36 protein-coding genes (2 of these 36 cut by a window edge) are annotated in these 57,671 nt (G+C 43.4%); 13 read left to right on the forward strand and 23 right to left on the reverse strand.

The features are described from left to right. Positions 1 to 317 carry the 3' portion of a phosphohydrolase gene (locus F3I09_RS01265; protein WP_149693225.1) on the forward strand. It extends 211 nt beyond the left edge of the window, so 317 of the gene's 528 nt are visible here — the last part of the coding sequence; the start codon falls outside the window, past its left edge; it ends in the stop codon at positions 315 to 317. 17 nt (positions 318 to 334) lie between these two features. Here the strand turns inward: F3I09_RS01265 and F3I09_RS01270 are convergent, their stop codons facing one another. From F3I09_RS01270 to F3I09_RS01280, 3 genes are all read right to left on the reverse strand, one after another. Then, positions 335 to 1,726 carry a sigma-54 dependent transcriptional regulator gene (locus F3I09_RS01270; protein WP_149693226.1) on the reverse strand — a complete coding sequence of 464 codons (1,392 nt, stop codon included), beginning with the start codon at positions 1,724 to 1,726 and terminating at the stop codon, positions 335 to 337. Continuing rightward, entirely contained in the window at positions 1,723 to 4,197 is a 2,475-nt protein-coding gene (locus tag F3I09_RS01275; RefSeq protein ID WP_149693227.1) for a histidine kinase dimerization/phosphoacceptor domain -containing protein, read from the reverse strand. The genes F3I09_RS01270 and F3I09_RS01275 overlap by 4 nt, the downstream gene beginning before the upstream one ends. A gap of 91 nt (positions 4,198 to 4,288) precedes the next feature. After that, positions 4,289 to 5,134 (reverse strand): helix-turn-helix domain-containing protein, encoded by an 846-nt coding sequence (locus F3I09_RS01280; protein ID WP_149693228.1) that lies wholly within the window; start codon positions 5,132 to 5,134, stop codon positions 4,289 to 4,291. A 517-nt stretch (positions 5,135 to 5,651) separates the two neighbouring features. Here F3I09_RS01280 and F3I09_RS01285 point away from each other — a divergent pair. From F3I09_RS01285 to F3I09_RS01305, 5 genes are all read left to right on the forward strand, one after another. After that, positions 5,652 to 8,690: a sensor histidine kinase gene (locus tag F3I09_RS01285; RefSeq protein WP_149693229.1), complete on the forward strand. Its 3,039-nt coding sequence runs from the start codon at positions 5,652 to 5,654 to the stop codon at positions 8,688 to 8,690. Between the two features lie 4 nt (positions 8,691 to 8,694). Beyond that, a complete protein-coding gene (locus F3I09_RS01290) occupies positions 8,695 to 9,420 on the forward strand; it encodes a LytTR family DNA-binding domain-containing protein (protein ID WP_149693230.1) in 726 nt (241 codons plus the stop codon). A 129-nt stretch (positions 9,421 to 9,549) separates the two neighbouring features. Then, entirely contained in the window at positions 9,550 to 10,362 is an 813-nt protein-coding gene (locus tag F3I09_RS01295; RefSeq protein WP_149693231.1) for a tRNA-dependent cyclodipeptide synthase, read from the forward strand. Positions 10,363 to 10,371: 9 nt separating this feature from the next. After that, complete coding sequence (locus F3I09_RS01300) at positions 10,372 to 11,553, forward strand: 2-oxoglutarate and iron-dependent oxygenase domain-containing protein (protein ID WP_149693232.1); 1,182 nt, start codon at positions 10,372 to 10,374, stop codon at positions 11,551 to 11,553. Further along, positions 11,522 to 13,438, forward strand: a complete 1,917-nt coding sequence (locus tag F3I09_RS01305) for a hypothetical protein (protein ID WP_149693233.1) — start codon at positions 11,522 to 11,524, stop codon at positions 13,436 to 13,438. The genes F3I09_RS01300 and F3I09_RS01305 overlap by 32 nt, the downstream gene beginning before the upstream one ends. A 197-nt stretch (positions 13,439 to 13,635) precedes the next feature. Here F3I09_RS01305 and F3I09_RS01310 read toward each other — a convergent pair whose 3' ends face one another. Continuing rightward, a complete protein-coding gene (locus F3I09_RS01310; RefSeq protein WP_149693234.1) occupies positions 13,636 to 15,225 on the reverse strand; it encodes an FAD-dependent oxidoreductase in 1,590 nt (529 codons plus the stop codon). A gap of 74 nt (positions 15,226 to 15,299) precedes the next feature. Here F3I09_RS01310 and F3I09_RS01315 point away from each other — a divergent pair, with 74 nt between their 5' ends. Next, positions 15,300 to 16,274 (forward strand): AraC family transcriptional regulator, encoded by a 975-nt coding sequence (locus tag F3I09_RS01315; protein WP_149693235.1) that lies wholly within the window; start codon positions 15,300 to 15,302, stop codon positions 16,272 to 16,274. Between the two features lie 308 nt (positions 16,275 to 16,582). On the opposite strand, the gene F3I09_RS01320 is transcribed toward F3I09_RS01315, so the two are convergent. The 10 genes from F3I09_RS01320 to F3I09_RS01365 form a co-directional block, all read right to left on the reverse strand. After that, positions 16,583 to 17,719 carry a TlpA disulfide reductase family protein gene (locus F3I09_RS01320; RefSeq protein ID WP_149693236.1) on the reverse strand — a complete coding sequence of 379 codons (1,137 nt, stop codon included), beginning with the start codon at positions 17,717 to 17,719 and terminating at the stop codon, positions 16,583 to 16,585. Positions 17,720 to 17,733: 14 nt separating this feature from the next. Then, the gene (locus tag F3I09_RS01325; protein ID WP_149693237.1) at positions 17,734 to 19,200 is read right to left on the reverse strand and encodes a PKD-like family lipoprotein; all 1,467 of its coding nucleotides are present in this window, start codon (positions 19,198 to 19,200) and stop codon (positions 17,734 to 17,736) included. Positions 19,201 to 19,211: 11 nt separating this feature from the next. Continuing rightward, the gene (locus tag F3I09_RS01330; protein ID WP_188133639.1) at positions 19,212 to 19,949 is read right to left on the reverse strand and encodes a DUF4843 domain-containing protein; all 738 of its coding nucleotides are present in this window, start codon (positions 19,947 to 19,949) and stop codon (positions 19,212 to 19,214) included. A gap of 10 nt (positions 19,950 to 19,959) precedes the next feature. Next, positions 19,960 to 21,393 (reverse strand): RagB/SusD family nutrient uptake outer membrane protein, encoded by a 1,434-nt coding sequence (locus F3I09_RS01335; protein ID WP_149693239.1) that lies wholly within the window; start codon positions 21,391 to 21,393, stop codon positions 19,960 to 19,962. A 17-nt stretch (positions 21,394 to 21,410) separates the two neighbouring features. Beyond that, on the reverse strand, positions 21,411 to 24,779 hold the full coding sequence (locus F3I09_RS01340; protein WP_149693240.1) for a SusC/RagA family TonB-linked outer membrane protein: 3,369 nt from the start codon (positions 24,777 to 24,779) through the stop codon (positions 21,411 to 21,413). Between the two features lie 110 nt (positions 24,780 to 24,889). Beyond that, positions 24,890 to 26,065 (reverse strand): FecR family protein, encoded by a 1,176-nt coding sequence (locus F3I09_RS01345; RefSeq protein WP_149693241.1) that lies wholly within the window; start codon positions 26,063 to 26,065, stop codon positions 24,890 to 24,892. A 53-nt stretch (positions 26,066 to 26,118) separates the two neighbouring features. After that, the gene (locus tag F3I09_RS01350; protein WP_149693242.1) at positions 26,119 to 26,712 is read right to left on the reverse strand and encodes an RNA polymerase sigma factor; all 594 of its coding nucleotides are present in this window, start codon (positions 26,710 to 26,712) and stop codon (positions 26,119 to 26,121) included. A gap of 412 nt (positions 26,713 to 27,124) precedes the next feature. Further along, a complete protein-coding gene (locus F3I09_RS01355) occupies positions 27,125 to 27,703 on the reverse strand; it encodes a Crp/Fnr family transcriptional regulator (RefSeq protein ID WP_223233101.1) in 579 nt (192 codons plus the stop codon). Between the two features lie 33 nt (positions 27,704 to 27,736). Beyond that, complete coding sequence (locus tag F3I09_RS01360; RefSeq protein WP_149693243.1) at positions 27,737 to 28,750, reverse strand: NAD-dependent epimerase/dehydratase family protein; 1,014 nt, start codon at positions 28,748 to 28,750, stop codon at positions 27,737 to 27,739. A gap of 323 nt (positions 28,751 to 29,073) precedes the next feature. Then, positions 29,074 to 29,562: a CPCC family cysteine-rich protein gene (locus F3I09_RS01365; RefSeq protein WP_149693244.1), complete on the reverse strand. Its 489-nt coding sequence runs from the start codon at positions 29,560 to 29,562 to the stop codon at positions 29,074 to 29,076. A gap of 293 nt (positions 29,563 to 29,855) precedes the next feature. Here F3I09_RS01365 and F3I09_RS01370 point away from each other — a divergent pair, with 293 nt between their 5' ends. Next, entirely contained in the window at positions 29,856 to 32,168 is a 2,313-nt protein-coding gene (locus F3I09_RS01370; RefSeq protein ID WP_149693245.1) for a histidine kinase dimerization/phosphoacceptor domain -containing protein, read from the forward strand. Between the two features lie 407 nt (positions 32,169 to 32,575). On the opposite strand, the gene F3I09_RS01375 is transcribed toward F3I09_RS01370, so the two are convergent. The 4 genes from F3I09_RS01375 to F3I09_RS01390 all read right to left on the reverse strand — a co-directional run bounded on the left by F3I09_RS01375 (position 32,576) and on the right by F3I09_RS01390 (position 41,592). Continuing rightward, the gene (locus F3I09_RS01375; RefSeq protein WP_149693246.1) at positions 32,576 to 34,330 is read right to left on the reverse strand and encodes an SWIM zinc finger domain-containing protein; all 1,755 of its coding nucleotides are present in this window, start codon (positions 34,328 to 34,330) and stop codon (positions 32,576 to 32,578) included. 246 nt (positions 34,331 to 34,576) lie between these two features. After that, positions 34,577 to 37,528: a glycoside hydrolase family 9 protein gene (locus F3I09_RS01380; RefSeq protein ID WP_149693247.1), complete on the reverse strand. Its 2,952-nt coding sequence runs from the start codon at positions 37,526 to 37,528 to the stop codon at positions 34,577 to 34,579. A 722-nt stretch (positions 37,529 to 38,250) separates the two neighbouring features. Continuing rightward, positions 38,251 to 40,392 carry an outer membrane beta-barrel family protein gene (locus tag F3I09_RS01385; protein WP_149693248.1) on the reverse strand — a complete coding sequence of 714 codons (2,142 nt, stop codon included), beginning with the start codon at positions 40,390 to 40,392 and terminating at the stop codon, positions 38,251 to 38,253. A gap of 126 nt (positions 40,393 to 40,518) precedes the next feature. Continuing rightward, positions 40,519 to 41,592, reverse strand: coding sequence for an AraC family transcriptional regulator (locus tag F3I09_RS01390; RefSeq protein ID WP_149693249.1), 1,074 nt, complete (start codon positions 41,590 to 41,592; stop codon positions 40,519 to 40,521). A 321-nt stretch (positions 41,593 to 41,913) separates the two neighbouring features. On the opposite strand from F3I09_RS01390, the gene F3I09_RS01395 reads away from it, so the two are divergent. The 5 genes from F3I09_RS01395 (at position 41,914) to F3I09_RS01415 (ending at position 51,131) form a co-directional block, all read left to right on the forward strand. Further along, positions 41,914 to 44,340, forward strand: a complete 2,427-nt coding sequence (locus F3I09_RS01395) for a TonB-dependent receptor (protein WP_149693250.1) — start codon at positions 41,914 to 41,916, stop codon at positions 44,338 to 44,340. Between the two features lie 319 nt (positions 44,341 to 44,659). Next, positions 44,660 to 47,665, forward strand: a complete 3,006-nt coding sequence (locus F3I09_RS01400) for a SusC/RagA family TonB-linked outer membrane protein (protein WP_149693251.1) — start codon at positions 44,660 to 44,662, stop codon at positions 47,663 to 47,665. Positions 47,666 to 47,712: 47 nt separating this feature from the next. After that, positions 47,713 to 49,317: a RagB/SusD family nutrient uptake outer membrane protein gene (locus F3I09_RS01405; protein WP_149693252.1), complete on the forward strand. Its 1,605-nt coding sequence runs from the start codon at positions 47,713 to 47,715 to the stop codon at positions 49,315 to 49,317. A 94-nt stretch (positions 49,318 to 49,411) separates the two neighbouring features. Then, the gene (locus F3I09_RS01410) at positions 49,412 to 50,494 is read left to right on the forward strand and encodes a phosphatidylinositol-specific phospholipase C1-like protein (RefSeq protein ID WP_149693253.1); all 1,083 of its coding nucleotides are present in this window, start codon (positions 49,412 to 49,414) and stop codon (positions 50,492 to 50,494) included. A gap of 211 nt (positions 50,495 to 50,705) precedes the next feature. Next, the gene (locus tag F3I09_RS01415) at positions 50,706 to 51,131 is read left to right on the forward strand and encodes an SRPBCC family protein (RefSeq protein WP_149693254.1); all 426 of its coding nucleotides are present in this window, start codon (positions 50,706 to 50,708) and stop codon (positions 51,129 to 51,131) included. 121 nt (positions 51,132 to 51,252) lie between these two features. Here F3I09_RS01415 and F3I09_RS01420 read toward each other — a convergent pair whose 3' ends face one another. From F3I09_RS01420 to F3I09_RS01440, 5 genes are all read right to left on the reverse strand, one after another. Beyond that, entirely contained in the window at positions 51,253 to 52,023 is a 771-nt protein-coding gene (locus tag F3I09_RS01420) for a hypothetical protein (RefSeq protein ID WP_149693255.1), read from the reverse strand. Positions 52,024 to 52,192: 169 nt separating this feature from the next. Then, entirely contained in the window at positions 52,193 to 52,774 is a 582-nt protein-coding gene (locus F3I09_RS01425; RefSeq protein WP_149693256.1) for an HPP family protein, read from the reverse strand. Between the two features lie 231 nt (positions 52,775 to 53,005). Beyond that, positions 53,006 to 53,584, reverse strand: coding sequence for a GDP-mannose pyrophosphatase NudK (nudK, locus tag F3I09_RS01430; protein WP_149693257.1), 579 nt, complete (start codon positions 53,582 to 53,584; stop codon positions 53,006 to 53,008). 46 nt (positions 53,585 to 53,630) lie between these two features. Then, positions 53,631 to 54,962, reverse strand: a complete 1,332-nt coding sequence (locus F3I09_RS01435) for a vanadium-dependent haloperoxidase (RefSeq protein WP_149693258.1) — start codon at positions 54,960 to 54,962, stop codon at positions 53,631 to 53,633. Positions 54,963 to 54,965: 3 nt separating this feature from the next. Next, positions 54,966 to 57,671, reverse strand: the 3' portion of a protein-coding gene (locus tag F3I09_RS01440) for a VCBS repeat-containing protein (RefSeq protein ID WP_223233102.1). The gene runs 585 nt beyond the window's last position; only the last 2,706 of its 3,291 coding nucleotides appear in the window; its start codon lies beyond the right edge, outside the window — the gene reads right to left on this strand; the stop codon is at positions 54,966 to 54,968.

The raw sequence follows: 57,671 nt of genomic DNA on the forward strand, positions 1-57,671 counted from the left end.
CTTCTATAGGACAGGCGATAAAATATCTGGGTGAAACTGGAAGAGAACACCTGCAAGATGAAATTGCCCGAATGATCTATTACCATCACAAGCTGACCCGGTATTCGGGGCCAGATAGCGTTAAGATTAATACATTCCGGAAGGCAGACTGGATAGACGTTTCACTCGGGGCTATAAAATTTGGTGTAGATAAAAGCCTGGTGAGGCGACATCAAAAAGCGTTTGCGAACAAAGGGTTTCATTGGTTTCTTGTAAAAAAGATTCTAAGAAATCTTATTAGACATCCGTTGCGTCCACTACCAATGTTCAGACGATAGATTAGCACGATGCAAAATTATCTGAACACGTTTTTTACCTTCTGAATGTTCAATTTCCTGATCCTCGAATTTAGCGTTGAAGCATTGATGCCGAGCAATTCTGCTGCACCACCTTTTCCAGACAATTTACCATTGCATTTCTTCAACACATCTATAATGTGATCCCGCTCATTCTCCTCCATCGTTTTTATTTTGCCAACCGTATTGACATTTTCATCGAAGCCGTCGGATATGGGAACATGTTCGATTACCCCATGGGGAGACAGCAAGACTGAACGTTCAATAATATGTTCAAGTTCCCTCACATTCCCCGGCCAGCTATACTTCTTCAGCCGTACGATAGCTGGATCGGTAATACGATATGTAGATTTACCTATGCGCTTGCAACTCATTTCTATGAAGTGGTTAGCCAGTAAGGGGATATCTTCCTGCCGGTCTCGTAATGGTGGCAGAGTTATTGGAAAAACATTGAGCCTGAAATAAAGATCCATGCGGAAGCGTCCCTCTGCGACTTCTTTTTCCAGATTTCGATTGGTAGCCGCAACCACGCGCACGTCAACTTTAATGACCGAACTGCCTCCAACCCGTTCCATTTCCTTTTCCTGTAACACTCGCAATAATTTTAATTGTAATTCTAATGGCAGCTCACCAACTTCGTCAAGGAAAATGGTGCCGTGGTTGGCCTGCTCAAATTTTCCAATTCTTCTCTCGGTAGCACCAGTGAATGAGCCTCGCTCATGTCCAAATAAAATAGACTCAATCAGTGTTGCCGGTAGGGCAGCACAATTTATTTTCACCAGTGTCTGGCGGCAGCGCGAGGAAAGCTCATGAATAGCTTCTGCAATCCGTTCCTTGCCTGTACCGCTCTCTCCCAGTATGAGGACTGAAGTATCGAAAGGTGCAACAATATGTACATGCTCAAAAACATGTTGAAGCTTTTGACTCTGCCCTATTATTTTATCGAACGCTCCTCGTTCACCGAATTGCCGTGATCCTGTATTAGTCACCGTTTTTTTTTGTTTCAATACAGAATCAACTCCATTAAGATGCATGTATTTTGCAATTTCCAGCATTACTAACACATCTTTTTCGCGGAAAGGCTTTACGAGAAATCCGTACGGATGTGTGGCCTTTGCAGCATCAATGGTTTCTTTGTTGGAGTTAGCGGAAAGATAGACGAACGCAATACCGCGTTGCTTCAGCATTTTTGCGAGATCAATACCTGTTAAATTCCCTTGTAAAAAGATGTCAAGCATCACCAGATCCGGAGTAACGTTCTCCAGCATTCGTGTTGCAATCGGCACGGAACGCGCGATCCCGCATACTTCATACCCGGCGCGTTCCAGGATCATTTGCAGGTTGTTAGCCTCTATGAACTGATCTTCCACGATCAGGATTTTTTCTTTCATGTTGGTTGTAGTTGAGGGATTGCTCCGGCTTTTCCAATCTGACCATTTTTATGCCAAGGCAGGTTAGCCATAAAACTGATGTTGATCCGGGTACCGTGGTCTGCCCGGATCGTAAAGTGGCCGTCAATATCTTCTGTCAGGCCCTTCATTAATTTCAAACCAAGGCCGCCGCTTCGATTTCGATGGTTATCGTCGGGTAAACCTTTGCCGTTGTCGGATATTACAAGTTCGATATGTTTTTCATCCGATTCAGATAGACGAACGGTAATAACCTGGCCTTGCCTGGATTCGACAAACGCATATTTAATAGAATTAGTTATTGCTTCGTTGACAATCAAACCAAGCGGAACAGCCTGAGACACATCCAACTCTGTAGGGGCAATATCAAGCTGAAACCGGATTTGTTGATGGACGTTGAAACTATCCCTTAAATAGTTGACCAATTCCGGTAGATAGACTGCCATATTTATCGAAGCAACATTTTCGCCAAGATAAAGTTTTTGATGAATCAGTGACATCGCATGCACTCTGTTCTGGCTGTCCTGTATGGCTGTCAAGGCATCATCCTGTAAGTATGCTGATTGTGATTCTAAAAGGCTTACAACAGTTTGGAGATTATTTTTGACACGATGATGAACTTCTTTCAATAGCCACTCCTTTTCTTCTACAAGCCTTTGTAGCGATTGGTTCTTAGCATTTATCTCCCGATTACTACGTTGTTTGACTTTGAACCTGTTATAAGCAAGACCGAGTAACAAGACAAGCATTAAAGCGCCAGCGATCATATAATTCCTGGTGATTCTTGTCTCCTTTAAGCGAATCGCCTGGAGCAGGCTTTCCTGTGTGAGAAGGCTGATATCCTTTTCCTTCAATTTTATATTCTGGTCTTTTAGCTTTAAATCCTGGTCTTGCCGGGCAGCAACCGCAAGTTGAAGTTGCTGTTGTCCCTGCAGCAGCTCAATATCCTTTTTCTTTAATTGTAGATCCTGCTCCTTTCTGTCATTGATTGCCAGTTGAAGAAGGCTTTGCTTCCTTAGTGCCTCGATATCACGCTCTTTCAGTTTGATGTCATTGTCTTTCCTGGCTGTCTCATATTGTATCTGGAGCCGTGCAATTTCTCTGGATTTTGACTGGTCAAATAGTGAATCGCCATATGCCTTATACTTCGCGAAATGCATCAAAGAAGATTGAAAATTACCCTGTATGGAATCAAGCTTGTACCAATACTTATGTGCTGTCAGGCCATTTGAAAAATCATTCTCGTTTTCCGAAATCTGTTGATAGAGCGGCAGATATTTTTTTGCCTGGTCATATTGCTTACTGGCAATAAAGAACTGGATCACGGTTGGTAAAAGCTTTTTTTGCTCCGGTGGCGGCGACTTATCAATTAAAACTATTACCTCGTCACAATATTTCTGCGCCTTTTGATAATCCTTCAATTTTAAATAAGCGGTCATGATCAGAACCTGGATCATAGGGTATTCCTTGTGCGAAACGAGGGCTGGAAATCGCTTTATCTGATTTTCAACAAAAGTAATTGCAGTTTCGGGGTTTGAATACAGGATCATTTTACCAGTGTTATAAATACAAGAGGTAAGATCACCCAGGTTGGTTTTGGGATATTTTTGAAACACATTGAAGGCAGCCTGATAATACTTCAATGCTGCAGGCTTGTCCTTTAGCGCCTCGTAGACTAATCCCAGGTAAAGATTGATAACACCATACGTGGTGGAGCTGTCTTTTTCCGCCTCGGCCATGCTCAGCGCCTTCAAATTGTATTCTAATGCCGTTTTATAGTCTCCCTGAAAGGTGTATGTGTTACCTAAAGTTCCGTAAACCTGCTGTAGATTCTTTCTACCCCTGGCGGCCTGCCCCACTTCAATACTTTTTAAATAGGTATTTCGGGCTTTTTCCAGGTTACCCTGCATATTATAAATAAAGCCAACCTCATAGAGTGATTCAGATTCCCGTTTCATATCGCCCGATTTTTTAAAGAATAGCGCTGCCGCCTCGAAGAGCCTCCGAATCTCTGAAAAGTGATTATGGTCGCGGTTATACACATTCCCCAATTCTTCATAAACGTCACCCAAAGTCCTACTTACTTTATTTGAGCTCACAAAACCGACGATGCCTGATTCAAGCTGATTGATCTCGGCTGTTTCTTTGCTCGAGTCCTTTTTTTGCCCTGTTTTAAGGATTTTGCTTTTGACGTATATATTATAGCGTGAAAGAAGACTGTTTAATATGCCATCGTTAAACCTGATAGCCCGACTTAACGTTTCTGCTTCGACAGTCAACGACAAAGCAGTATCACGGAAGGCTTCATTATTGTTGATTTTTTCAGCCCAATTGTCGCTTGTGACAAGCATCCTGTTGATACTGGCTGTGTCCTTCATGAACACACCAGTTTGTGCATTAGTTGGCATATATAGGCTGACCAGCCCCGCATAAATTAAAAAGCGCTTATGCATTACAAGTAGTTTGGTTGAGGGTCTTATATAGCCTAATAGGTAGGCGCATGATGGTAAAAGACTAAGTTACTACAAAAAACATCAATTTTTTTCAGCCCGCGAGAGCTTTTCGGAAACTGGTGAAGTTAGTGCCAGCGTTTGCTTTGAAGAATTTGCTGAAATGAGCGGTATCGTCGAAGCCCAGGCTATAGGCAACGTCCTTCATGCTGCATCCTGTAGTTATTACTATTTTTTTTGCTTCCTCCACCACTTGTTGTTGAATATGGTAGCTGGCGGTGAACCCTGAGACCTTTTTGACAACCATATTCAGATATCCTGGACTAACGTACAGTTCCCGCGCATAGGAGGATACCCTCTTTCTTTCCGTAATGTTGCCTATAAGGAGATCCATGAATCTTCGGACAAGTTGAAAGTCGCGGTCCCATTTCAATGAAATATCATGCACCGGGATTCTTTTTGCAAGGTATAATAGAAAGAGCTTGAAAAGGTGCTCCATCAATTCCTGCTGCCAGGGCATTGCTAACGCAGATTCCTTAATGATCCGGTTCAAAATATCTTCCGTGTCTGTGAGCGTGGATTCATCCATCCGTAAAGAAAAAGGACCACCGTACAAACTTTGTTTTGTGCTGAAAGGTGAGGCACTTCTGCCAATATATAAAAGATCGGCAGGTATGGATATCGAATATCCCCTTGATGGTGCTGTGAAAATGATTTTTTTTGCCTGGCCGCGGCTCATGGAGTATACAACTCCATCTTCTATGGCACATGTATTTCCAACGGTATTGATAAATCCCTCGCCTGTACTTACCCATAACATATGGTGCCGGCCAGGGTCAGGATAAATAGAATAGATTTCCGAATTCTCAGTAAGCGGAGCGATGGCGAAAATGCTGAGTTGCTCTCCGTTGGTGTTGCATGAACGATTTTCAATGCTCATAGTGTTAGTTTACCGCTTACTAACCAATCGTTGTGCCGGGTGTTAACGCTCTAAAAGACAATAGGTTAATACCTCACTCCATCTCTATAATCTGCGAAATATCACATTTTTGTGAAATAGCACTACTGTCATCGCCCTCCACCTTTCCCTTTTTGTTCGAACACGATCCCCATCACCGACACATATATCTTTTTCATTTTGATGCTTGAACCTTTATCAAATATTCATTGTAAAAATTTGCAATATTATTGAGATTCGCCATAAACTGGTTCGAAAGTTGCCCCACAGTCCTCGGAACAAAAAAAACGCCTTCAAATTGTTGAATTTGAAGGCGTTTCAATTTTTCCGCGGACTGTGCGTTCGCATTTCTTAAGCTGTTTGTCGTTGTATGCAGTAATTATCTTCTTAAATACTCCTTTGCTTTAATGTGCTCCTTCTTCATTTCCTGCTACTATTTTAGGAAGAAAACCCGATACATTTATTACTAATATGTATTTTTACTATAAATACATATTTTTTGAGATTATTATTGGCCATACTCCTATTCATCAGCTTATCAGCAAACGGTCAGGCATATAACATTAATATCAAAAGTTGGGGCGTAGAAGACGGTCTGAGTGACAGGCAGGTGAATAATATCTGCGAAGATTCATTTGGCTTTATCTGGTTATGTACTTCTAAAGGCCTTAACCGTTTTGACGGATACAATTTTAAGGTATATAATGCCGAAAAAAATATCCTTCCCTTCGATAACCTGAGCGGAATGGTGCTGGATAATAATGGCTGTTTCTGGATAATGGGATCAGATTTTTATCAAAACAATGATAATAACCTTTTCATTTTTGACCCATTAACAGGGAAATCAATATCCCTGAGAGAAAAAACAGGTTATAACGAAACATTTCGTTTTAATCTTCTACAGAAGTTCAATGATACTACACTCTTCTTCGGGAGTTCACAAAACCCCTATTTTTTCACCTGGAGCGCAGGCCGCGGGTTACATAAAATAAAATATCCCGTGAAGGTTACACGCTGGTTAACCTGGAGTAGCAACAATACATTTTGGGTAGTAGATTCATCTAATCTTATCTGCGAAATAAACATGTACGGTCAGCTGCTGAGTCAATCCAAACACAATGAAGACTCTTTATATCTGTTGCCAACCCTCGCAGTTGGCAGTTATAGTTTAACGAAAGCAATGCCCGGGCAAAAAAACACCAGCAAGCCCGTTACAGATGTAGAAGTAAATCAAAACATTGCCAGGTTATGCATGTATACAAGCAATGGGCAATACTTACCATATAAACTTCCTGAGAAATATGAACTTGGTGGTATCATGTTGGAAGATCTGATCGCCAAATTAGAACCGCTACATCGTACTTATTGCGCCCATGTTTTTATTGCAAGCGATAATGAAGTATGGATATCATCCGGTTTTGGCCTGACGCATATCACTGTTACAAAAAACAAATTTCATAAGTATTTCTATCATGAAGGGAAAGATATTAGCTATAACAGCTTTCGCGCCCTTCTTGTCAATGATAATATCCTTTACGCCGTTAATGAAGCAGAAGGTATCTATGAGGTAAACCTGGCAACAGGTGCGCAACAAAAGTTCTCACCATTCAGAGAAAGAAATATGCGCCTTTTTTCACTTACTAAAACCAGGGACGGCCGGTTGTTCGGATTGAGGGAAGCCGATATATATATCCACGACAAACAATGGTTGACATCTGCTTATCATCAAGCTGCGCCCCCCGGAATAACATGGAAAATAACAGAAATTGGCAAAGATAGTTTCCTAACGGCCGGCTGGCAAGGATTGAAATATTACGATCTTAAAAAACACAGATTTACAAATTTTACAAAATACAACGCTTATATAAGTCTGGCAACCTCTCTTGTGATCGATATAATAGATGACAATGACGGACGGAAATGGGTGTGTAGTAATTCGGGACTGTATGTATACGATTCAGTAAGGGGAATTATCGCACGTTATTCATCTGTGGATACCGGTACATACTTTCTCCCCACAGCTGATATCCATCATATATATCGCGATTCAGCTGACATCTATTGGCTGGGTACAGCTAATGGGCTGATAAGATGGGATAAGATACACAATAAATATCATCTCTTTACCATTGCTGATGGGCTTAGTAACAATAACATCTGTGCAATATATGGCGATAGCAGAAATAGGCTGTGGCTGACCAGCGATTACGGTCTTATGAAATTTGATAAAAGGAGTCTGCATGTAAAAACTTACCTTACTAACGATGGTATCTCTTACAATGAGTTCAATCGTTTATCACATACCCGGGACAAAGCGGGTAATCTCTATCTGGGTACACTGAATGGTGTAACTGCATTCAACCCTGATGATTTTTATGATGATGATGATATGAAAAATGCCCGACTTGAAGTTTCTTCTTTCGAGCAATTTGATGGCAATACAGGGAAGCTAATAAATAAGACTGCGGAACTAATACATACATCTTCTATTACATTACAGCCCGGCGACCGCTTTTTTAATCTTAACCTTGCACTGCTTACATTCGATGAAGCCAGACAAAATATTTATTACTGGAAAATAGATGAATTAAACACCGGATGGATAAGCTTCAAAGAGCCTACGTTACAGTTGAGTGGTCTCCAATATGGCAGAATGACGCTTCATATAAAAGCGCAGGCCAGTGAAGGAGGCTGGGCGGCAAATGAATTACTATTCCGGATAAATGTCATTAAGCCTTTTTACCTTCGTAATTGGTTTCTGGCAATGGTATTGATGCTTGTTGCTGCAATTGTATTTATCGGACATAAGTGGCGCATTTACCGTTTCAGGAAGGAAAATATACGCCTGGATAGTATCGTAAAGCAAAAGACATCTGAACTGGAACAAACCATTAGTCGGCTGGAGATATCTTCCCAACAAAAAGATGTACTAATGAAAGAAATACATCATAGGGTAAAAAATAATCTGCAGATAGTCAGTACACTTTTAAATTTACAGCTTTCAAATATTTCTGACGAAAAAGCAAAGCAATCGTTAGAGGAAAGTGTTTCCCGTATCAGTTCCATAGCACTAGTCCATTTTCAGCTCTATCATAAGGAAGATCTTACAGGCATAGAATTATCTGGTTTCATCTATGAATTACTTCAACAGATATTATCAGTATATCTAAAACGCGGACAGAAAGTACATTTGCAGAATGACGTGACGGAAACCTGGCTGGATATAGATACCGCACTTCCTCTTGGTCTTGTATTGAATGAGCTGATGACCAACTCATTTAAATATGCGTATAAACATCAAAAGGAGGGCAGAATGAAAATAGAGCTGGAACAGGCAGATGACACCTTAACGCTCCGTTATTATGACTATGGCCCGGGATTCCCTGAAAGCTATGATCTGAAAACCAATAAGAGTTTGGGTATAACCCTCATAAAAAGTCTTACCAGACAAATAGGCGGAAATTTTTCCTATAACAGGGAAGACAATTGTTTTTTGGTAACATTTCTTGATACACATACACGAAAAAATATAGCCTAACCCTATGCATAAAGCAAAAATAGGTATAGTGGAAGATGAAATGATCATTGCACTCGGCATTTCAAATACGCTACAGGAATTGGGATATGATGTTACAGAACCCGCAACCAGCTATACGGAAGCGCTGGATATGATAGCTACAGAAAAACCCGACCTCCTTTTGGTCGATATACAACTAAGCGGTTACAAAGATGGTATAGATCTGGCGGCCAAAATTCGTCTTGATCCTGGCATTCCCTTTATGTTTTTAACGGCTAATGCAGATCCGGTTACCGTTAAAAGAGCGAAGGAAGTACATCCACACGCATATCTAGTAAAGCCTTTCCGCAAAGATGATATCTATACTGCTATAGAGCTATGCTTACACAATTATGGAGCGTCTAAACAGAGAAAACAGGTCGAAGGAAATTATATAGTAAACAATGCAATTTTCATCAAGCAGGGTTCATTGTTTCATAAAGTGAAGATTGAAGACATCCTGTACCTTGAAAGTGACAATGTATATGTAAATGTATATACTGCTAGTGGTAAGCTGCTGGTACGAAATACACTGCAGGATTATATAGAGTTGATAGGCTCCCCGTTGTTCGTACGCGTGCACAGGAGTTATGCTGTCAATATAAATCACATAGAGGCAATCAACACTGAATATCTCGTTATAAATAAAATAGAAATACCTGTAAGCAAAGCCTTCCGTGACAGTCTGTTTAGACATCTAAAATTAGGATAGCCTCAAATTCGTTCTCAACATAAAATCAGTCATTCACAACAAAATTCCATTCACCGGCAACACCACCTGTCGCATTACTATGCAGCATAGTAATTTACGTCGATTAGTAGTTATCAGAATAAACTCAACATGGCTCAATCGACTGGCAGTAAAACGGAATTATCTTCTGAAGAACAGCCCCCCCTTACCGCATCAAACCTTGCCCATCGACATTATGAAATTAATGTCCCCGACGGCAGCCTTCGCATACTACCGCTTCTACACAGTCCTGCATTGCAGGTCGGATGGGAGATGCTAAACAGGCAGCCACTTGTATTATTGGGCATGAGTCCTGGCAATGCTTTTTTTACCCGCAAACGTATAGAAGTAGCCATTTCCGCTATGGCAAAACTTTTTGATGAGGTGCATGTGTTAGTACCCGATACAATAGCAGCACATACTTACCGTGCATTGGGTTATAGTGAGCAGGAAGCCATAGCAAAAGCAAAAAGGAACGGGCAGAATATCAAAAACCGTTGTCTGCGCGCTATGGAACGCGCCCGTATTGAATCTCCACTATCAAAGTTACGGATGCTTGACTGGGATCAGGATATTGCAACACTTCCCGGTTATGAGGAGTCCTATGCCAATGTTTGCCATCTTTTCGACACCAATGAAGCTTTCAGGCGGGATGCATTGGATAAGGGGCGTTCAGTACTCGCAGGAAAGCTTGACAGCGCACTTATTACGGAGGCAGCTGCACTGGAATCTATTCAATATCTCCTGAAAGAATTTGCTTACATGGCCATCTGCCGGAACGGTGAAAACAGGGATATCATCATTCCCTATCATCAGGACTTTGCGTTGGGTCATGGTTTTTGTGATGGTCAATACCAGGATGCCTTACCTGGCCTGGGCTGGGTGGTGTTTGAAATTGAACTTACAGAAGAAAAATACAACTAAAACACTTTTATGCAAAATACAACACACGAAAACTGGAATTTCAAGCCCCTCCCAATAGATAAGATGAATTGGTATACAGAGGAAGATGCGCCTGAAGGCGTACCAGTACTTGATCTTTCTGTTCTTCACGGAGCGGCAGGGCATGAGCAGCAAAAGAATGCATTAGATGCTTTACGGACCGCTGTTACTGAATCCGGATTTTTCTATGTAAAGAACCACGGTATTCCAGAGCAGAGTATAGGAGCAATATCCAATATTACACGGGCTTTCTATGGCCAGCCAGAAGAATACAAACAGGCATTTGGCAGGCATGAACAGATTCGTGGTTATACTGGCTACCGTTTCGAGAGTACGGCCCGCTTTTTTGGCACTGGCCAGGGAAAGGATCTGTGCATGAAATACACGATGGGACCGGAACTAACGCCCGAAGAAGTTCGCAGCCGCGTTAGTTCAGAAGACGACATTGCCTCTAATGCGTACTCTGCCAATGTCTTTCCTGATGAATCTTTCCGTGCCGCCTGGATAAGTTATTACAGTCTTGTGCACCATACTTCAATGCAACTGCTTGAGGCTATGGCAACAGCACTTAACCTCTCGCCCGAAAGTAAAGATGTGATGCGTGATATACTTATAGAAAAAAGCTGTGGGGAACTGCGTTTCTTCCAATATCCTGATGTTCCACTGGCTGCTTGTGCTGATGTACCAGGAAATAATAAAGATCGCATGGCCGCTCACTTTGACATGGATGTAATTACGCTGTTATACCAAACGCCGTCAGATAATGGGTTTATCAGCCTTGAAGCCATGATAGGTGAAAACTTTGTAAAGATACCTGCGATTCGCGGCACCTTAGTGGTAAATCTCGGAGAGATACTTCGTCTGCTCATGGACAACCGGATAAAGGCAACCGTACATCGCGTAGTGCGGCCTCCACAAAACCTCCATAAAGGGAGTGCCCGTGATGTATTGGTATTTTTCCAGGCACCGCCGCTTAATGCAAAACTCCGCCCTATAATGTTAGGATCCGATACGGCGAATGATAGCGTATTCAATAAGCTGTATTACGATGCTGGCAACGACGGGTATGTAACCTTCTCTAAATTACGCAGTCATCTATTTGGCGAATTTATCCGCCACATGGAAGTCACAGATGAACAGCATGAAGCCGACGCTCATTTATTCGCTCAATGATATCAAAATAAATATTTATATAATCTTAACCCTTCAAAAAAATACTATGGGTACTAATATTGCACAAAGCATACAAAACGGGATCACCAATTTTAACAACGACTACAAAGACACGCCTATTGGTGTTGCCGGCCTTGCTGTCTCCAAGTCGCTTGACGAAACGACGAATGCAATTACCGCATTTCAGAATGGCGATGTCAATGGTGGTTCTGCTGCTTTACTCCGTGGCATAGGGGCGCTGTCGGGCACACTGGTTCTTTCCATGGGACCCGCCGGAGCTGCCTTTGGAGCCTTGTTAAACGGAATGTTGGGCATTATCTCTGTCATTCTGGAAGCCATTAAGCCGCCTACCGAATCTATGCTCAGCAAAATTGAAAATTTAATCATGGAAGAGACGCTGAGAAATACCCGTGATAAGATAACAGCAGGTATCAGTTCATGGCAGTTGCTGGAGGTCCGAATTGACAAATGGGTTAAAGATGGGCGGTTTATTACCGTGGACTATATGAACCAATCCCTTCCTGATTGGGAAAGGCATTATGAACAGATCGATGAAGGATTTAATACGCTGAATTCACACACTAAACCCCACTCGACTGAATGGCTGGCACTCTTTGAACTCAATGTCGTTTATGCAGTGCATTTCTGGACCTATATTGAATTACTGAACCTGTTGATCACCAATAAAAGAGCTAATGCTGAATCTCAGGAAGCTTCTGACAAGGAAAGCAGGGAAATCTTCTATGGGATTCGCCGTCGTATAGCGGAAAAACTTAAAAATAGAATGCGAAATATTCATTATTCATCCGTCGTCGAAGTGGACTTTTATTCAACGTGGTTATCGTCGGCGCGAAGTCAATATCATAGCGGAAAAGGTCTTAGCTTCCTGCAGGCAAACCAAATTTACCATCGCATAGGCGCTCTAGGAGGGCTCTCAATGGAGAGTCTGGAAAATAGCAACAGTAACTGCTTTGCCACCGCTTCTAGTGGAACAATTTTTAGTGTTGAAAGGAATGGTCTTTACGTTGGACGGAAGGGAGTAGAATGGGAGCGAGCTCCTCTTGATCTAAATGGCGATTCTATAGAGCAGGTTACTATAGGAGAAAAAAAAGATGGAGAGTTGCTCATTGTGTGTATTCTCAACGCAGGCAAAAAAATTGCATTCTGCACATTCGATGACCGGGCAGGAACAGCGCATGAGGACCTACCTAATGCTTGGACACCTGGCGCCTGGCGCTTTGATAAATGGAAGTTTCGATCTATACCCGGAAACGTAAGTCTGTTGTCAGTAGGTGTGACTGCACGGCCAGCGCCGGAGCAATGGGCGATGTATACCTTCGCCGTAGATAAGGAAGGAGCTGGGCAACTCTATAAAGTACAAGTAACGGAAGGGGATACTGTTAAAATGACAGTAATAAAGGACACTTATCTCGATCCCCAACGGCTATCCAAGGATACCTATGGCGTCGCTCCGGTTGAAGGACGCAGTGAGGTCAGCCCCTGTGTATTTTCGTTTGTAGAAAACAAAATCCTTTTACAGATAGGTAACCTTATTTTTGAGATAGAAAATGAGGTCGCAAACAACTGGCATGTTCAAGAACATTTAGAGATGGTAGATCCACAGGATATAAAGGATCTAGATCATCTACAGGTTTTTCAGGCCCGCTTCTATGAAGATGGCAGCATGCTGTTTGCCACGAATATGGGACTTATTTTGCGCTACAATGATCCTGAGAGTGGCGAATGGAGGGTGTATAAGGATGCGGCAATAGAAACCATCTGGTTCACCAAAGCTGTTGCAGAACAGGCCCTGGCAATCCGCGCATTAATTACTGGGATGAAGGAAGCTGCCGATCAACCGATAGAGAAGCTTCTTGGGAATTAATATTAGTAGGAAGGCGGGTATAGTCAAGTAGCGAAATCATTCATAAACATATGAATATCAAATAAATTTCGTACAAAGAGGTTCGAACTTCGTCCCTCCCACCCCGTAAGAAAAAGGACAAATTATCTTTCGATAATCTGTCCTTTTTTCATTAGTGCCTGTTTCACCCAACAGGCCCGGTACAAGTGACTATAAACTCAGGCACCTAAAATGGATTCCATTACGCTCAACAAATTGTTCGATGTTAGTTTTGCGGCAACAAAATCGTCGGGTCTGATTAATAAAGCTTCATTAACCGTTGTATTGGTAAGGGCCATCCATTCATCCAAAATGTTATCATCATCTAATATTACCAATTGGATGTCAATGTTTAGCAGCTGGTTTACTTTGTCACAAGCGGTTTGCCAACTGTCGCTATTATTAACTACCAATGTAAATTGACCTTTAACCCAGTCAATCGATGATGCACTATGAGATTCGTCAAGCCATAGATGTGGAATGCGTGTTCCTGGCTCTCCCATAAAATAAGTAAAGGGCAGATTAGCTTCTCTTTTTACTGCTGAGGACAAATAACCATAATTGGGTAAACCTAACAGATCCTTCCCTTTGGTAATCATTAACTTATCGTTTATCAGGCCATTTTCGCCTGCCAGTTCGCCCGAAATAGTAGCATAATAAGCTCCTATGGGTTGACGTTCCGTATTGTAAGTGTTCAATAAAGTATCATTTGCGTGGTGTTTCAAAACCGCTGCCAGTTTCCAGGCTAAATTCTGTACATCCTGTATGCCCGTGTTTGCACCCTTGCCTGCATAAGGCGTCATTGTGTGTGCGGCATCGCCTGCAAGAAAGATTCTATTAACACGCAGTTGGTCTGCAATTTTTACTGTCAGTTGCCATGGCAGAACTTTGAGGATGGAAATTTTCAGATCCGGAATGCCTAAAATCTGCTGAAGGATTGCAATCAATTTTTCATCCGGATAATCGGCTATTGTTTCACCATTTTCAGGATGAAAACGCAAATGAAATGCCCACTTGTCCTTATTGTTAATAGTTAAAAGGAAACCCGTTATTTCTGGCGTATCAATTAAAAACTGGCTAAACTCCCGTCCTTTTACTAAAAACGCTAAATCAGCTTCGAAATAAATATTCAGCAAATCAGTCCACGAACCATTTCCGGATATCGGGATCTCCAACATTGTTCTCACTGTACTATTAGCACCGTCTGCCGCTATCATATAGTCTGCCTTGATAGTATAGTGCTCTTCAGTCATTCTGTTTTTAACCCAAACTTCTACTCCGTTTTCATGCTGCTCAAAAGATAGCATCTGGTGATAAAAATGAAGATCTAAACCTTTCTTTCGGACAGCTTCATACATAATGGCTTCGCTGATATCCTGTGTACAACGACAGAGGCTTTCCGGAGATTTTTCAGCTAAGTCCTTCATTTCTTTTTGAACTGCAATTAACTGGGCAGGGGTGGCAATTTTCTCGTTACTCTCAGAGATGGAACTTTGTAAAGTTTCAACCAGATTGCTTCCGTGTAAGATACCCCAGGCCGGAGCTAATGCCTTTCCGCCTTCCCGCAAATCCTCACTAAGTCCCAGACTTCTGAATAGTTCCATTGTTCTGACATCAATGGTTCTTGCCCGTGGATATATTGAAACGCCTTTATGTTTTTCTATCAATATAAAGTCAACGCCCTGTTGCGCTAAATATAGCGCTGCAGCTATACCTGTAATGCCACCACCAAGAATGACTACTTGTGTATGTTTAGTTTGCTGTTTCATTACACAAAGATATTTGACCGAAGTAAAATAAAATATCTACTTTAGGTCTATTAATAGTCCTAATCGTTCAATTCATGAAATCGAATTCCAGTGGCAAGGGCAAGACTTTAGACACCTCTGTAAAGACAATTAGAGGCAAAGTGCAAAATGGCGTGACACATATTCCCTCAGATATGGGCACTGGTTATATTAAAGGTTTTTTCCTCAACCCTAAATTACGACTAATAGTGAGGCAATATGAGTTGAACAAAGATTGGGTGTTGGACAGGGGGATTAATAAAGAAGAAGAGAAATTTGTAGTGATTGCTTTTCACAATATCTATCAATTAAAAGATGAAATAAAAACCCGGTCTTTACAACCATCGGCAAGTGGAAAACTGTTGCCTTCGGTACAGGTAACAACTACCGGGCTTAATAATGAACTCCTTCCAGCTAATAAAAAGATTAATTCTATAGTCGTTACCGTACATGTAGATTATCTAAAGGAATTGCTGAAACCTAAAAGGGGGAATACACTTTTACAAATGATAACTTCGGGTAGTCTTCCGTTTTTATTTGAAGAATTAATTTCGCCACAAATTCAAGAAGTGGCCACTGAAATTGTCAAAGCAAATCCCGCAAAAGAATTACAGAATTTTTATTACAAATTAAAGGCAGAAGAACTTATTTATCTATTGTTTGTGGAATTACTGAAACGACAAAACACTCCTCTACAAACGCTGAATGTGAATGATATAAAAATGGTGTATAAGATAAAGGATCAAATTCTTTCAAACATTGACGCCCCTCCAATAATTGCTGAACTTGTAAAAATTTCCGGTATGAGCGAATCTAAATTAAAGCGGGTTTTTAAGCAGATTTTTGGAAACAGTATTTTTAACTACTACCAAAGCTTTAGAATGAAAGAAGCGGCATACTTAATTAAGGAAGGAAATTTGTCTGTGTCGGAAGTAGGCTATCGTTTGGGTTTTTCAAACCTTAGTCATTTTACGAGATTGTTTGAAACACATATTGGTATGAAGCCAAAGAAGTATTCTGTAAGTCAATAAAAGAATGCACAGGCGAATGCTAATGGCTACCAGCTGATTGACACTGCCCCTAAGAAGGTAATGACATTGCTGAAAACTTTACAACCTGATAATTTCATCGCGGATAATGGCGTAGAAGCCCGCAAACTTTAAAGCTTTCAAATCTTTCGACTTGAAGGCTTTTTTAGTTTGAAATCTGATGTTCCTTTATGATAAATTTTATTTTACCAACCTATTTATAAAGTCCCATCTGCCTGCTCTTTGCCGAAACCTTTTAAGAGCCCCATTAAAAGATTCTAATGAGGCTCTGTTGAATGTTGGTTTTCGATTTACGGCGCAGAAGATAAAATAGCTGTCAGCGTTTGCTGCAGCTCTTCCCCGCGCATATTTTTAGCTATGATTTTTCCATTTGGATCGATCAGGAAATTCTGGGGGATAGCCCTTACATCATACATACGGGTTACTTCACTATCCCAGTATTTAAGATCAGACACCTGGGGCCATTCCAGTCCGTCTTTTTTTATAGCTTCTAACCAGGCATCCTTCTGATCTTCCCTGTCCAGAGAAACGCCTAATAAAGTAAAATTTTTGTCTTTAAACTGACGGTATGCTTTTATGTAGTTAGGATTTTCTGCCCGGCATGGCCCGCACCAGCTGGCCCAGAAATCAAGTAACACATATTTCCCTCTGAAATCAGTCAACTTTATGGGTGATCCATTTACATCGTTGAGCGTAAATGCGGGAGCTATGGAGCCTACAGCCACCGTTTTTGCAGCAGCAATCCGGGCCCCCATCGCTTTCCCATCCACAGAGCTCCTGAGGAATGCAGAAAGACTATTAAACAACGGTTCTACGGCAGGAGCATCTATAACCGACCCAATGATCCATTCCATCGCCATGAGGCTGACATAGGCATCCGGATGCCCTTTTACCCACTCTGTCTGAAGCTGCTTTAACGTTGCCAGATACTCTTTCATGTGCCTGGAATATGTATTCTGGTAAGCGGTGTCTTGCCATTTGTCCCGGGATGCCGTATTGAAGTGAAAAGCTTCATCATCCAGCGCATCCATTGGCTCTTTAATAAAACGGTTATACATGGCCAGTTCATCGTTCATTTTAGAGCCTGTGATGACCGCATTTTTAATGAGGTCGTGGGTTTTAATCGCAATAGTCCCCTTTTCTATGTAAAAGGTAAGCAGGTCGGGCTTTTTGCCATTCTGATAGCCAAATCCCTTATTATCCAGACTTAGTTTGCCGATAATGGGATATGGGATCTTCAAATCAAACATGGCTTTACCGTTCTCCACACGTGGAGAATCCACCATTGTCTCATCTCCGATTTTGTATATCAGGTAAGCCCTTTTAGCCGAAACCGTATCAATGTCGAGCTTAATGACACTACTTTGCATTTGTGCCTGGCTGATGATGGGCAGCAGCAACATAACTATTACAATAATCTTCTTCATTTATTTTATGTTTATCATCCCTGTTTATAGGTTAAAGCGATAATTTTTCCGAAACCGGTAACCTTTTGTGTATAGGTGTTTCCGCTGATATCACCTGTGGCCGCCACAGGCAGGTAATATACTGTGCCACCACCGGGCTGTCCGTTCCAGGTAGCCAGGGTGATTACGCCATTCATCATCTTCAGCGCCACTATATTCTCACCATTGGCAAACTGGTAGATTACCCGGGATTGGTTCGCTGCCATGTCATATACATACAACCTGTTATCCGCCGCATAATACATCTGCTTTACAGTGCTGGAAAAAAGATAATCAGGACTACGATGTACATCCGGACTGTTGAGAATCGGCTGCTGTGCAGCAGCTACAGGAGACGTATCAAAATTACCATTGGCATTCAGCGTATATAGAAAACAGCTGTCATCTGATTCATTCTTAAACACGGCATACCAGTTAGTCGGCAGCAAATCCCAGCCTAAACCTGCTTTCATGGTGAGCATAGTTTTAGCAACGTTGTTCAGGTCATAGGCCATCGTATTATTCTGCGGAAAAACATTCAGGCTGGTAGAGGTACCACCTCCATCATACATAAAACGATAATGGGCCTGATCGAAAAAGATAGCGCCAAAAGAGCTGCCTCCTGCTACAAAAGGAGCAGCAGCATAACCCTGATTATCCGGTTGTGTAAAAGCAGCACCAAATAATTTGGAAGCAAACATGCCATTCAGCGCGTACACTTTTTTGCCACAGAGTGCATAAGGGCCATAGGAATAAAAGCTGGGCCTGACCATGTTATAGGGCTGCACTTCTGCAGGAGGGGCATAGAATAGTTTTGTATAATCAGCCAGCACCTGTAAAGAAGTATTATCCAGGGTATATCCTCCTCCATCAAAATATACCATGTTCAAAGTCCCTATCAGGCTTTGTGTATTGATGCTGATAATCTGGCGGGCAGTAACCGGCAGTGGCATAGTTGGATTGCTGGCTGAATAGACACCGTGATAAGCGATATAATCAGGAGAAATGAAGCTGATATCAGCATTTGACTGTTTCTGCTCCAGTAACATCCAGCCGGTCTGGAAAACGGTAGTTACCTGCAGAAACAGGTGTTTGAAATAACTGACACCGGTTACCGTGTCTTTTGCTACAAAGTCCAGGTTATAATAAGTAGCTGCAGGCCGGAGCGTGATTGGCTGATTGAAAAAGCGGTCCCTTGAGATCACCTCAATCCTTCCAGGGTCCAGCGGATTAGCCGGATCTGTGACAGGATATATCCTCCATTCAAAGCTGAGACGGTTAGTGTCCCGGCCGGTGATAGCAGGTGATATGCGCAATGTGTCAAACTGACCTACACGAAAGGTATCCTTAACTACCGTAGCTGTAATATCATTGATGGGCTTATAATCATAGTCACCTTTATCTTTATAACATCCTGTAAAGAGGATGATCGCCAGCAATAGAGAATTCAATATATGCTTCATAGTTGTCTTAATTAAGGGATAAAAACAGGATTTCCGTTCTCGTCAATTAAAGGCCCATTATCGGCATTGTAAGCGAGCAACGCGTTCCTGACTGCATTCTGGTAATATTGTAACGTTGGGTAACCAAGCGCATCGGGACCGCTGGAAGGGAAAGTAGCGATACCCAATACAGATGCAATGAAACGCAGCTTGGTTTCGCTATACGCACCAAAGAAGGTCACGAGGTAAGAATCCCAGTTCCCGGGTTTTATCAGCCTGTCAGTGAAAATAATCCGGGCCTGGCTCCGGTTATAATAAGTGCCATCCGCCATCATGGTATCTTTCATTAATAAGGGAAAATCTTTGCTGGACTGCAAACTGAGGGCCAGTACGACAGCCGTATCCCTCAGGGAAACATCGCGCAGCAGCACAATGCCTAGACGCGTGGTGAACGAATCTTTCGGCATGTTGTAACTCAGCAGCCTGTAATGCACATCAGCTATAGCTGTTGTTTTATCTGCTACTACCACCAGGTCAATGGCACGGTCATGGTCAGACGCATTACCGGTGATGCGAACGGGTAACCAGACTGTATCCTGTCTCATAGTGCTGCTCTTCTCAACAAATGTGTAACTCACACTATCAATGCCGCCTGAATAAACAGCGTTGGTATTATAGATAAAATACACACTTTGCTGTCCGTTGTAGGACCCTGATATTTCATCTTTTCCACAAGCTGTTAAAAAGAGGATTACAAGTAATTTTTTCATAAAAAAGTGTTTAGTTTCTGTACTGTAATTCTGCATCTGGCAGCGGTAAAACATAAATTTTATCAGAAGCTGTTACAGCGGTAAACCGGATCTGGGAACTGTTGATTCTTTTGTAGTAATAAAACAATTGGCCCTCCGCATAAAATTCCTTCTGGTACTCTTTCAGGATCTCATACTGAACCTCCGCCTTGTCCATCCCATCCGACAGATCACTCAAGCCCCGCTGGTGACGCACCGTATTCAGGTATCCGATAGCAGTTGAAGGATCGGAGCATTCTGCAGCGATATAATACATCTCGGGCAGGCGGATCAGCGGCACAAGATTATTATAGATGGGATTCACGGATACCTGCCAGAACTTTGTGCAGAAATAAATAGCGCCACCGAGGTCCCAGAGACGGGCATAACGGATATCGCTGACGCCGCCGGAGCTGATCTCATAAATCTGATCTATCACTCCTCCGTTGCCATATGTATTGGTCAGCTGCTGATTCACGTTTATGTTTACAGTTCCGGTGGATTTAAAATACAGGTCAACCTGCGCGCGGAGATTAAACTTACTGAGGGCAAAAACCTGTTCGGGTATGAAGGTCCTGTCCTGTAAGTTCGAAATGCGCTCAGGCGTCTGGAAATCAAACATGCCGGAATGAATCACATTGTTCGCATGCAACAATGCACGTGTTTTGTCTCCTTTGTACAGGCAGGCTCTGGCAAGTGTAGCTTCTGCTGCCCAGTAATTGAAATGGTTCTGCCGGTGATTGAGCCAGTCGTTCTGTGACTGGTTGCTGGCATCATAATAGTTGTAATTCACCGTCTTGTAACCGGCCAGCAACGAATCGGCCAAAGTAAGCTCACTGATAACGCTGTCCAGCACCTGGCTTACAGTCAGTAATGGAGTTACATTCCCTGAAACAGTCTTTACATAAGGAATAGCCGGCCTTGACGGATCACTGACATAAGAGGCCCCAAACAACCGTAACAGATCAAAATGCATAAAAGCTCTCAGGCCGATAGCCTCCCCTTTCATCAGCTCATAATTGCCTGGCTGGAACAGGTCTTTATTCGCATCGATCTGTTGAAGTATATTATTAACGTTGGCGATCGCATGATACATGGAATCCCATACATTATCGATCCTCGTCTTTACAACGGCATCCTGGTAGTTATAAAGTGCCGCCTGATAGAACCGATGAGCAGGATTGCTCTGACAGCTGTATTGCTGCGCCAGTACATCGAGGAAACTCATGGTGAGCTGGTCGCCATATAAGGAGGAGCTGGCCATTATTGTATACACGCCATACATCGCATCCTCAAAACCACTTTCCGTAGAAAAGAGCTTATCAGGCGCCACAAGGGTCTGAGGGCGGGTGTCCAGCCATTTGTTACAGCCGGGTGTTATTAAAATGATACCTAAGAATATTATTAAATAATGTGTCTTTTTCATACACCGGGTTTTAAGATTTAGAATCCCACTTGCAGAGAGAATGAATAATTGCGGGCGAAGGGATAACTAAGCCCTCTTTCCTGCCTGACCGAAGAGATCACAAATGGATTGTTGATATACAGGTAACATTGTAGCCTGCTCATCTTCCATTTGTCAATAAGACTGTGCGGTAACAGATATCCCAATGTGATGGCATCACAATACAACATATTATTGTCCTGTATAAACCGGGAAGTGGCTTTGGTGATATCGGTACGGGTATTACCGTTCAGGTTCTTCAATCCTTTATAGCGGGCAACATCACCCGGCTTTTGCCATCTGTCTGTGAGTACGCGTATGTCCACATTGTATACGGGATCGGCATTTTCCACCCGGTCGGCCAGCGTGTTGTTATAGATCTGTCCACCCAGCTCTGTGCGCATGGAAACATTTACACTAAATCCTTTGTACATGAAGTTGGTACCGAAGTTACCGGTAACCTCAGGCTGATTATCCCCTACAGGCACCTCATCACGCGAGTCCCATCTGTAGGTCTGCTCACCATTTGCGGTAAGGAAAACCTCATTACCAGTACTGGGATCGATTCCCCGGGAGCGCACGGCATAGATGGTGCTCACACTTTGCCCTTCTTTATACTGCAGCACAGGAGCTGTAACAGGTTTGTCTGACTTTGTCTGCTCACCCAGCGCCTGTTCATTCTGTGCTTTTAATGCATCAGAAATACGCAGCAACTTATTTTGATTATGCAGCAGGTTGCAATAAAAACTCCAGAATATATTTTCCTTCTCCTTTTTTATGGCAAATACAGTCAGGTACACTTCCATTCCTTTGTTCTGCACGGTGCCCAGGTTTGCAAAAAAGCTATTAAAACCGGTAGAAGGAGTGGTATTGACGGTGGTAAACAAGTCATTGGTATGTTCCAGATAATAGTTGAAGGTAACCTGTATCCTGCCCCTGAATAATTCGATGTCAGTACCGATATTCAGCTTATTCGTCTGCTGCCATTTCAGATCTGTATTGCCCAGGCTTAACAGGGAAGCACCAATATGGTCCAGATAGCGGGTGGATGTTAAGTATTGGTAAGTCTGAGCCGCTGCAAAAGGAGGAAAGTTTTGTGAGCCTGTGGACCCGATTGAAGCGCGTAGCTTAAACCGGTTGATCAACGCCGGAATGTGCAGGAACTTTTCTCTATTTACGTTCCAGCCAATACCAACTGACCAGAAAGGCGCGTAATGTTTATTGGAGCCAAATAAGGAAGAACCGTCCTCCCGAAAAGACAGATCAAGCAAATATCTATAGTCGTATGCGTAGCTCACGTTTGCATAATAGCTGATCAATCGCTGGATGCTTTCGGTACCGGTAGGCTTCCCGTATACCGGGTATTGCAATCCAAAGAGTATGTTGTCAAGATCAGCATTGGGAAATCCTTCCACCATTACTGTACTGGCATTGGATTTATCCTGCTGGATATGATAACCTGCTGTAGAAAATAATGTATGCCGGCCGAAATTAGTTCCATAATTCAGATACACATCACCCTGATAGCTGGATGATAATCCGGTAGTTTGCTGGTAGTAACCACGGGTTGAGAAAAGGCTGTCAGGCGTATTCACAAACTCCACCGCATCGGCCGGCAGGAAAAAATCGGCCGTATTTCGCTGGTTATACATACTGAACCGCGCGCTCAGCTTCAACGCTCTCAGTATATTCCAGTCTGCCTGAAAGTTATCAGTGATATTAACGTAACCGCTTGTGTTTTTTGTCTTCAGTTGCGCATCATACATGGGATTATAGACCCCATCCTGTAGGCCGGCATCGTAGTCGCTATGCTCGAGGATCTTAGAGATCTTTCCGCTGAGCGAATCAACAGGCCGCCAGTAAGGATTCAGCTTTGCATATTGTGAGAAATTGCCGTAAGGGGAATTAACAGCTTTATTGCTGGTAACAGACAAATAGTTGGTAAACTGCAACGGGCCTTTGTGATAAACCAGGTCCACTCCACCGGAAAGGTTATCTCTTTTTGATCCCTTCATAACACCGGGTGTATTAGCATAAGAAAGATCCACACCGTAACGCATATAATCGTCACCTCCATCCAGATACACGCTGTGCTTCTGCGCAAAAGCAGTTCTAAGCGGCTGTGACAACCAATAGGTATTCACGCCTCTTCTTACCTCGGCCAGGCGTCTGTTGTATATTTCTTCCAGGGCTTCCTGTACTGAAAGCGGCTGACTGAATGATCTGTTATAAACACCGGCTACCTGCTCAAGGTGTAATTTTTGCGCTGCATTCAGTAAGTGATAGCTGGTCAGATCGGGCGTGCTGAAGGAAAGGTTATTATTATAGCTCAGACGCAGCCGTCCTTTCCTGGGCTGTAAGGTTTCTATAACAAGCACACCGTTAGCCGCTTTGGAGCCATAGATGGAAGTAGCGGCAGCATCTTTGAGAATAGTCACCTTACTCACCCGGTTCATATCCAGATCATAAATTTTCTGCAGCGGCACCTCAAAGCCATCGAGAATAAATAATGGCGGATTGCTAATATAACCGTACTGACTGGTAAGATTCGTATTTGCGATACTGTTAGCACCACGTACCTGGATCTGAGGCAGATGATTAGGATCAGAACCGAAATTCACATCGGAAGGCACCTGGAAAGAAGCGTCCAGGGAACGTAAGGCGCCTATTACGCTTGTATTATTGACAGTACGCAACTGGTCAACGGTATAGGTTTTCGCCTCTCCTGTATAATTTTCTACAGGTCGTTTGTAGATCCCGTTCACCACAGTCTCGTTCAGGTTGAGTACCAATGGCTGCAGCACGATCGTAATTCCGGAGGCTGGTGAAGATCGTACTTTCATTTCTGTGGATGTCTGATTGATGCACGTGATCACCAATACATCTCCTTCTTCAGCCATAATTGAAAAGCGTCCGTCGGTACTGGTAGGGGAAAATATATTTTTCCCTTTAACACTAACAGTAGCATCGGGCAATGGTTGTCCGTCCTTATCGGTAACAATTCCTGTTAGTATGGCCGGTGGCGGGCTATCCGACGGCAACTTCTTCCTGCTGAATAAAATAATTGTCTTACTCCTGATCAAGTAATCTACGGGGAGATCTTTGAAGAGCAGATCAAGAAATTTTGTAAGTGGCAAATGTTCAGCATTAATAGCAATCAAAGGGATGTTATCAAGGACGGGTCCATTGTAAACAACAAAATAGCCGGTCTGCTTTTCAACCTCTTTAAATACGGTCTTAATAGGGACATTTTTGCCAGCATAGGTAATTTCCTGGGCTGTTCCTCTTGCGCATAGGCTTAAGAGAGCGATTAACAGATAGAGGCAACGCCTTAGCGTTGCATATCTACGCAAAGCAGTATTCTGCATACTTTGAGGGTTTGGTTATTAATTGATGCTGGTTGATTTATAACATGCATTGCCCTTCACCCGCCGGCAAAGGCGAATCCAATTAACAATGCACTGATACTTTTTATTTTTTAATTTCCGGTCACCAGTATCGTATGGCTCTTCATAGTATAGTTCACACCCATTTTTGTCAGGAAGTCCATCACTCCCTGCAGGGTAAGATTACGGTCCATTTTTCCATTGATCCTGAGTTCCGGTACGGCTCCTTTATACAGTACTTCTATATTATACCATCTCGCAAGTTGTTTCATAACTAAAGGCAGACTGGCATCTTCGAAATAAAATATGCCATTTTTCCATGCAATTTCCTTTTCAATATTTACATCTGTAAGGACACTGAGCGGCTCGTTTGCACTTTCCACGACCTGCTGTCCGGGCTTCAATATAATAGTGCTTCCGGTTATTCTGATACGGCCATCAATCAACGTTGTCTTTATTTTCCCTTCATCTTCATAGGCATTAATATCAAAGCTGGTCCCCAGTACCTCGATACCTGAGTGTCCTGTTACATCTACGATAAATGGATGAGACATATCTTTTGCTACCTCCAGGTATACTTCTCCGGTGACTGCTACTTTACGGTCATTGCCTGCAAAAAAAACAGGATAAGTGATGGAAGAAGCTGCATTCAACCAGGCTTTTGTTCCATCGGGTAATACTATCTGGTACTGCCCACCCATGGGAGTGGTCATTTTATTCATCAGCACCTCATCATCTGCAGCATCACCTTTTGAATCATAACGCACTTCTCCGTTTGCAGACTTTATAATGGCTACATTTCCCTGCCTGGCAATTGTTCCGTTGATAGCGCTATCCAGCCTTATAATTGAGCCATCTGATAATGTCAGCACAGCCTTATTACCTCCTGCGGGTATATCCATGGCTGTTTCAGCCTTAGGTACGGGCTGCCTGTTTACGAAAACGAAGGTGGTTATGGCAGTAATCAGCCCAGCTGCAGCTACCCAGCGCATCATCGTCACGGCAGGTTTCCTTTTTTGCTTTTGCCATTGCCCGTGTAGGGATTTATTGAATTCCAGCATGTTCTCCCACACTCTTTTCTGACTTTCCGAAGACCTTTTATCCGTGTCTGCATCTTCGCTCAGCTGCCGGGAAACCAACTCATGGCTGACAGCATCGTTAGCCGGGTCTTGCAGGAACAGGAACAGCTCCCTGACCTGCTCATCAGTTGCCTGATTGGTCACATACAACTGAAAGAGCTGGTGGATATGTTCAGTTTCGTTTGCCATATACAATTAAGTCGATTAAGAATAAACGAAGGACTATCTGAAATGAAAAAAAATTAAAAAAAAAGTATAAAGAAGGAAAGGGCCATAAATTCCCCATGGTTGAGCAGATGTTGCCTGATGGCGGCAAAGGCACGTACGAGGTGATTACGGACGGTATTGGGGCTTATTCCGAGCCGTTCCCCTATCTCTTTATAGGTGAGTTCCTCCTGCTGTTGCAACTTATAAACAAGCCGCTGCTGTTCGGGCAACCGGCTTATGGCTTCGGCGATCAGCTTTTGCAGCAGATTATAATCCAGCTGCCATTTCTGCTCTACATTCTTATTTTCGTATAAAGTAGCGTTAATAATGTACTGTGCCCTTAGCTCAACGCCCTGGCGTTTCATTCTATCGAGGCATTTATTGGCTACCATCCGAAAGATCCAGGCCGCGGGATGCTCAATACCGGTTAATGTGGTTCTGTTCTCCCAGATATAAAGCAAGGCTTCCTGCGTCACTTCCTCACTCCAATACTCTGATTTGAGCAGCTTTGTGGCATTAAAGCGCAGTACCTGGAAATATTTGTCATACAGCAGGCGGAAAGCAAGGGCATCCCCTTTAGCAATACGTGCAAAGAATTCTTTATCCTGATATAAGTTATTATTTTTCAATTTCTATGGTTCTAAGGCGCTTACTTTAAGTGCATATTTCATCCCTGTGTAACTCTCCTAAGGATGTCATTTCTTCAATGACAAGCAGTTGGCTCATATTTTACTACAGGGGGGTTAGTGTACGGTCATTTTCCGTTCAGCGGCTCCAACATGTTATTGAAGGCCTTTAAATACTGTCTGCAATCACCGGAAATTTTCTACCTTTTCTCATTGCTTAGCTCGGGATACTTTATCCAGGGATCATACTTTCTCAGGATACCTTTAAAGGTAAGCAGATTAATTTTACAGGTATAAATTTAATTAAACCATTGAGGGTTTGACAGGGTATTGGCATGTGAATACAACAGGATGAGAAAGGTGAAACTGTTTGGTTGGAACAGGTAACAGGTGGAGAGTATAAAACTAAGCTATTTTATAATATTAGTTTCCGGCGTATCCGGCTCAGACTTTCCGGCTTCATCCCCAGAAAGGAAGCAATATAAGTAACGGGAACGTTATGTAAGATTCCCGGATAATTCTCAATAAGTTTTCTATAACGCTTCTCTCCGGAAAGAGTAGCAAGCTCAATCGAACGGTTTTCATTATAGGCGATAGATTTTTGAAAAACTCCTATGCTAAAGTCTTTCATAACTTCGCTTTTTGAAGTCAGTAAATCAAGATCAGTCTTTGTAATGCGTAATAGCTCACATTCAGTGATACATTCAACATTCTCATTGGCTTTTGTTGTATTTACAAAATGAAAATAAGAAGTAAAAAACCCCGGAGGACAATTGATATGTGTTGTCACCTCATCACCATTCTCGTTATAATGGAATAGGCGCAAATAGCCCGATATAATATAATAAAGGTATTGCGGTACTTTTCCCTCTTCTTCAATAATACGGTTTTTAGGAAAAAGTACCGGCTCAAAATATTGAAAAATCAAATCCTCATCCACTTTTGAAAGAGAATGTCCGGACTGGATAAAATCAATTAATTTCTGTTGCATCATACCTCACTAATTATATACTCAAATTTACAATAACTATTTCAATAGCTCTTTATGCTCCATTAAATACAATAATGCTTCTTTTACTGCTTGTTCGGGGCTTTTGGGATTAAATCCCAACTCCTTTTTTGCTTTTGTAATGTCAAAATTCTGTTGCAAGCCTGAAAACATAGCAATATCCTTACGGGTCAATACAGGTGGCTTTTTCTGTATTTTAGCAGAAAATTCCATGATCCCGGCAATAATAAACAAAATGGATTTGGGTACCGAACCAGGTATTTTGATCTTTAGCTCAGGATATAATTTATTGGCTAAGATGGTAGTATCTGTGATGGTCATACACTTCTCGTTGGCCAAAATGTAACGTTCTCCGGCACGACCATTCTTTGCAGCCAGATAGCAGCCTTCCGCTACGTCTTTTACATCGATCCAGTTCAGCGTGATTTTAGTATCTACCGGAATTTCTTTATTGAGAATGAGCTTTAAAACTCCGTAAGAAACATTCAATGGTAGAAAAGCTTCACTTCCGATCATCGCTGAGGGCATTACAGATACTACTTCTATTCCTAGTTTCCCAGCCAATTCAAACGCAAGCTTTTCACCGTCGTTCTTAGAATTGTAATACATGTCCCTGCGGTTAGGATTGTAGCCATAACTTTCTTTGGTCGGCAGCCTTGTATAATCTAATGCCGCTATAGAGCTTACATAGACAATACGTTTTACACCCGCTTCTGCTGCCGCTTCAATAGTATTTCTTGTTCCTTGAATATTAACATCATAAATTTCTTTTTTAGGATCTTGTGCCCAAAGTTTGAAAGATGCGCCAACTGCATAGAACGTTTCCACTCCCTGTAGCGCTTTTATAAAAGATGATTTATCGGTAATATCTGCCTGCACCACCTCGCAATCCAAACCTGTAAATGGCGCTTTATTGTTAATACTTCGAACAGTTGCCCTTACGGGAATTCCTTTTTTGATCAATAGTCTAACCAGGTTGTTCCCTAAATGTCCGTTGGCTCCGGAAACTAAAGCCAGATTTTTCTGTGTCATACCACTTTATTTTAGTGAGACAAAGTTCCTATAACTGTTTACCAATGCACTTGACTTTTGTTAGGTAATCCAATTTATTCCTTACACTCTTTAAAATATTAGTTTAACATGTCTATCCTTTTGTTTGCCTCCTTGTTATAATAAATTCTCAGAGATCAAAACCGGCTTCATATTTATATGCTGATTCTGTCACTTCCTCTTAAAGCGCATTGTAAAGGAAGTGAGCAGAAAATAAACAAGGGTCGGCCCTATCCCGGCAATGGGCTTTTCTCTTCGTGATATGCTCATATTATAGAAAAGCAGTGCAGCTAAGTTGACAGGAATTATGACTTTGGTACAACAAGCGCCATCTGCAAATCCTTCCTTACCTCCTTCCATTCTATCCAGATATGATCATAAGGAGGCTCGTCTCCCGTCATTCTGTCTTCAATCTCATCCCTCCGCTGTTTATAAAATGCAATTGTCTTTAAAACCCTTGCGGGATCAAAATCAATTTCACCATTGATCAGTTCAGCATTAGTTTCCAGTATATAACCGATGTTAATCCTGTTCTCTGTCAAAGTAAGGTTACCATTAGGCCCGGAAATTTTAATACCCTCAGCCAACAGTTGACTCAATATACTATCAGCATTATCATCCTGTCCATCATCTTCCCAGAAGCAAATAATACATATAGAAAATTCACCGCGCGTTGTGAGTGAAGGAAAGCCACAGCCCGGGCAGGTATACAGGCGAATATCATTGGCTTCAAGATAAGTATCATAGTGGGCTCTTCTGATATGGAAAGCAGCTAATATTTCAGCATCATTCATATGGTTCAAAATTACCTTATTTCCGGAAAGCAACAATTTCCGGTAAATCTCCTCATTGAAGAGGTTCAAAGTTGTCCTATTGTTGCTCCCTTTAGGCTGATACTACACCGATTAGGAGAACAAAGATTGCATGATCATAAAAAATGTTGTACTTTTCTCCCTATTCTTCTGGTAACTAAGCCGATCTTAAAAGTCCCATGCTAACCAGCTGCCACAATACGTCGAGAGAGTAACAAAAATAAGATGCACGGAACCAGCCGAACTGGAAAAGTTTATATAAAAATAACTGGGTTATGAACAGGCTATTGTTGCTGTCCTGTTGTATGATCGGATGTCTGCTGCAATGCCTGGCACAAAAGCAGCTGCCTTCACATATGGTCTTACAACAGTTGAGTAAAAAGGAGCGTCCTGATACTGCTGAAATGCGCATCCTGCTGGACGCAGGGTACACATATGTTATGAGGCCGGGCACAGCCCGTACTGATATGGACAGCGCTACCCTGTACGCAGAAAAGGTGCTGATATCTTCTATAAAAGCCAAAGACGAAATATGGGAAGGTCAGGGCTATCTGCTCTTTTCAAATATCCTGCGTGAGCAGCATATTACAGCGAAAGGAAGAGAGTATGCCCTGAAAGCGAAAAATATCTTCGAAAAATACGAGCAGAAAGATTATCTGGCGGATACGTATATCGAACTCGCTAACTATTATGGAGTGCAAGCCAGGGAAGATATTAATAAAAGAATCAGTTATTACAAAGATGCCATCAAGCTTTACAAAGAGGCCGGCCTGAAAGAAAAACAGGCGCATACCCTGTATATGCAGGGCGATCTCTATAATGTCCTGTATGACTACAAATCATTGACAGAGACGCTGGCACAATCGGTAGCCCTTTATGATGAAATTAAAGTAGAACCCGGCGCTGATGTGTATTCCTTACTGGGAACAGGCTATAGCCTTCTGGGAGATTTCGGTAACGCTATGAAGTACAACCTGCTTGCTGTAAAAGTGATCGAGTCTCTGAAAGATACGATCTATACATACCCTACTATTTACAACAGGCTTGGGCTCCTTTATTACTACATGGGAGACCATAATGAAGCATTAAAGTACTTTCAAAAAGCCTGGCCGATAGCGATTAAGTTCACAGATACGCCTACGCTGCGTACCCTGTCCATCAATATGGCGGCCAGTTACGCAGCAATGAAGATGGCTGATAAGGCCCTGGCCGTGATGAAAGCAGCAGAACGTAACTATCCCACTACAGACTTTGTAGAAAAAACGTGGATATCTTTATTCATCGCCGGTTGTTACATGGATCTTAAACAAACCAATGCCGCCCTCCCTTATATGCGTCTGGCACATAAAAACAGAGACCAGTTGCCTGAAATGTTTCAGGCAAGTTTAGATGATCTTGACGCAAGATATTATCTCGAAAACGGAGAATATACGAAGAGTCATCAGGTGTCCTTAAATGTGATCGCTTTCGGCCTGAAATCGAAGAATCTGAAGCTGCAGTCAAACGCCCATATGGCTCTCTTCAGAGCCGATTCTGCCATGGGTAATTACAAAGAAGCTGTCGAACACTATCGCGAGTATACAATTATTAAAGACTCTCTATTTAACATAGCTAAGACAAGACAGATAAGTACGTTACAGGTACAGTTTGAAACAAAACAGCAAAAACAAAGCATTGAATTACTCACCCGTAATTCACAACTGCAACGCGCTGCACTGGACAAAGCCCGCTTTATCAGAAATGCGATCATCGCAGGCGGCAGCATACTGGCCATCATGCTAGCCATTATGCTGGCGCTCGTGTATAATCGTTATCAACTTAAGCTGCGCAGCAACCGGCAGTTGGAACAAAAACAAGATGAGATCAATGAGAAAAACCAATCCCTCCAGCATCTTATCACAACCCAGAATAAACTACTGGGAGAAAAAGAATGGCTGGTAAAAGAGATACATCACCGGGTAAAAAATAACCTGCAGATAGTCATGAGTCTTCTGAACACACAGGCCGCATTCCTGGATGATAAAGATGCCCTCAATGCTATCCGGGAAAGCAGGTACCGGATGCAGGCCATCTCACTCATTCACCAGAAGTTATACCAATCTGAAAACGTGGCCATGATAGATATGAGTGCCTACATCAAAGACCTCGTCGAATATCTGAAAGATGGCTTTTCAGGTGTCAATAAGATCCGGTTTGATCTTCAGATAACCCCTGTAAACCTGGATGTATCACAATCCGTTCCTATTGGACTGATTCTCAACGAAGCGATCACCAACTCCATAAAATATGCCTTTACAGGTAATGGAATTATAACGATCTCCCTGCTGGAGACCGCCCCAGGCCAGCTAACGCTCATAATAGCTGATAATGGCGTTGGGTTATCCGCAGAAGGCAATAACCAGGCCCGTAAACAGTCTATGGGAATGATGCTTATGAATACTCTCGCCGAACAATTGGAAGGAACATTGGATATACAGAGCAGGAATGGGGTAATTATTACAGTCAATTTTAAATACCAGGAAAAACAAGCGTTTAGTACACCGGTGAGGCTTGAAGAGGAAATGGAAGACTATGTCTCAAATTTATGATACCTGATCTATGGGGGAAAATTGAAGGATTTTCTATAGATTAAGACAAAAAGCTTAATCTTTGTCCCTTTAGCCCACAAGCCTTAAAGCCTTCAAATCAAAAAACCGGAGGCTTTCTTTATAGGGTATAACCTAATAGAACTATGGAACAGGATTTCCCCATATCTTCCTTTATGGAGATAAAAAAACACCTCAGCACGGAGCGAAAAAACTTCGAAAAAGATAAAAGCATCTGGAAAACCGTCAGAACTGCCCTTACTGAAGCTGAAGCCATTATATGATTTCCTGGAGAGCAGTTTAATCTGTATACCTCCATATCCTCAGCTTTTTTTCAAGGCTGTTTAAAGACAAGACAGGAAGGACGCCGGGAGAGTTCAGGAATAAAAACCAGTCCTCACTTACTTGCTCTATTTCAGCTTCCCCATTTTAATAACCGTGTTCAGCTCTTCTATCATTGCAGGGCGACGGGGATATTTACGGATTATCTTTTCCGCAACAGCAATGATCTGTTCTTTTCCTTCCGGAATAGTTTCAATTACCATTTCCATTTTGGCAGCCAAATTTGCATATTCATTACGATTTCCCACTACATCACCTTTACGCTCAAATGCCGGCAGATATATTGCCAATAATTGTAACGGATATTCCTTAACCAAATGATCATGATATTGTAAAACCCTTTCCAGATCCATTTCCTTACTCATAAGCGCAAGGAGCCTGTCCCAATATTTCTCTTCAACATAAACAGGAGCTAGTAAATCAAGTAATTGTGTATCGGGCGAATACCATACCCTGCCTTTATGTTTCTGGTACTGAGCTTCTATACCCGCTATTCTCTCTTCAATATACTTTTCTATCTCATCCTTCCATTCAGCATTGGTAAATGTCTTCTTCCATTGATTGTAGTATGCCTGATCAAACCCTCCATCAAAAGCGAAATACTTTGTATAATGCCTGATCGTCTTCTTATCCTCCTCCAAAACAGCAATACGCAGTAATTCTTCTTCCCATTCACCAACAGTTCCCTCGTGGCCCTTTTCCCTGGCAATTACGATCCCCTCAGCTATCAGTTTTTTCGCCAAAAGAAAATCCTTTCTTTCTATCGAACTATTCACCTCTTCCTTCCTGACTTCTACAATATCTAAATTTTGCTGAGCAAGCAACTGAGCATCAGCAACATTTCCTATGGCCTTCAAAAAGCCAATTTTCCGCACAAGGAAATAATCCTTCCTATAAGAATGTTTCTCCGCTGAAGCCTTTTTAATCCGGTCATCAATGAAATTCAGAAACGATTTCTCCTTATTTAGTTGCAGCGCCAAGGTTTGATATACATTTATCATCTCATACCCAAAGTCACCATACTCATAGTATACAGAATTACCTACCACTGATTGTACAAAACCAAACATCCCCTCTTTTAAATCCATTGCTACCTTTTCAGATTTTGCAATAACTTCTATCATTTGTATGCAACTGCTAATTATATCTCCAATACATCCAGAGGAATCATCGCAGTAAGTAATGAGGTCGATAACTTCTGTCAGTACTGATCTAGCCAAGATAAACGCATTACTGAAATTGGCTTTATGTATAAGGCGATCCCCTTCCTCAAGCAATTTGTTAATTTCATTTGCCAGACTGTGAACAGACCTGTAATCGATGAAATCTCCATTCGTATTACTTCGTATAATGTTTCTAATCAGATATGCATACTTTTTACCAATATCTATACTTTTATCCTTATCGGCAAAATGACGTTCAAATGTAGACTTGAATTTCTCATCTCTGACAGCATGAGTTAGAATAAATTCCTGATACTCCTCTAAACTTATCTTCTGTAATAACTTCTCAAAATTGTCTTTTTCCGGTGCTTCTTTGATGGCAGGGAGCCTTGTCAGCTCCTCTCTGAGCAGGAACAACACGGCTACAACATGCTTGCAGATATCACCGTCATAAGGACAGCTGCAGGAGTATGATTTTATTTTGTCCTTCCTGAAAAGCTCCACTTCTACAGTATATGATTCAGCCCCCATCACTTCTGCCTGCCAAAAATCCTTATCTGTTTCTTCCAGATCGAGAACTGCACCGTCCTCATAATATTCTCTTCCACGATGTACTATCGTGTCACTTACCTGGAGCTCAAATTTTTTCAACGCCAGCATGCGCCAATGATTTTATTCAAAAATACGTATTATCCTAAAAAACGGCTTTCAGTTGGCTCACTCAATACTTCTTATCACCATCCGTATAATCGTAAAAGTACCAAAACTAATATTAAGCCATTATAGTAAATGTAATTTCTAATAACACAATTGGCTGCTTCCGACAACCTGCCAAAATAAAGAGCCCTCAAATCCTGCGACTTGAAGGCTCTTTACTTTCAGCTGACTGTTCTATATAAAACCTAACTATTGAATCATCAACTTTGTGCTTATCACTTTCTTCTTCTTTCCGGCAACATCAACATGATAAATACCTGCCGGTATGGACGGATCAATAGTAAAAGTCTCATTCACTTTTGCAGACTTCCTCAATACCACCTTACCAGACATATCTGTAAGTGTTACTATCACATCTGTAACAGCCGGATCAGCCACACGGATAGCAAAGCTGTGTTGTGTAACCGGATTAGGATAAACAGCATTAGTGTATTTTGCTGCCACTGTGCTGGTTGCAAGTTCAGCTCTCGCACCTGCTTCAGTTCCGGCCGCCTCGAAATGTGACCATGCGTATGGGCCAACATAATGAACATAATAATTACCGTTCACCCTCGCCGGAAGACTGTTAGACCAGGTATTGGTGTAGTTAACCCCATTGATCTCCAGGAGACTCAGGTTCCATGAATTGATATAAGAAATATTGCCTGAAATAACGAAGCAATATTCTCCCGCACCATCCTGTTTGAACGGAAGTGTTACCGGAGAAGGGCTACTACAATTCCCCTGGTTGGCAGTTGGAGTAAAGTTTGCAGTTACGGTGATATTGGCATTTACCGTTACAACAGCAGGATTGATAGTATCCGAGATAGCTCCGCTCCAGTTATTGAACTTATATCCATTTGCCGGTGTAGCAGTAATGGTAACCTGAGATCCTTCAGGATAGGTACCTCCCGCAGGACTAAGAGCGACAGATCCTGAACCACTTACAGCGGTAGTGATGGTATATTGTTTAGGCACTACAACATTGGTAACAGTGACGCTGGAACTGGAAGTAAAACTTCCGTCAGCTGTAGTAGCGGTGATCGTTGCCTTACCTGCTGCCACTGCTGTTACAAGACCGCTATTACTTACAGTGGCAATTGCAGGAGCACTGGAAGTCCAGTTCACAGTTTTATTGGTGGCATTGGCAGGTGCTACTGTGGCAGTAAGCTGCCGGGTATTATTGATATCCAGAGAAGCAGCTGCAGGACTAACACTTACACCTGTAACAGGTACTACCACGGCAGGTGTTGGAGTACTGCCGTATACCAATACATTATCTATATACAAAGGAATGGTGGAAACTTCCTTAAGAGTGCCATCAAGGCCTTTTGATGACCAGTCGTTTGCAGGATTCCAGGCGGAAGCATTGGCCTCATAAGGCAGTCTAATGCGTATCTGCGATTCTTTTCTTGACTCACCTTGTCCACCTGGCCAGATCTTGATACTGGTGTTGAATGTTACTTCAGTGTAGTAGATATGCTGAATAGAATCCCATGGTTTTAACTGAGTAAAAGTAACGTCTGCATTGTTAGACGATACAACATAACTTGCCGGAGAATAGCCAGCTGTCAGTCCTTCTGAAATATCAATAAACAAGCGGAAGGTATGTTTTGAAGCAATACGTGCAGGCCAGGCAGTATGATTGTTAACCCACACCGACCATTCAGTATATGTATTTCCACTGCCATTCAGTCTTGCTTCGATCAGAAATTCTCCGGAAGGCGTTTCCGCAACGGGGAAATTTGCCAGCGGGGTACCTCCATAATCTTCTACAAGTTTTGACAGCAGGCCGGAAAAACCAGCATTATAATCGCAGGCCACTTCATTGTTTACATAGTTAGAGCGATCGTCTGTATAAGCATCGTCATTTCCCGGACCTCCTACCAATGCGCCATACAAGGTATGTCTTGTTGCAGTGGGAGGACCATTCAGGTTGTTGGACCAGCAACCATGAGCGGTGCGATGATGCGGATTAACAGGGGGATTAGTGCCGAAACCGCATACAAAGCTGCGGTTGCCGGGATTGCTTCCCAGCGCATAGTTCATTTGCCGCACTGCAAAATTATAATACTTCGTTCCCTTTGCTGTTGTTGTAGCAGCATCCTTGTAATAGGTTGCCAGGAAACCGGTATTGATAGCATATCTTAACGCGCCCCACACATCCAGGAATGCCAGGCCACCGGGAGTGTAAGTAATACGCTGTCCGTTGTAGCCATCTGTCCAGTAGTCAAGGTGACGTTCTATATCGTCTTTATACTGAGCTTTACCTGTGAGTTTTGCCAGCAGGGCATAACAACCGTATGACTTATCATCCCAGGCGAGTCCCCACTTAAAGGACTTAATAGTACTCTGAGGCTCTGAAGACAGGTTAGCATAATAACTCTCCGCCTTTGCCAGCCATGCCGCATCACCTGTAGCGCGGTATAGCCATATAGCGCCCCACACCAGTTCATCATTGTAGCCACTGAAGGACTGATAATAGCCGGCAGCATCGGTGATGGAGCTGGAATATTTACCACGATAATTGTCAGCGAAATTGTATAACTGTATGGCATGGCTAAGCAATGTGGCACTGTAAGTCGGATCGTCAGTTTTAAACACAATGCTGGCAGCAGCCATTGCAGCAGCAGTTTCGCCGGCAAGGTCTGAACCCGGATTCGTCTGATCGATCTTGTACGCCGGGCGGGACATTGCCATTACTTCTGCCGCTCCCCACCAGGCATGATCAGTACCACCGTTACCTACCTGCCCGTACAATTCATTGGGAGCAGTATGGCAGCGTATAAAATAATCATTTACAAACCGAAGATTGCTCTTCAGGTATTTCATTTGCCCGGTGGTATTATATCCTCCGGCAAAATCTATCGCCCCCCATGCCAGCATGGTTGCGGAGAAGGCCATAGGGAAATTGAATTTAACATGATCTCCTGCATCATACCAGCCGCCTGTTAAGTCATGGCCCACATCACCGCCATCAGTCATTGCTGAGTTGGCGCGCCAGGTTACACGGTTGTCTGCAGGAAGTTGGCCAGACCGCTGGCATTCATAGAAGAACATTGACTTTTGCAATGCTTCTGCGTAATTGTAATTCTGTGCATAGGTTAGTTTGAGGGACACCATTAGTAGAATGGCAGCAATCAGACTACATCTTTTTTTCATGGTCTTTTAATTTTGAAGGTACTTGTTGGATCAACTGAAAATAAAAATGTATAGTCTCCGCTACAGGTTGCAGCAGATCAGGAGAGGGAAACGGACTTTTAACAGATACTAGTGGGTATTACGCACCAATGACCACTCCATTGGAACTTATCTGATGCCGCGTAGGTATTGTCAGTTGATATCTTTTAATATTCGCTTGATATGGTTTTCAGAGAATTTATCGGTTAAACAGGTTTTAGGATTTATACCAACGAACAAAAAAGAAAGCAGCATCTTTTTGTCATTGGCAAGGTGAACAATATGATTCCACAAGTTTACGGGAATTATATGCGATAAACAAGCACTCATTTAAAAATATCCTAATTCAACTAAGAGTGGAAGGATATATACTGTATAATAGACACTTATATTCGAAGAAGAATATTAAGGCAGGTCCTGCCCTTTCAGGTAATAGATCAGACTTACGCTGTATGTCACTATGGATATTGATATATATTAACACAGGTTGAAAACTGCCTTGCATAAATCCTCCTATCGGCTACCAATGAATCCGGTAACTGCAGAGACTTTACAAAGGGCCCATCAGATGAAACCGGACGAGAATTACAATACTTTTTCGGTTAACTGGCATGTAAGTATAAGTTCAGGACGCGTCCGCGTCCTGAACTTGAAGTGTAGGGGAAATAGAACTTTCACAGACATTTTAAATGGCTACTATTCTCTTATAGTCCTGCCCTATTCTCCTCTTCATTCTTATTCACCTGTTTCGCCCGGTAAGTGGACTTTCCGAAACTATAGTTAAGCGTTAGGACTACCCGTTGCTGGCCATACCAATGAGACAGCTGGTTATTAATAATTTGTTTTTCCCTGAACACAATTGCGAAAGCAGTGCTGTTGAACATGTCATAATAATTGATACGCGTGTTCAGCTTTCCTTTCAGCCATGTGCGCTGCAGTCCAATATCAACATTCCATAAAGGCTTCGCAATATAGAGGCTGATACCGCTGCGTGAACGATAGGAATAGGACACATCAAATGTGAAGCTCTTAGGTAAGGTAAACACCTGGCTCCCCCTGATGGTGAAATCTGTTACTCCCACTGCATAGGTAACTCCATGATAGGGAATCTGTTCCTTTCTATAGTCGCTGCTGATATTGTGCTGCATACGCCACCATTTTGTAACTGTAAAGGGAACACTGACCGTTATGTTGGCAAAATCTTTATGAGGCATGTTTTTGCCAAGATATTCCAGCACGTTGGTAACTGTATCATACTCGGGGTAGCGGAGCATAGCATCTGTTTCCCTTCCGGCATTCAAAGCAAAAGTAAACGACCTGATAGTGTAAGTTAGCGCCAGTGTATTGCTTTTGGAAGGCAAGAGGTAAGGGTTGCCCACTACATAGTTCAGGGGGCTGTTGTAGAACCTGAATGGATTCAGCTGGCTAAAAGTGGGACGGGTAATACGGCGGGCAAAAGAGATGCCTATTTGCTGATCCTGATTAATGGTATAGGTGGCGCTTATACTAGGCAACCAGGTAAGGTAATTCCGTTTAGTTACCTCGTTTTGTGTGATTGAATTGGCTATACTCCGGGTATGTTCTGCGCGAAGGCCTGCAGCAAGATCAAATTTTCCCTGCTTCCTTTCATAGGACAGGTACCCTGCGGAAATATATTCATCATAACTAAAGTTGTTGGACCGTCCGCTATCCGGTGCAAAAACATGCTCGGTCGTCAATGTGTCGTAATGAATGTTATTCCGGGTAGAGGTATATACAAATTTACCACCCATACGGAAGGTACCTATCCCTGTTTCCCGCGAAAGATCGGCCTGCATCGTACGGATACGGATATCCTGCTGCAGGGCTGTTTTCCAGTAATCCAGCAGCGCTTTACTGATGACATCACTCGTTTGAATATCCTCTTGTTGCCGGGTATTGGCCTGTACAAATGACCCTAATAGCTGCAACTGTGTCTTCCCCCATTGACCGGAGTAATTCAGGTTAACAAGATAATTTCGCTGGGTGGGATCGTAGTGGTTCTCGCTTTTCGTATTGAAAACAAGGTGCTGAGCCGTAGCATCTGTTGTATAAAGGGTATTGTATGCATGGGCGTTCCGGTTTATCAGGAAGCCCCTCAACTGAAGCTCGATATGTTGGTTCTTTTTAAAATTATAATCTGCTCCCAACTGGTAACTGAAGTTATTATTACTGGTAGGCACATTGTTATTGGTAGCCATGATATCGGTATTAGCCAGATGCTGCAGTGCCTGGTACCGGTAAATAGTCGTCCCCCTTGTATAACCCAGGCGGGTCGTGTAGGTGAGTTTAGGGGTTTTATAGCTGAGCTGCAACTGATTGTCGCTGTAGGTATAAGCATTCCGCTGTAAACTGGTGTTTATATTCCCCTTCCAGCCCATGGTCATATCCTGTTTCAGTCGTATATCGATGATCGCTTTGTACTCTGCATCGTACTGGGAAGAAGGGTTATTTATCAGCGCTATAGACGCGATCATGTCGGATGAAAGACCGGCCAGGTAGTTTTGCAGTGCTTCGGGGCTCATCAGCACCGGCTTGCCGTCAATAAAAACTGCCGGCGTGATCCTGCCGTACAGTAACAAGGCGCCATCCCCTCCTACTTCCAGGCCGGGCACCTTTTTTAGTACATCAAAGCCATTAGCCGCTGTCCTGAACAGCCGGTTACCCGCTACCGTCATAACCAGCTTATCGGCCTGTTGCCGGACGGACGGAGGAGCGGCATTGACTTCTACCGCCTGTAGCTGCCGGGTGCCAATTGTTGAATCCTGCGCCCGGGCATACAGGTTAATCATCACAAGAAAACAGAAAAAAGAAAAGACTTTCGCCATCGACTATAGGTTTCCCCAAACGTAGTAAGGGATCCAACACCTATGGTCTGCCTTTGCAAATCAGGAGTCCGGATTTATAAATCCGGACCGGTAGAAAATCACAAAATTCAGATTTTCAACAAGTTATTAGTTAGTCGTTTTCATGGAGGATTCCTTAAAAAGTGCCGGAGTGGTATCCATTACCTTCTTAAAGGCAGCATAAAAAGTAGACTTGGAGTTGTACCCTACCTCGTACCCGATGGCCTCAAATGTAAGATGTTCCTTCGTGGTAATCAGCTTACAGGCTTCGTTGATGCGGTACTCATTAATATAAGTGGAGAAGCTTTTACCCAAATTGTCATTCAGCAATTGGGATAACTGGTGGGCGGGGATATTAATAGCACGAGCCAGATCACTGAGCTTCAGATTGGGATCTTTATACAGCGCCTTATCCATGATCACCTGTCCCAGTTTTTCGGCCCAGGCCTGAGCATCAATGTCAGCTATTTTCTTCTTTTCAGGTTTGGAGGATATTGCTTCCGGAGCCGTAAGCAGCTGGTCCAACCTGGCGCCCTTTACAAAAAAGAAAATGGTGAGATATAAGATGGAAGTGAACGTGATCCCGCCGCCAATATATATACCGTATACGTACCGCAACAAAGCCAGCAGGTACACCAGGTAAAGCAAACAGTTAGACCCGTATACCCACAGCCAGAACTGCTCTGTGGCATTTAAGCCGGAACGGTTCACCAAAAAGGTTTTTAATGTATTTCGGAGCAAAAAGCCGGTAGCTACTATGTAAGCGCCCCATACCGTGTAAATGAGCTGGGCAACAAAATGGTTCCATAAGTTGGGACAAGTCTGATAGGGGAAAACGGTGCCGCCTACCAACAGTAATCCCAGCAGAATCCCCCACTCCCTTTTCCAGTTGGCCGGTATAACAGTAATCCTTCCCATTGCGGCCCTGAAAAAATAATACAGAGATGGGCCGATCAGGAAACATGCAGAAAGCCCCACCTGCAGGTAGATCTTCGGTAGTTGGGGGTTGAAATAGATAAATACTGATTTGGCCACACGGATACTGATCGCCAGCAACAGAATACCCAAAAGAAGAAATGGAATGGATTTTCGCTTTTTATGCAGGATATAAAGTCCAAGTACCAGACCGTTAAAAGCTCCCAGGGCACTAAGGAAAAACAATATTTGCTGGCCGATATTCATGTGGATGGGTGTTAAAGGGCTCGGAGCAAATATATATAATTAAAAAGGACCTGGTCCTTCGCGAATACTTCAGTGGAGTATAGGCGGTACAAATGGAGGACAGCAAAAGCCCTTTTTAGATCAGATCCTGAAAGGGCTTTTAGCTATTTCAGACTGCTTTCTGCTATGACCTAAACGCCATTGGCGAAACGATTAGGCGTTATTGTTTATTTTTTTCCGCATTGCGAAAACCATTTTCCCAATTTGATAAATGATCCCTTGTTTCCTCATTTAGATTTGCGCCGCGTTTAGAATATTCCATTCATCAGCTAATCAGCCTATATGTATACTAAATTTAACCAACTGTTTGGATTGTTGTGCCTATTATGTACCATGCTTGCAGGCACACCAGCCTTTTCTATCAATGAACCCCTTTCTGCCATTAAAGGAACTGTAGTTACCGGTGATGGTCAACCTGCTGTTTTTGTAGCAGTACAAATCAAGGAAAAGAACAGAGGTACTCTGACTAACGAGAAAGGTGAATTCCTGTTTAAACGAATGCATGCCGGTCATTACACGCTGCAGGTAATGCTGATCGGCTACAAAGTCGTTACAAAAGAAGTAGATATTGCACAAGACGAGATCCTTAATGTTACTATCCAGCTGGAAGCTTCCAACCAGCAGTTACAGGAAGTGATCATCAACAGTGCCAGGAATAAATATAAAGTCGATGCTGTATCCGGTTCATTGCGTCTGAAAACGCCATTGCTGGAAATACCACAGAACATCCAGGTAATCTCCGCCAGCCTGCTGGCTGACCAGCAGACCTACGATATCGTGGATGGCATTACCCGCAACGTGAGCGGCGCCACCCGTGTAGGACATTGGGATAACCAGTATGCGCAGATCCGCATGAGAGGTTCCAAGATCCCTGCCTTCCGGAACGGTATGAACATTGAGGCCAGCTGGGGCCCTACCGCAGAAGATGCTGCCATGATAGAGCGTATTGAGTTTGTAAAAGGCCCTGCAGGTTTTATGCTGGCTAATGGCGAGCCCGGTGGTTTCTATAATGTCGTTACCAAGAAGCCAAGTGGTATGACCAAAGGAACAGCCAACATCAGCATGGGTAGCTTCAGCACCTACCGTGCCGCACTCGACTTTGATGGTAAGCTGAGTAAGGATGGTAAACTGTTGTACAGATTAAACGTTGCTGGTCAGCAGAAAGATTTTTATACCAAATACAATTACAGCAACCGTTATCTGTTCGCACCCGTGCTGAAATATGTTGTAGATGACAGAACCTCCATCACAGTGGAATACACCTTCCAGGGATCTAAATATCTCGGCAACGGTAACTATCAGTTCTCCAAAAAGAAGCTGCTGGATGAAGGCATCTCCAATGACTTCTTCTATGGTGATCCATCCCTGGAGCCGGGCCGTCTCAGAGACCATAGCGCCTATGTTTATTTGGATCATCAGCTGAATGACAAATGGCAGGCGCATGCACAGGTTGCTTATTTTAACTTCAGCATGGTGGCCAACAGCGTATGGGCAACCAGTGTGGCAGAGAATGGCAACATGGCGCGTTACTTCAGTGTTGGTGACGAAGCCGGCGAAAACAGGTTTGCACAGATGTCCCTCTCCGGAGAAGAATATACAGGCAGCATTCGTCACAGGATACTGGCTGGTGTAGATATGGGCAACAAGAAATTCTGGGGCGATTTCCGTACACTGAATCCATCCCTCAACCTGGGAGGCGGAAAAGTATTCAATGTGTACAATCCTGAATACGGCATTCCATTCGACTCCATTCCAACAATCGATCGTTCGAAAAGCGTAAGGACAAGAGCAGGACAAAGCAATTATATTTCGTCTGTAAACTATACTTCTGTATATGCACAAGATGAACTTGGATTTTTTGATAACAAACTGCGCTTGTCTCTGGCACTGAGATTCACACATGCAGAAACCACAGGTAAGACAAAAACAGCAGATATGAAGGACGATATTGTTACACCACGTGTAGGCATCAGCTACTCCATTGATAAAACAACTGCTGTCTATGCATTATATGATCAGTCTTTTGTACCGCAATCAGGGCTGGACTCAAACCTGGTACCATTCAAACCTGTTAAGGGCAATGACATAGAAGCCGGTATCAAGAAAGATTGGTTCAATGGCCGCTGGTCAGCAGCATTATCAGGCTACCGCATTACCCGTCAGAACTCCAAAGTAGCGCTGGGTATTAAAGACAGCCGTGGCGCTGATGTATCTATTGCATTGGGAGAAACAGTTACAAAAGGTATAGAAGTAGATGTCAATGGTGAAATTGTACCAGGCCTGAATGTGAACGTCAACTATGCTTATACTGATTCCAAAATAACGAAAGAGGCTCCAAATACTGAAGCCAGCAAAACAACTGTAGGTAACATCACACCAAACACTGCTGCACATGTTACCAATGGCTGGCTCTCTTACCGTATTGATCACGGAGCATTTACAGGCTTCGGAGCTTCCGCCGGTATTCAATGGCAGGCAGAACGTGCTGTAGGAACTACCAAGGTATCCAACATTCCAAACTACTTCCGTACAGATGCAGGCCTGAATTACTCCAGAGGAAAATATACTGTCTCTTTCCTGGTGAATAATCTGCTGGATGATCGTAAACTGCTTACTGCTGCATCCCTGCCAGCAAATGCATCTGGCTATTATAGTTACATCGTGGAAGCCCGTCGCAATTTCCGCATGACGATAGGTTACCGCTTCTAAAAAAGATAGTCACTTTATTCCCAAAAAAATAGTGACTTTATTTCTAAAAAGATAGTCACAAAAAAAAGCGCAATTGTTGCTCAGTCAGCAATTGCGCTTTTTCATAATACATACTTAATCAAGTACTCACCTCTTCATTTCATACAACATATATTACCACTCATCCCAGCTTTCACTACCCTATTTAAAGGAATTGTTATGCTATTGTAAAGTGCTTTGATCCATGGATTCCTTGTAGATACTTTTGCATTTCCATAGCTATGGTTCTTTGACATATCAGCATCTCTACTCCTCCAGCAATCCTTAACAATTAAACTACATGAAGAGAATGTATTTTTTACAATTAAGGTCATTCTGTAGCGTTGCAGGTAAGGCATTTCCTGCCTTATTGCTTGCAATGTTTCTGAGCTTTTCTGCTTTTGCTCAGACGAATGGCACTATTAAAGGTATAGTAACAGACGAGAACAATGTACCTCTTCCAGGAGTAACTGTTTCTGTAAAAGGAACTGCTACCGGAACTATTACAAATGCAAACGGGGCCTACACAATTGTCACTAAAGGACCGCAAGATGTGATTCTCTTTACATTAATGGGATCGCTTCCAAAAGAAATCACTGCCGGAGACAAAAAGGTGATCAATGTAACATTAGTAACGGATACAAAACAATTGAAAGATGTAGTAGTGATAGGTTATGGTACCGCAAGTAAAAAAGATGTAACAGGCTCAATTACGACTATCAAATCAGAAGAATTTAATCAGGGCGTATTAACCACGCCTGCGGAATTATTACAAGGTAAAGTAGCGGGTTTGAACGTGACCAAAAGCGGCGACCCTAACGCAGCTCCGGCTGTAGTATTGAGGGGACCTTCCACTATCCGTACTACCGGTGGTGCAATGGAACCATTCTATGTAATAGATGGTGTACCAGGTGCGTCTATTGATCTGCTCGCGCCGGCTGACATTGAAAGCATCGATGTATTGAAAGATGCTGCCGCTACAGCTATTTATGGCGCCCGTGCAGCCAATGGTGTAATCATCGTTACTACCAAAAAGGCGAAAACAGGCCAGACGAGACTTTCCTACAACGCGTATGGCGCAATGGAACAAGTGTCCAAACAACTGGACATGCTGACTGGTGATGAGCTGCGTGCATATCTTAAAAAGAATGGTCAAACCTTAATTCCGGTACTGAATGATGACGGTTCAAACACGAACTGGCAGAAGCTAGTGGAAAGAAAAGGTTATTCACATAATCATAACGTTTCCTTCGGTGGTTCCAATGCTACTACAGATTATGGTGGCAGCTTTAACTACCTGAAGAATGATGGTATTCTGAGGAACACATCCCTGGAACGTACCACTGTAAGAGGCTATGTTACGCAGCGCTTCTTTGACAATCGGTTGCGATTAGGCCTGACTGTTACCAACGCCCACACTAAGAGCAATGATATTGTTCAGTCACAGGTATTGTCCAACATGCTATTCTACCTGCCAACTGTAAGTCCTTTCAATCCTGATGGTACTTATAAGGAATATTATGCGAGGACAGGTAGTGGTACATTGAATCCGCTGTCACTGATCAACAACAACTTCATCAAAACCGATGATAGCAAAACGTTGATCACTGGTCTGGTGCAGGCAGATATATTCAAAGGGCTGAAATATACTTTGTCATTGTCTTCCCAGAGAAACCAGAATAATTACAACAGTTACTACAACCATGCTTCAGGCCTGGCTGTAAACCTGAATGGTGTGGCTACGAGGAAGGCTTATCAGAATACAAGTACAGTAGTAGAATCTTATTTCAACTACGACAAAACTTTTGGTGCCAATTCAGTCAAATTGCTGGCTGGTTATACTTATCAGCAGGACCGTACCAATGATGGTTTCGGTATCACCACCCAGAATTTCTCCAACGATGCTTTGACTTATAACAACATATTCCTGTCAAATCCGGCAAATACGTCACAAATAAGTTTCGACAATAATCCGATCTCTACACTCAGACTGATCTCTTACTACGGTCGTGTGCAATATTCATATGCAGACAAATACCTGTTCATGGCCTCTTTGAGGAATGACGGTTCATCCGCCTTCGGTGTCAACAACCGTTGGGGATATTTCCCGGCAGTTTCTGCCGGTTGGAATATCAGCAGTGAGAAATTCATGAAGAATATTGACCTGATCACCGTGCTGAAACTGAGAGCAGGTTATGGTGTATCCGGTAACAGCGCGGGCTTCAATGCTTTCTCCTCCCTGTTGATCTATGGTACGCCTGCAGGTAACTCTAAGTTCCTGTATAATGGAAACATCACCAACGCTATCGGTCCTGTACGTAACGATAACCCAGACCTGAAATGGGAAGCTACGGCTACTACCAACATTGGTCTGGATTTCGGTATTCTGAAAGACAGGATCAGCGGTTCGATTGATTACTATATCAAGAAAACTTCTGACCTGATCTACGATCAGTATCCCGTATCTACCACACAGTATTTCGTACCAACATATACTGCCAACGTAGGTAGTATTAAGAACAGCGGTATTGAACTGGCCCTGAGCGCAACAATTGTGAAGTCTCATGGTTTCACCTGGAGAACGAACCTCAACCTGGCGCACAACAAGAACGAGATTACTAATCTGTCCAACGAGAAATTTGCCATCAACTATATCCAGACAGCACAGCTGGGTGGTAAAGGACAATCAGGTAACTATAGCCAGATCATCCAGCCTGGTTATGCTTTAGGTACTTTCAACCTATGGCATTACATGGGTAAGAACGATAACGGCGTAAGTACTTACCAGAAAGCTGATGGTACCATTACTGCTACACAGCCACTCACCACAGATGCAAAGCTGGCGGGTAATGCACAGCCCAAGCTGATGTACGGCTGGAGCAACAATTTCTACTATAAGAGCTTCGATCTGAGCTTCCTGGTACGTGGTGTGTTAGGCAATAAGATCCTGAATGCGACACTTGCAGGTCTGAACAACCCTGTTGATTCAAAACTGCAGAACATCCCGCATTTCACTACGAATGAATCCTACAACGATATCAACGCCTACCTGATCTCTGACCGTTTCTTGGAAAGCGGCTCTTATCTCCGTATGGATAACCTGACACTGGGTTATACTTTCAAGCCGCATACACAGGCCGTAAAGAGCATCCGTTTCTATGCTACCGGCAATAACCTTTTTGTGATCACCAAGTATCGTGGTATAGATCCTGAGATCAATATCGGTGGTGTTACACCTGGTATTGACAATAACAACTTCTATCCTAAAACACGTACTTATATCGTTGGTCTGAGTGCTTCATTTTAATTAAAGCAATGAGTGTTCCATAAGGAACAACAAAAAAATATTAACGGATGAAAAAGAGAAATATATTCATCACTGCGCTTGCAGCACTTGTTACGATAAGTGCCTGCAGGAAATTAGATGTGAATGTTGAATCACAATATGTAAACGGCAACTTCCCTTCCACCTCTCAGGACTATGCTGCTTTACTTGGCACAATGTATACAAACCTCGCTTCTAACTATGCAATTGCCTACTGGCGTATGCAGGAGCTGTCGACAGATGAGGCGATCATTCCTGCCCGTGACGGGAACTTCGATGATGGTGGTCAGTACAGGCAATTACACTATCATACCTGGACATTTGATCATCCCAATGTGACCGGTATCTGGCAATGGGGTTTCGGAGGTATCAACAACTGTAACCGTCTGATCAATCTGACTAAAGCTTCCAGCGTAGATACAACCACTAAAGCAGCCAACATTGCAGAAGTTAGAGCTGTACGTGCGTTGTACTATTTCTTCATGATGGATACCTATGGTAATATACCGCTGATCACTGATTTCCCGGTAGCTACTTTGCCAGCCACACAGGAAAGAGCCAAGATCTTCGCATTCATCGAGTCTGAGCTGAAAGCTATTGCACAGCAGCTGCCATCAAAATCAAATAATGGTGCCACCAATGTATTGCAGTACGGCCGCCCTACAAAAGCAATGGCATTCGCCCTGTTGGCTAAGATGTACCTGAATGCATCTGTTTATTTAGGTCCGGGTACTGACCGTAACCAGGATGTCGTTGCGATGGCAGATAGCATACAGAACAATACAAACTATTTCCTGGACGGCAGGTTCCGCGACATCTTCTTACCTAATAACGGTCCGCAGACCAATGAGACTATCTTCGCAATTCCTTATGATCAGCAGATACCCGGTAATCAGTTCACCCGTTTTGGTTTCTACTATTACCTGGCACAGGCATACGGCTTTAACGTTGGTCTGAGTATTGCGATGAGCACCACTCCCGAGTTCTACAACCGTTTTAACCTGAAAGGCGATGTAAGGAACAATACCTGGCTGGCAGGTCCTCAATACTATCCTGATGGTAACGGCGGATTCACTAACCAGCCTGTATATTATCCGAACAGTACTACCCAGATCGTGATCACACCAGACCTTATACTGGTACCACCCAAACCAATGGACCTTGGCAATACGCAGGCCAGCCAGGCATCGGGTGTACGATCTATCAAGTACTATCCTGATCCTGCCATTATCCAGGCTACCCGTCTGAATGGTAATGACGTACCGGTATTTCGTCTGGCAGACGTTTACCTGATGAAAGCAGAGGCTATTCTGCGTGGTGCGACAGCAACTACGGTCAACGGTGCATTGCAAACACCTGATTATTTGGTTAACTTGCTGCGCTCCCGTGCTGGCGCTCCGCCAGTTGCCGGTATTGACTTACCGGGATTACTGGATGAACGTGCCCGTGAACTGTCCTGGGAAGGATGGCGCCGTAATGACCTGATCCGCTTTGACCTGTTTGAAAAAGAATATCCTTTGCCAAACGATAACCTGAGCATGAATAAGGATACCAGAAGAAGGCTCTATCCTATTCCTATCACAGAGATCAGGCTGAATGGTAATCTGAGACAGAATCCAGGTTACGAGCAGTAACCAACGGGATTGCGGCACTACATTATAAGAGATACATCATAAAACCCGGCAGCCGGCGCTTTCACATGCCGGCTGTTTTTTAAAACAATATATCATGAAGGCACTTTCAGGATTGGTATTAACAGCAGCTCTGAGCCTGCTGCATAACGAAGTACCAGATAGCGTGAAGATGAACAGGATCCAGGTTATCGGTTCACACAACAGTTACAAGAAAGCCATTGATCCCGCATTGTTCAAAATGTTCCAGCATAGGGATTCAGTATCCGCCAGTAAAATTGATTACGAGCACATTTCCATTGCAGAGCAGCTGGATATGGGTTTATTGAACCTGGAGGTCGATGTCTATGCAGATGCGAAGGGCGGCAAATATGCGCATCCTAAAGGACTGGATTGGGCAAAGGGACAGGCGCCCTATGATGAGAAAGGTGTCATGAATGAACCAGGGTTTAAAGTACTACATATTCCTGACCTGGATTTTCGTAATAACTACCTCACGCTGAAGAACCTTTTAGCTGAGTTAAGGACATGGTCAGAGAAGCATCCGCACCACTACCCTATCTTTATTACACTGGAGCCGAAAGATGGTGCTTCAAAAAGTAAGGAAATCACTGAGCCAGAGCCATTCACCACCGAAGTTTTCGATCAGCTGGATCAGGCATTGATAGATGGATTGGGTAAAGAGCATCTTATCACTCCTGATATGGTAAGAGGAAAATATAAGACACTGGAAGAAGCAGTACTGCACGACAACTGGCCAACCGTAAAAGCAGCAGAAGGTAAATTTGCCTTTATTCTTGATGCCAAAGATGCTAAGAGAGATCTTTACATTGCTGGTCATCCTGGGCTGAAAGGTCGTGTTGTATTCTCCAATTCCGATCCAGGTACGCCAGAAGCAGCCATGATGATCAGGAACAATCCTACTGATCCGGCGATAAAGGACCTGGTAGCGAAAGGTTATATCATCCGTACAAGGGCTGATTCAGATACCAAAGAAGCACGCCTGAACGATAAGTCCAGCTTTATTGCTGCATGCAATTCAGGAGCGCAGATCATTACAACTGATTATTACCAGAAGAGCACTCATTTCAAATCTGATTATGAGATCAGCTTTGAAGGGAAAAAACATTGCAGATTGAATCCTTTATTTAATAACACAGCAACAGTAAGTAACAAGTAGTTAAGTTCCCGTTATTGTTTTCAGAGAGCGTCTTGTGAAACGGTGATATGTTTTGCAAGGCGCTTTTTTATACTCATAATATTCCTTACATCTGTTCATTAAGGTCGTAAATCGCCTCTTCTTTGTCTTTTTCACCCCTCATCCTTGTAACCATACCACCGTAAGTTTGTATCGTTAACAACAACAAATAATCAAATAAAAACTCTCTGATATGACAACAACAACTAAAACCGCAATTACCGTAGAAACCACCGTTCAGGCGCCAGTAGCAAAAGTATGGGAATACTGGAACCAGCCAGAACATATTAAGCAATGGGCATTTGCTTCAGATGACTGGCATGTACCAGCTTCTGAAAACGACCTGCGGACAGGCGGCAAATTCAGCACTACTATGGCGGCAAAAGATGGTAGTTTCAGTTTTGATTTTGGAGGCGTGTATACACAGGTAAAAGAGCATAAGCTGATCGAGTATACCCTGGGTGATGAAAGAAAGGTGAGCATCCTTTTCAGCAGCATAGGCGATGCGACCAAAATAGTAGAAACTTTCGAAGCGGAAGATACTCATTCCATTGAAATGCAGCAGAGCGGCTGGCAGGCTATCCTGGATAACTTTAAAAAGTATACAGAAGCTAATTAATAGAGAGCCTCCATGCAGTATCAGCTATTGCAGATACCGCGTGCGGCACAAAAAGGGAGTTGCCTCAAACCAAATTGAGACAACTCCTTTTTCTTTACTATTCGAATTGACTGACCTCTGATTATTTGAAAAAGCCGGCAGCGGTGGTGGTATTTTCCACCCAGCAGCCTGAATTTGCTTTCAGCACATACTCACTCAGACCGACCCTATTCGTTCCCGGTGCCCAGTCGTAGGTGTACCCTAGCCTTGTCCACGGATAATAGTAATCTGTGGCAGCATTCAGGGGACGGTAGTAGGAGTAAATGATATTGTTATTAAACCAGGCCCGGTAATCAGCTGAAACCGTGCTTATCAACGTTGAGCCTGTTGTGGTAGTTGTAATGGCTGGATCTCCTGCCGGACGAAACAGCTTTTCAGCATGAACCCATACCTGAGTAATATGTGTATTACTCTTGCTATTTACGGGAGGAAGCCCCAACAGCTGGCTGATACGCTGGATTGTATCTGAAGTTGGGGTAAAGACCGGCCCCAGTTTTCGAAGCATTTGAGTCGGGATAAAAAACCAGCTATCACCCCAGGTAGTGGTGATGGAATCTCCCACTGGATAACTTTCCGGATACCGCATGAAGGTAGCCATCAATACGTAGTTTTGTCCGTTGATGGTTTTCCACTGCAGATTGGGATTACTTGCGGCAATAGGCCAGAGGCTGTCTATTGCTTCCGAACCATTATCAACCATAGCATCTTTAATGGATTGATTGTATAACGCATTCAAATCCGGAGTAGGCGTTATGTTATCATCATCTTTCGAGCAACTCACTACTGTGAAGCCAAGCAGAACAATAACAAGGGCAAATAAACTGTTGTGGAAACGGGGAAAGGCGTTTTTCATTGGATTTCTTGTGTGGTCATTGAGAATGAGATAAAATTAATGGCTATTTGCATTCCTTCTCTGATCATTCCTGATCATTATTAACCCATCTGTTCATTTTGTTCATTTCCCCTACTCCTGCCAGCTACATTATTCCCACGGACTAACAATCAGCGCTACCCGACTTGACTCAATGTGCACGTCTTCTACGAGCTGTATGCCAGATCCGGTGTTGCGGGTATTTTCTGTGAGAAGTAACGTTATTGAAGATAAGGGCTACCAGCAGCAGGATCAGCACACCGGACAGAACGGGGCTTAATACATACATGTATCCCATAGCTTTGATCTTTTCTGACCCGATATTGGCAATCAGGGCTGTAGCACCACCAGGAGGATGTAACGTTTTTGTGATCTGCATCAGCACAATAGACAGGGATACGGAGAGTGCTGCGGCCAGCCACAATTCACCCGGTACCAGTTTATGAATGGTAACACCTACCAGCGCGCAGATCAGGTGTCCTCCCAGCAGATTCCTGGGTTGGGCAAGTGGACTATTTATAATGCCATAAATGAGTACGGAGGATGCTCCGAAGGAGCCGATAAGGAATAAATTATCTGTGGGGGATAAAAAGTTACTTTGCAGGAGGCCGATCAGCCCAATACCGGTAAATGCGCCCAGGAAAGTCCAGAAATGTTCCCTGAAGTCAAGCAATGTTTCCTTGTACAAGACATACCTCACCCTGCGGAGATGCCGCTTTGTCTTTTTTCCCATGATTTCCCTTTATTCCCTTTAGGCCGCAAAATTAAGGCAACGAAATGGCATCACCAATGCCTGACATAGGTCTTGTATACGACGTTGCCATGCCGTTGAGGTGGATCTGAAGTGGACTTGAGGTGGACTTGACACCCACAACTAATTCATTATCATACGGTTAAAAACCTCCAAAACACCTCAGTGAGGTGATAGCACAGTAAGCACAACAAATTGATTTACAATATTTTATTACAATACCCCTTTCAACCGCAGGTGTTGCAACAGCATAATTGTTTTGGCATCCCTGATCTCTCCCTCATCTATCATAGCAAGCGCCTTTTCAAAGGAAATCTCCAGTACTTCAATCTCCTCCTGCTCATGTTCTACACCGCCGCCTTCATGCACTTTCATACTGGCGGCATACTCGGCTATAAAGAAATAAAGGATCTCGGTAACTGAGCCCGGCGACATATAAGCCTCGAATATCTTACGGACATGAGATACCTTGTACCCAGTCTCCTCTTCTACCTCCCTGCGGATGCAGTCCTCAGGACTATCCTTATCCAGCAGGCCCGCGCAGGCTTCGATCAGCATCCCTGAGGGATTACCGTTTACAAAAGAAGGCAGGCGGAACTGGCGGGTCAGGATAACAGACCTTTGTTCTATATTATACAAGAGGATAACAGCCCCATTTCCGCGGTCGTAGGCCTCACGGCTCTGGGTCTGCCAGCTGCCATTCTTCAGCTTAAAATCGTAGGTGAATTTGCGGAGTATATACCAATTGTCTGACAGGATCTCTTCCTTCTGAATTTTTATTTCGGGCAACATAACTGATCATTGATGACGGTTAGCCCCAAATATACCTCAAAAGATCTTACATACTGCTGCCATATACCGGTTTAATACCGGCTGCTTTGATCTTTTCCAGCACTTTCTCCCCTACCTTACGTCCCTGCGCAACGCCATTGTCAATAGCATCGCGGTAGTGAATACCGCCGTATAAACGGGAAATGGCAGCTTCCTGTGATGCGGCCAGGAAGGAGGTGAATTTACGTGCAGGGATCTCAAACATTTCCTCAGAGTTATCCTCATAGGCAAAATTATCTCCCAGCATATAGGTCAGCACAGTAGCCGCAGCAGAAGATACCACACTATGCCCGCTAGTATATTCAGGGAATGGAGGTGTCTGTAATAATGGCTTCCATTTCACATCCATATAACGGTTGATATATGTTTCCGGACGGATGCGGTTACTCAGATATTTTGCATCCCAGCAACTGATAAATGCATCCATCATGGTAACAGCAGCTAGGGAATGCAGCAGGACGGTTTTATCAAAATCCAGCTGTGCCTTGCGGGCTGCAATCCCGGCAACGTTCATCCAGTGACCGCCCGGTGTGATCTTCTTGAAGCCAATGGCCATATGTCCGTAAGTGCTTACGGCAAACGGATTACAATCCCAGAATGAAGCAATAACCCGCTGTTCCATATTGAGATTAACACCGGCATCAAACACTTCCCTGTTCAGCGCATAAAAAACGCTTGCAGTGTCCTTGCTGAAAGGCACCGGAGCTGCCGGCACAAACTGGTTGCAGGAATCTATGATCATTGGCCGGATGGTATTCCAATGCGGCTCTACAGCCTCAATATAAGCTGGTGGGGTAGGATACCAGTATCCCTCTCCCTTCACCGGTGTATAACGTACAAGTGTACTGAGCTTTCCATAACCATCCGGACGTGACCACTGCACGGTTTGTTTGGCAATATCCTCCGCAACGGCAACAGAATTCCGGACAATGCTATCCGGCACCTTATCTTTCTTAAATAACAACAGCAGCTTTTCCTCATCCTTCTGCAGCATAAATCCTGAAGGCAGCATCAATTTGCCTGTTTCCAGTATGCTGTAGACTGCGGCAATGCGATAGTCGTACATATGTCCGCCGTCATGAACAGCAATACCAGGATATGATCTGATAAAGGTAGCCGCATCAGGGATCTGCTTACTATGTGCGGCTACAATGCTATAAGCAGACATCATGGCGTAGCTGTAGAACCGGCACGCGGCAGGAGGATTCACCACATCATGCATCATGACCATCGACAGTGAAAATACCGCTGGCTGTATATAGTCTGTGAAACTTGTTTTATGTTGTTGTGTATATCCAAACTGACATACAAATAGCAGGAGGATCGTCAATCGTTTCATACGTTAGTTTACTTTAAACAGGGTGATCCCTTTATTATTTACACCTATCATGACATATGGTTTGTCACCAATGTTCATGACAGCAGCTGATTTCACATCTCCTTTCACACAAAGGCCCGAAGCAGGCTGTGAGACATAGCTGAAATTCCCTTTACCATCGCCTTTTAACAGGCAGCCGTAACCGGCATCAAAGCTGCCCAGTTTAAGACGGTTGTCACATTGGTTACCCAGCAGCAACAGATCCAGCTTTCCATCCTTGTCATAATCCGCAGGAAGGATCTTTGACACGACTGAGAACTGCGCTTCTACAGGCAGCACCGTTGGTACATACTTTCCATTACGATACAAAAAGCAGCATGTTTTTGTTTCAACAGCGGTTAATTTTCCGGCCTGACTCAACTCCTCTGCTGAAAAAATATCCTTCATTGTTGCGTTGGAATAATTGCGGTAGGAGGAGAACTTACGGCGCATGGGATAGATCTGCTCATTGAGCTCATCACGGCTTACAAAGGGATAACTTACACCTTCGATATAGAAGTTCAGGAAGGGATCAATAGAACCATTTTTGTCAAAGTCTGCAAAGTAAAGTTCTGCTGGTTGTTTTGCAGACGTATGTATCTGGGTATTCTGTCCCAGGTTACCTGCAATAATATCATCATGACCATCTCCATCTACATCAGCCATTGTTAAACCAAACCAGAAACCTGTTTCCGGCTGATCAAAATATTGCGCTGTCACATCTTTAAAACCATCCTGCTTATTGGCAAAAACCATCACGGGCATAAACTCACCGCAAATCACCAGGTCTTTTCTGCCATCCTTATCTATATCTGTCCACCGGGCATCGGTAACCATACCTGTTGATGCGAACGGAACCGTTGCAAGGCTGAATTGTCCTTTGCCATCATTGATCAGCAGGTAAGATACCGGTGGCGTCGGATATTTGCCCGGAATAACACGTCCTCCCACAAATACGTCAATATCTCCGTCATTATCAAAGTCGCAGGGACGTACACAGGATTTGCTACTGGCGCTTACATTGGGTAAAGCCCCCTTTAAAAGGGAGAAATTCCCTTTCCCGTTGTTGAGATACAGTTCGTCCTGTAAAGCGGGCGTATTGGGTTCAAAAAGGCCATATCCACCCTTCGCCACATAGAGATCAGGTGCGCCGTCGCCATTGGCATCAAAGAAAGCTGCGGCCGCCACCTGTGAGGGCATATCACTGCCGGGGATCACCTTTGTCCCCATTACAAACCCTCCGCCCGGTTTCTGGAAGTAGATCCTTGCCGGCTGTTCACTATCACCTCCTATAAACAGGTCTTCCAGTCCATCTTTGTTCACATCAGCCTTTTCAAACACAGGACCTGTTCTGGAATACATGAACATCATCAGCAGCTGCCGCTTGAAATCATTTCCGGAAAGGTCGGTATGCTTGTAGGTAAAGAGGCTGTCAGCATTGCTGAACCAGGTGGCAGCAGACGGTTGTGGTGCATTGGCCGCCGGTATTCCATCAGGTGCGTAGGATACGGCCAGCAGTTGATTGGCGGCAACGTCTTTCAGGTGTTGTGCTTTATTGTCAGGCCAGATGATACAAACAGAGTCTGCCCGCGTATCATCACCCAGGCCGAATAACAACTGGGTGGATACGGCGGACAGATAACCCCTGTTTGGATTGACCTCCAGATATTGTCTCAAACCTTTGCTATAGACGTACACCTTCGCGCCCACAGCGCAGGTATTTTTATCGTTTCCTTTTAATTTAACAGCCAGATATGACCGCTTGTTTTGTTCACGGCTCATATTCTGGTATATCGCGGCCGTTTCATTGATCTTATTCACCACCAGGTCAAGGTCACCATCATTGTCAAGATCAGCATACACAGCACCGCTGGAAATACCACCGGCATCCAATCCCCATTCGTTCCGCATGTTGGTGAACGTAAGGTCCTTATTATTCCTGAAGATGTAGTTCTGCAACGATGTTGAGGGCATGGCAGCGACGAGGTCCATCAGCAGTACGGGCTCACGGTCAATCGCCTTTTTAACCTTATAGTCTCCCCAGTACCGCAGGAAATCTTTATTGGTATAATCCCGCAGGTAACCATTGGTAACAAAAATGTCTTTATAACCGTCATTGTCCAGGTCAGCGATGAGCGGGCACCAGCTCCAGTCTGTATTGGATACGCCGGCCAGCTGTCCTATCTCACTGAAAGTGCCATCCCCATTATTCAGCTGTAGCATGTTGCGCATGTACTGCTTGTAGAGATCCTGTGAGCGCATCAGTTCAAAGGATTCATAGTTTTCCTGTAACTGCAGCAACTTCTGACGTTGATTGTCTTCCGGCAGCATGTCTAAGGTCATAACATCCGGCAGTCCGTCATTATTAAAGTCTGCAATGTCAACTCCCATGGAAAACTGAGAGAGGTGACCAAAACAATTGGTGGCATCTTCTGCAAAGGTGCCGTCATGTTTATTTATATAGAGATAATCACGTTCATTGTAATCGTTGGTGACATAAATATCCTGCCAGCCATCTTTGTTGATATCCGCTATTGCGACCCCCAGGCCGAAGGTCAGCGGATTCTGGATAATACCTGCCTGTTTTGATATTTCGGTAAAATGATTCCCGTCATTCCTGTACAGTTTATTACCTGCCAGCGGATCTGTTTCGTTGCGGAACCGGGTAAACTCCATGTTATCAATCTTGAT

The organism is Chitinophaga sp. CF418, from assembly GCF_900142925.1.
Lineage (GTDB): Bacteria > Bacteroidota > Bacteroidia > Chitinophagales > Chitinophagaceae > Chitinophaga.

What these genes read in the sequence shown, in the direction of transcription:
- F3I09_RS01270 (WP_149693226.1), bottom strand. Translation starts at nt 1,726, where the DNA reads ATGAAAGAAAAAATCCTGATCGTGGAAGATCAGTTCATAGAGGCTAAC.
- F3I09_RS01275 (WP_149693227.1), bottom strand. Translation starts at nt 4,197, where the DNA reads ATGCATAAGCGCTTTTTAATTTATGCGGGGCTGGTCAGCCTATATATG.
- F3I09_RS01280 (WP_149693228.1), bottom strand. Translation starts at nt 5,134, where the DNA reads ATGAGCATTGAAAATCGTTCATGCAACACCAACGGAGAGCAACTCAGC.
- F3I09_RS01290 (WP_149693230.1), top strand. Translation starts at nt 8,695, where the DNA reads ATGCATAAAGCAAAAATAGGTATAGTGGAAGATGAAATGATCATTGCA.
- F3I09_RS01295 (WP_149693231.1), top strand. Translation starts at nt 9,550, where the DNA reads ATGGCTCAATCGACTGGCAGTAAAACGGAATTATCTTCTGAAGAACAG.
- F3I09_RS01300 (WP_149693232.1), top strand. Translation starts at nt 10,372, where the DNA reads ATGCAAAATACAACACACGAAAACTGGAATTTCAAGCCCCTCCCAATA.
- F3I09_RS01305 (WP_149693233.1), top strand. Translation starts at nt 11,522, where the DNA reads ATGAAGCCGACGCTCATTTATTCGCTCAATGATATCAAAATAAATATT.
- F3I09_RS01310 (WP_149693234.1), bottom strand. Translation starts at nt 15,225, where the DNA reads ATGAAACAGCAAACTAAACATACACAAGTAGTCATTCTTGGTGGTGGC.
- F3I09_RS01315 (WP_149693235.1), top strand. Translation starts at nt 15,300, where the DNA reads ATGAAATCGAATTCCAGTGGCAAGGGCAAGACTTTAGACACCTCTGTA.
- F3I09_RS01320 (WP_149693236.1), bottom strand. Translation starts at nt 17,719, where the DNA reads ATGAAGAAGATTATTGTAATAGTTATGTTGCTGCTGCCCATCATCAGC.
- F3I09_RS01325 (WP_149693237.1), bottom strand. Translation starts at nt 19,200, where the DNA reads ATGAAGCATATATTGAATTCTCTATTGCTGGCGATCATCCTCTTTACA.
- F3I09_RS01330 (WP_188133639.1), bottom strand. Translation starts at nt 19,949, where the DNA reads ATGAAAAAATTACTTGTAATCCTCTTTTTAACAGCTTGTGGAAAAGAT.
- F3I09_RS01335 (WP_149693239.1), bottom strand. Translation starts at nt 21,393, where the DNA reads ATGAAAAAGACACATTATTTAATAATATTCTTAGGTATCATTTTAATA.
- F3I09_RS01340 (WP_149693240.1), bottom strand. Translation starts at nt 24,779, where the DNA reads ATGCAGAATACTGCTTTGCGTAGATATGCAACGCTAAGGCGTTGCCTC.
- F3I09_RS01345 (WP_149693241.1), bottom strand. Translation starts at nt 26,065, where the DNA reads ATGGCAAACGAAACTGAACATATCCACCAGCTCTTTCAGTTGTATGTG.
- F3I09_RS01355 (WP_223233101.1), bottom strand. Translation starts at nt 27,703, where the DNA reads ATGATGCAACAGAAATTAATTGATTTTATCCAGTCCGGACATTCTCTT.
- F3I09_RS01360 (WP_149693243.1), bottom strand. Translation starts at nt 28,750, where the DNA reads ATGACACAGAAAAATCTGGCTTTAGTTTCCGGAGCCAACGGACATTTA.
- F3I09_RS01365 (WP_149693244.1), bottom strand. Translation starts at nt 29,562, where the DNA reads ATGAATGATGCTGAAATATTAGCTGCTTTCCATATCAGAAGAGCCCAC.
- F3I09_RS01370 (WP_149693245.1), top strand. Translation starts at nt 29,856, where the DNA reads ATGAACAGGCTATTGTTGCTGTCCTGTTGTATGATCGGATGTCTGCTG.
- F3I09_RS01375 (WP_149693246.1), bottom strand. Translation starts at nt 34,330, where the DNA reads ATGCTGGCGTTGAAAAAATTTGAGCTCCAGGTAAGTGACACGATAGTA.
- F3I09_RS01380 (WP_149693247.1), bottom strand. Translation starts at nt 37,528, where the DNA reads ATGAAAAAAAGATGTAGTCTGATTGCTGCCATTCTACTAATGGTGTCC.
- F3I09_RS01385 (WP_149693248.1), bottom strand. Translation starts at nt 40,392, where the DNA reads ATGGCGAAAGTCTTTTCTTTTTTCTGTTTTCTTGTGATGATTAACCTG.
- F3I09_RS01390 (WP_149693249.1), bottom strand. Translation starts at nt 41,592, where the DNA reads ATGAATATCGGCCAGCAAATATTGTTTTTCCTTAGTGCCCTGGGAGCT.
- F3I09_RS01395 (WP_149693250.1), top strand. Translation starts at nt 41,914, where the DNA reads ATGTATACTAAATTTAACCAACTGTTTGGATTGTTGTGCCTATTATGT.
- F3I09_RS01400 (WP_149693251.1), top strand. Translation starts at nt 44,660, where the DNA reads ATGAAGAGAATGTATTTTTTACAATTAAGGTCATTCTGTAGCGTTGCA.
- F3I09_RS01405 (WP_149693252.1), top strand. Translation starts at nt 47,713, where the DNA reads ATGAAAAAGAGAAATATATTCATCACTGCGCTTGCAGCACTTGTTACG.
- F3I09_RS01410 (WP_149693253.1), top strand. Translation starts at nt 49,412, where the DNA reads ATGAAGGCACTTTCAGGATTGGTATTAACAGCAGCTCTGAGCCTGCTG.
- F3I09_RS01415 (WP_149693254.1), top strand. Translation starts at nt 50,706, where the DNA reads ATGACAACAACAACTAAAACCGCAATTACCGTAGAAACCACCGTTCAG.
- F3I09_RS01420 (WP_149693255.1), bottom strand. Translation starts at nt 52,023, where the DNA reads ATGAAAAACGCCTTTCCCCGTTTCCACAACAGTTTATTTGCCCTTGTT.
- F3I09_RS01425 (WP_149693256.1), bottom strand. Translation starts at nt 52,774, where the DNA reads ATGGGAAAAAAGACAAAGCGGCATCTCCGCAGGGTGAGGTATGTCTTG.
- nudK (WP_149693257.1), bottom strand. Translation starts at nt 53,584, where the DNA reads ATGTTGCCCGAAATAAAAATTCAGAAGGAAGAGATCCTGTCAGACAAT.
- F3I09_RS01435 (WP_149693258.1), bottom strand. Translation starts at nt 54,962, where the DNA reads ATGAAACGATTGACGATCCTCCTGCTATTTGTATGTCAGTTTGGATAT.